The 45796-nt window shown below is 37.4% G+C and carries 51 protein-coding genes; 25 read left to right on the top strand and 26 right to left on the bottom strand.

All coding sequences use genetic code 11. From position 1 onward, the window contains the following. From DNK84_RS14650 to ald, 6 genes are all read left to right on the top strand, one after another. The coding region (locus DNK84_RS14650; RefSeq protein ID WP_407920617.1) for a hypothetical protein at window positions 1–240 on the top strand (240 nt) is incomplete at its 5' end. A gap of 206 nt (window positions 241–446) precedes the next feature. Further along, window positions 447–923 carry a hypothetical protein gene (locus tag DNK84_RS09285; protein ID WP_162902342.1) on the top strand — a complete coding sequence of 159 codons (477 nt, stop codon included), beginning with the start codon at window positions 447–449 and terminating at the stop codon, window positions 921–923. A 220-nt stretch (window positions 924–1143) separates the two neighbouring features. Further along, window positions 1144–2145: a lipase family protein gene (locus DNK84_RS09280; RefSeq protein WP_162902341.1), complete on the top strand. Its 1002-nt coding sequence runs from the start codon at window positions 1144–1146 to the stop codon at window positions 2143–2145. A gap of 124 nt (window positions 2146–2269) precedes the next feature. Further along, a complete protein-coding gene (locus tag DNK84_RS09275) occupies window positions 2270–2578 on the top strand; it encodes a hypothetical protein (protein ID WP_119344247.1) in 309 nt (102 codons plus the stop codon). Window positions 2579–2586: 8 nt separating this feature from the next. Then, window positions 2587–2880 (top strand): transposase, encoded by a 294-nt coding sequence (locus DNK84_RS09270; protein ID WP_119344246.1) that lies wholly within the window; start codon window positions 2587–2589, stop codon window positions 2878–2880. Between the two features lie 612 nt (window positions 2881–3492). Then, window positions 3493–4638 (top strand): alanine dehydrogenase, encoded by a 1146-nt coding sequence (gene ald / locus DNK84_RS09265; RefSeq protein ID WP_119344245.1) that lies wholly within the window; start codon window positions 3493–3495, stop codon window positions 4636–4638. Here the strand turns inward: ald and DNK84_RS09260 are convergent. From DNK84_RS09260 to DNK84_RS09245, 4 genes are read right to left on the bottom strand one after another with little or no spacing between them, the layout of a single operon-like run. Continuing rightward, entirely contained in the window at window positions 4606–5037 is a 432-nt protein-coding gene (locus tag DNK84_RS09260; protein ID WP_119344244.1) for a Fur family transcriptional regulator, read from the bottom strand. The genes ald and DNK84_RS09260 overlap by 33 nt on opposite strands. After that, window positions 5034–5828 carry a metal ABC transporter permease gene (locus tag DNK84_RS09255; RefSeq protein WP_119344243.1) on the bottom strand — a complete coding sequence of 265 codons (795 nt, stop codon included), beginning with the start codon at window positions 5826–5828 and terminating at the stop codon, window positions 5034–5036. Before DNK84_RS09255 ends, DNK84_RS09260 begins: the two co-directional genes overlap by 4 nt. Then, complete coding sequence (locus DNK84_RS09250) at window positions 5815–6516, bottom strand: metal ABC transporter ATP-binding protein (protein WP_119344242.1); 702 nt, start codon at window positions 6514–6516, stop codon at window positions 5815–5817. The genes DNK84_RS09255 and DNK84_RS09250 overlap by 14 nt, the downstream gene beginning before the upstream one ends. Then, entirely contained in the window at window positions 6506–7393 is an 888-nt protein-coding gene (locus DNK84_RS09245) for a metal ABC transporter solute-binding protein, Zn/Mn family (RefSeq protein ID WP_119344241.1), read from the bottom strand. The genes DNK84_RS09250 and DNK84_RS09245 overlap by 11 nt, the downstream gene beginning before the upstream one ends. A gap of 482 nt (window positions 7394–7875) precedes the next feature. On the opposite strand from DNK84_RS09245, the gene DNK84_RS09240 reads away from it, so the two are divergent. Beyond that, complete coding sequence (locus tag DNK84_RS09240; protein WP_119344240.1) at window positions 7876–8304, top strand: hypothetical protein; 429 nt, start codon at window positions 7876–7878, stop codon at window positions 8302–8304. An 85-nt stretch (window positions 8305–8389) separates the two neighbouring features. Here the strand turns inward: DNK84_RS09240 and DNK84_RS09235 are convergent, their stop codons facing one another. The 3 genes from DNK84_RS09235 to DNK84_RS09225 all read right to left on the bottom strand — a co-directional run bounded on the left by DNK84_RS09235 (window position 8390) and on the right by DNK84_RS09225 (window position 10988). Then, a complete protein-coding gene (locus tag DNK84_RS09235; RefSeq protein WP_119344239.1) occupies window positions 8390–9628 on the bottom strand; it encodes an MFS transporter in 1239 nt (412 codons plus the stop codon). A 90-nt stretch (window positions 9629–9718) separates the two neighbouring features. Continuing rightward, window positions 9719–10183, bottom strand: a complete 465-nt coding sequence (gene phaR, locus DNK84_RS09230) for a polyhydroxyalkanoate synthesis repressor PhaR (RefSeq protein WP_119344238.1) — start codon at window positions 10181–10183, stop codon at window positions 9719–9721. Window positions 10184–10232: 49 nt separating this feature from the next. Beyond that, on the bottom strand, window positions 10233–10988 hold the full coding sequence (locus tag DNK84_RS09225; protein WP_119344237.1) for a Nif3-like dinuclear metal center hexameric protein: 756 nt from the start codon (window positions 10986–10988) through the stop codon (window positions 10233–10235). A 186-nt stretch (window positions 10989–11174) separates the two neighbouring features. On the opposite strand from DNK84_RS09225, the gene tal reads away from it, so the two are divergent. The 3 genes from tal to pgeF are packed head-to-tail and all read left to right on the top strand — an operon-like array spanning window position 11175 to window position 14054. Next, window positions 11175–12086 (top strand): transaldolase, encoded by a 912-nt coding sequence (gene tal / locus DNK84_RS09220; RefSeq protein ID WP_235826873.1) that lies wholly within the window; start codon window positions 11175–11177, stop codon window positions 12084–12086. Window positions 12087–12094: 8 nt separating this feature from the next. After that, window positions 12095–13330 (top strand): flavodoxin-dependent (E)-4-hydroxy-3-methylbut-2-enyl-diphosphate synthase, encoded by a 1236-nt coding sequence (ispG, locus tag DNK84_RS09215; protein WP_208123294.1) that lies wholly within the window; start codon window positions 12095–12097, stop codon window positions 13328–13330. Then, a complete protein-coding gene (gene pgeF / locus DNK84_RS09210; protein ID WP_119344234.1) occupies window positions 13323–14054 on the top strand; it encodes a peptidoglycan editing factor PgeF in 732 nt (243 codons plus the stop codon). Before ispG ends, pgeF begins: the two co-directional genes overlap by 8 nt. Before the next feature lie 27 nt (window positions 14055–14081). On the opposite strand, the gene sthA is transcribed toward pgeF, so the two are convergent. Continuing rightward, window positions 14082–15455: a Si-specific NAD(P)(+) transhydrogenase gene (gene sthA / locus DNK84_RS09205; RefSeq protein ID WP_119344233.1), complete on the bottom strand. Its 1374-nt coding sequence runs from the start codon at window positions 15453–15455 to the stop codon at window positions 14082–14084. A 171-nt stretch (window positions 15456–15626) separates the two neighbouring features. On the opposite strand from sthA, the gene aroA reads away from it, so the two are divergent. The 5 genes from aroA to can all read left to right on the top strand — a co-directional run bounded on the left by aroA (window position 15627) and on the right by can (window position 19721). Then, complete coding sequence (gene aroA / locus DNK84_RS09200; protein WP_119344232.1) at window positions 15627–16916, top strand: 3-phosphoshikimate 1-carboxyvinyltransferase; 1290 nt, start codon at window positions 15627–15629, stop codon at window positions 16914–16916. Window positions 16917–16958: 42 nt separating this feature from the next. Continuing rightward, entirely contained in the window at window positions 16959–17537 is a 579-nt protein-coding gene (locus tag DNK84_RS09195) for a hypothetical protein (protein ID WP_119344231.1), read from the top strand. A gap of 10 nt (window positions 17538–17547) precedes the next feature. Then, window positions 17548–17994: a ribonuclease HI gene (gene rnhA / locus DNK84_RS09190; protein WP_119344230.1), complete on the top strand. Its 447-nt coding sequence runs from the start codon at window positions 17548–17550 to the stop codon at window positions 17992–17994. Between the two features lie 66 nt (window positions 17995–18060). Beyond that, window positions 18061–19035 (top strand): asparaginase, encoded by a 975-nt coding sequence (ansA, locus tag DNK84_RS09185; protein WP_119344251.1) that lies wholly within the window; start codon window positions 18061–18063, stop codon window positions 19033–19035. 8 nt (window positions 19036–19043) lie between these two features. Further along, window positions 19044–19721 carry a carbonate dehydratase gene (gene can / locus DNK84_RS09180; protein ID WP_119344229.1) on the top strand — a complete coding sequence of 226 codons (678 nt, stop codon included), beginning with the start codon at window positions 19044–19046 and terminating at the stop codon, window positions 19719–19721. A gap of 9 nt (window positions 19722–19730) precedes the next feature. Here the strand turns inward: can and DNK84_RS09175 are convergent, their stop codons facing one another. The 3 genes from DNK84_RS09175 to ffh all read right to left on the bottom strand — a co-directional run bounded on the left by DNK84_RS09175 (window position 19731) and on the right by ffh (window position 23138). Beyond that, entirely contained in the window at window positions 19731–21074 is a 1344-nt protein-coding gene (locus DNK84_RS09175) for a hypothetical protein (protein ID WP_119344228.1), read from the bottom strand. 39 nt (window positions 21075–21113) lie between these two features. Further along, entirely contained in the window at window positions 21114–21524 is a 411-nt protein-coding gene (locus tag DNK84_RS09170) for a hypothetical protein (protein WP_119344227.1), read from the bottom strand. A 207-nt stretch (window positions 21525–21731) separates the two neighbouring features. After that, window positions 21732–23138 (bottom strand): signal recognition particle protein, encoded by a 1407-nt coding sequence (gene ffh / locus DNK84_RS09165; protein WP_119344226.1) that lies wholly within the window; start codon window positions 23136–23138, stop codon window positions 21732–21734. Window positions 23139–23515: 377 nt separating this feature from the next. Here ffh and trhO point away from each other — a divergent pair, with 377 nt between their 5' ends. From trhO to DNK84_RS09150, 3 genes are read left to right on the top strand one after another with little or no spacing between them, the layout of a single operon-like run. Then, window positions 23516–24520: an oxygen-dependent tRNA uridine(34) hydroxylase TrhO gene (trhO, locus tag DNK84_RS09160; RefSeq protein WP_119344225.1), complete on the top strand. Its 1005-nt coding sequence runs from the start codon at window positions 23516–23518 to the stop codon at window positions 24518–24520. A gap of 39 nt (window positions 24521–24559) precedes the next feature. Beyond that, on the top strand, window positions 24560–25228 hold the full coding sequence (trhA, locus tag DNK84_RS09155; protein WP_119344224.1) for a PAQR family membrane homeostasis protein TrhA: 669 nt from the start codon (window positions 24560–24562) through the stop codon (window positions 25226–25228). A 17-nt stretch (window positions 25229–25245) separates the two neighbouring features. After that, window positions 25246–25926 carry a nucleotidyltransferase family protein gene (locus DNK84_RS09150; protein ID WP_208123293.1) on the top strand — a complete coding sequence of 227 codons (681 nt, stop codon included), beginning with the start codon at window positions 25246–25248 and terminating at the stop codon, window positions 25924–25926. A gap of 3 nt (window positions 25927–25929) precedes the next feature. Here DNK84_RS09150 and DNK84_RS09145 read toward each other — a convergent pair whose 3' ends face one another. Continuing rightward, window positions 25930–26439 (bottom strand): DUF494 family protein, encoded by a 510-nt coding sequence (locus tag DNK84_RS09145; RefSeq protein ID WP_119344223.1) that lies wholly within the window; start codon window positions 26437–26439, stop codon window positions 25930–25932. Between the two features lie 18 nt (window positions 26440–26457). After that, window positions 26458–28239 (bottom strand): DNA-processing protein DprA, encoded by a 1782-nt coding sequence (dprA, locus tag DNK84_RS09140; RefSeq protein ID WP_162902340.1) that lies wholly within the window; start codon window positions 28237–28239, stop codon window positions 26458–26460. Window positions 28240–28400: 161 nt separating this feature from the next. Here dprA and fkpB point away from each other — a divergent pair, with 161 nt between their 5' ends. Genes fkpB through pssA form a run of 3 tightly spaced genes read left to right on the top strand, consistent with a single transcriptional unit; the run spans window position 28401 to window position 30585 of the window. After that, window positions 28401–28847 (top strand): FKBP-type peptidyl-prolyl cis-trans isomerase, encoded by a 447-nt coding sequence (gene fkpB, locus DNK84_RS09135; RefSeq protein WP_119344221.1) that lies wholly within the window; start codon window positions 28401–28403, stop codon window positions 28845–28847. Continuing rightward, window positions 28844–29788 carry a 4-hydroxy-3-methylbut-2-enyl diphosphate reductase gene (gene ispH / locus DNK84_RS09130; protein ID WP_119344220.1) on the top strand — a complete coding sequence of 315 codons (945 nt, stop codon included), beginning with the start codon at window positions 28844–28846 and terminating at the stop codon, window positions 29786–29788. Before fkpB ends, ispH begins: the two co-directional genes overlap by 4 nt. Before the next feature lie 35 nt (window positions 29789–29823). Next, window positions 29824–30585 (top strand): CDP-diacylglycerol--serine O-phosphatidyltransferase, encoded by a 762-nt coding sequence (pssA, locus tag DNK84_RS09125; protein WP_119344219.1) that lies wholly within the window; start codon window positions 29824–29826, stop codon window positions 30583–30585. Here the strand turns inward: pssA and holA are convergent. Further along, on the bottom strand, window positions 30560–31552 hold the full coding sequence (gene holA, locus DNK84_RS09120) for a DNA polymerase III subunit delta (protein WP_119344218.1): 993 nt from the start codon (window positions 31550–31552) through the stop codon (window positions 30560–30562). The genes pssA and holA overlap by 26 nt on opposite strands. Before the next feature lie 131 nt (window positions 31553–31683). Then, complete coding sequence (gene mutM, locus DNK84_RS09115) at window positions 31684–32502, bottom strand: bifunctional DNA-formamidopyrimidine glycosylase/DNA-(apurinic or apyrimidinic site) lyase (RefSeq protein WP_119344217.1); 819 nt, start codon at window positions 32500–32502, stop codon at window positions 31684–31686. 223 nt (window positions 32503–32725) lie between these two features. Between mutM and DNK84_RS09110 the strand changes: the two genes are divergently transcribed. Then, entirely contained in the window at window positions 32726–33979 is a 1254-nt protein-coding gene (locus tag DNK84_RS09110; RefSeq protein ID WP_119344216.1) for an MFS transporter, read from the top strand. Between the two features lie 254 nt (window positions 33980–34233). Here DNK84_RS09110 and DNK84_RS09105 read toward each other — a convergent pair whose 3' ends face one another. The 3 genes from DNK84_RS09105 to DNK84_RS09095 form a co-directional block, all read right to left on the bottom strand. After that, window positions 34234–34788: a TUL4 family lipoprotein gene (locus DNK84_RS09105; RefSeq protein ID WP_119344215.1), complete on the bottom strand. Its 555-nt coding sequence runs from the start codon at window positions 34786–34788 to the stop codon at window positions 34234–34236. Between the two features lie 107 nt (window positions 34789–34895). Next, window positions 34896–35267 carry an Mth938-like domain-containing protein gene (locus DNK84_RS09100; RefSeq protein WP_119344214.1) on the bottom strand — a complete coding sequence of 124 codons (372 nt, stop codon included), beginning with the start codon at window positions 35265–35267 and terminating at the stop codon, window positions 34896–34898. 12 nt (window positions 35268–35279) lie between these two features. Next, window positions 35280–35921: a site-2 protease family protein gene (locus DNK84_RS09095; protein ID WP_162902343.1), complete on the bottom strand. Its 642-nt coding sequence runs from the start codon at window positions 35919–35921 to the stop codon at window positions 35280–35282. 89 nt (window positions 35922–36010) lie between these two features. Between DNK84_RS09095 and DNK84_RS09090 the strand changes: the two genes are divergently transcribed. Together DNK84_RS09090 and DNK84_RS09085 are read left to right on the top strand one after the other, a co-directional pair. Beyond that, on the top strand, window positions 36011–38038 hold the full coding sequence (locus tag DNK84_RS09090; RefSeq protein ID WP_119344212.1) for a M3 family metallopeptidase: 2028 nt from the start codon (window positions 36011–36013) through the stop codon (window positions 38036–38038). A 2-nt stretch (window positions 38039–38040) separates the two neighbouring features. After that, window positions 38041–38379 carry a YraN family protein gene (locus DNK84_RS09085; RefSeq protein ID WP_119344211.1) on the top strand — a complete coding sequence of 113 codons (339 nt, stop codon included), beginning with the start codon at window positions 38041–38043 and terminating at the stop codon, window positions 38377–38379. 35 nt (window positions 38380–38414) lie between these two features. On the opposite strand, the gene DNK84_RS09080 is transcribed toward DNK84_RS09085, so the two are convergent. The 4 genes from DNK84_RS09080 to DNK84_RS09065 all read right to left on the bottom strand — a co-directional run bounded on the left by DNK84_RS09080 (window position 38415) and on the right by DNK84_RS09065 (window position 42345). Further along, the gene (locus tag DNK84_RS09080; protein WP_119344210.1) at window positions 38415–39380 is read right to left on the bottom strand and encodes a biotin--[acetyl-CoA-carboxylase] ligase; all 966 of its coding nucleotides are present in this window, start codon (window positions 39378–39380) and stop codon (window positions 38415–38417) included. A gap of 119 nt (window positions 39381–39499) precedes the next feature. Continuing rightward, window positions 39500–40933: an SLC13 family permease gene (locus tag DNK84_RS09075; protein WP_119344209.1), complete on the bottom strand. Its 1434-nt coding sequence runs from the start codon at window positions 40931–40933 to the stop codon at window positions 39500–39502. An 81-nt stretch (window positions 40934–41014) separates the two neighbouring features. Next, entirely contained in the window at window positions 41015–41470 is a 456-nt protein-coding gene (locus DNK84_RS09070) for a MarR family winged helix-turn-helix transcriptional regulator (RefSeq protein WP_119344208.1), read from the bottom strand. Continuing rightward, complete coding sequence (locus DNK84_RS09065; protein WP_119344207.1) at window positions 41470–42345, bottom strand: DMT family transporter; 876 nt, start codon at window positions 42343–42345, stop codon at window positions 41470–41472. Before DNK84_RS09065 ends, DNK84_RS09070 begins: the two co-directional genes overlap by 1 nt. A 174-nt stretch (window positions 42346–42519) precedes the next feature. Between DNK84_RS09065 and DNK84_RS09060 the strand changes: the two genes are divergently transcribed. After that, a complete protein-coding gene (locus DNK84_RS09060) occupies window positions 42520–43173 on the top strand; it encodes a YoaK family protein (RefSeq protein ID WP_119344206.1) in 654 nt (217 codons plus the stop codon). A gap of 9 nt (window positions 43174–43182) precedes the next feature. Here the strand turns inward: DNK84_RS09060 and DNK84_RS09055 are convergent, their stop codons facing one another. The 4 genes from DNK84_RS09055 to DNK84_RS09040 all read right to left on the bottom strand — a co-directional run. Then, window positions 43183–43749 (bottom strand): hypothetical protein, encoded by a 567-nt coding sequence (locus tag DNK84_RS09055; protein ID WP_119344205.1) that lies wholly within the window; start codon window positions 43747–43749, stop codon window positions 43183–43185. A 14-nt stretch (window positions 43750–43763) separates the two neighbouring features. Beyond that, window positions 43764–44393: a hypothetical protein gene (locus DNK84_RS09050; RefSeq protein ID WP_119344204.1), complete on the bottom strand. Its 630-nt coding sequence runs from the start codon at window positions 44391–44393 to the stop codon at window positions 43764–43766. A gap of 309 nt (window positions 44394–44702) precedes the next feature. Beyond that, window positions 44703–45494, bottom strand: a complete 792-nt coding sequence (locus DNK84_RS09045) for a helix-turn-helix transcriptional regulator (protein WP_119344203.1) — start codon at window positions 45492–45494, stop codon at window positions 44703–44705. A gap of 53 nt (window positions 45495–45547) precedes the next feature. Next, window positions 45548–45796, bottom strand: a 249-nt coding sequence (locus tag DNK84_RS09040; protein ID WP_328587420.1) for a LexA family protein, incomplete at its 5' end; no start/stop codon positions are given.

The following is a 45796-nucleotide window of genomic DNA, read 5'->3' as shown; positions in this document are numbered from 1 at the left end:
CACGATCGTTTGTCTTGTAGTTTAAGTTTTAAGCTTACATTACAAAGTATACGGATATTTTCACAGACTGATTTACTCTGCAAAGACGATCCAGAAATACTCAGACAACTGTTTAAAATCATTGTCCATAAACAGGTCGCCAACAGAACAGGACGCAAAGAGCCTCGGTGCAGAAAACGCAGAACAAAGACATATCCTCCACTAAAAAAAGCTCGAGGTTTATACAAAAAGGCGGCTTAACTTAGTGCCATTAGAATTGGGATCACTTTACGCATAACGGTCATGCATTAAGCGCATATACTGCTGGGCATGCTGCTGCGATTGATACGGCAATCAAAGCACATAATGAAGCAGACCAACAAAAGGCATTATCATTATTAAAACTGGCCTATGCAGAAGATGGATTTGCCAATCACTTTTTAACAGATATGTTTGCAGCAGGTCATATGAGAGTTCCTAGAAAAGAATTAACAGAGCAGTCTAATAAATTTGTAGGTGGCTTGCTTAGTGGCACGATGCATAATGAAGATAATCTTTATGGTCTACATGTTAGAAATAATAATGGTGATCAATGGGTTGCCTATGGAGACGCTAGGGGGTATGACCATGTCAATCGTAGAAACCTGGAAATAATGATTAAGGCAGTACAAACTTCAGTTCAGGAAGTTTATGATGCCTTTAAATCAGGTAACACGCCAGTTAAATATGGCGTGATTGATTATTTACCTCATCCAGAATCAATGATTAATAGAACCCCAATGTTTATATTGGAAAACGATACTCTGTATCGTAGAAAGCAGATATTTGACCATAAAATATTTGATGGTTCTTTTGTGAAATTGCGATACCCATTAGCATTATTAATATGGCTACAGTTTGATAAAGATACAAGGTTTTGGTCAGGCGATGACATGTTACGCTAAAGGTAAAATTACCACAGATTTAAATAATAAACAAAAGAATATGATATATGGAGAACTGTTTCGTAAGTAGCATTCTTAGCACTGAGACGGTATTTCTAAGCTAATCAATAAAATTGATACTATTTATTTTCTAGAAGAGGTTTAACAAATGAGACATAAATTACTTAAAATACTTTTGCTATTTGCGGCATGCTTATCACAGCAAGTTTATGCTGGTGTAGTGGGTATTGATAATGAAACTGTAAATGCTACAGCGCTTTTATCAAACAATGCTTATTGTAAAAATAATTGCAAAAATCAATTCCTATATAAATCTAACATCTATCATATAGAGCGCTACACTCATAGACCCTTTTGGCCATTTAATAAACTTAAACATGATGAAAATGGAAATTCAATCGCAAATTCATATATAAAAATGCAAAATAAAATGCCATACGATAAGCTTATGGCCAACATCTTTCTTTTGATGAAAAAAACGGAAAATATTGAGAGTAAAACCGGTTATAAAGTCATACCTAAATTTTTATATGATACTCAAATAGGTTACGCGTATAATGCTAAAGCGAATATAGCCTTTATTGTTGTAAGAGGGAGCAATTCTAAGTCTAACTGGCTTACAGATTTGGATGTTACGCCAGTTGAGTTTTTGAACACAAAAACACATGTGCTTGCTGGCTGGTATAATTATATGTCTGTTGCTCTAAATAGTTATAGCGATAATACGTACTTAACGTTAGATCAAGAAATCGCAATAGCAACAAAGAATCAAGCAAAATTTATTGTCACAGGCCATAGCCTTGGCGGATCTGTTGCGCCTTTGTTTGCTGCATATCTTCATACAAAATATAAAGTTTCTGGTGATGATATACAGCTAATCACCTATGCAGAAGGCCCTATATATATGGCGGATTTTGTACAGAAGTATGAATCAACTTTTTCTCATTATATCCATTTCTATAACATTGGGAATCCTAATTGCCAAACTTCAATCATTGGTGACCCTGTAGTTAGTCTGCCTCTTATCTTTAAAACTCACCCATTTGGTTATAGTCAGCTTGTCTCAGATGATTCAGATAAAAATGGTGGGTTGGCTCCTTTAGTGCCAAAGTCTGCACCTGAAAAAATAAAATATCTCTTATCTTTACATTCAATGAATGACTATCAAGCCTATATTCAAGAAACTTACATTAAAGGTCAGAAGTTTGTATTTTGGATATAAGTAATTTTAGCTAGTCGTCCCTGAAAAATAGCCTCATCCCTTATAAACACGACGATTTCACTTGAAATTTTGAGAGATAAATTACAAGATTTATAGCATCTATGATGTAAAACCTTGCAATTTCATGCGTAATAAAGATCAAGAATTTGAAGAAAGCAAAGACTTTTTTAAAACAGAGCTATCAGCACAAATTGACCTTGGCCACAAGCTATGTTTATTAGCTGATTTTGTTGACTGGGATAAGCTGGAAAGGCATCATCTTTCAAATAACTTTAGTGAGTCGACGGGTCGTCCAAGCAAGCGACTTCGTCAGGGAAAGCGCACAAACAGTATGAATTTGGTGTTAAGACATCTATTGTGGCCACTGCAAAATCTGGTTGGGTCCTATGCTCACATGCAATACATGGTAATCGATACGATGGTCATACACTGAAAGGCGCTTTGTTAAAAGCAAAAGAGTTGAGCGGCGTTCAAGTCAAAGAAGCACATGTTGATCGTGGTTATCGAGGTCATGGTATTACGGATATTGCTGTGTATCGTTCAGGTCAAAAGCGAGGTATTAAAAAGCGGATGAAACGGCGCTCAAGCATTGAGCCACTGATTGGTCATTTAAAGTCAGATCATGGTATGGATCGCAATTATCTCAAGGGTAAGTCTGGAGATAAAATCAATGCCATTTGTGCAGGCATTGGTATCAACCTTAAGCATGTGCTTAGATTACTAGCACCTGCATAGCAATACAACCATTTAACTCGTCAAAGATAATAGGATAGGCCTTGGCTTACGAAACGCGCTTGCCCGTATTTTTTGCAAACTGTATATATTACAACCTGATAGAGGCATGATACTCAAGAAATCAAAATATTTGATAAGACATTTTTATGGGTAGGTGTATTTTGAGTCATGAACTATGAAAAAATTTGACTTTTTCAGGGACGACTAATTATGGCCATAACTTCCTTGGGCACCCAACGATAGTCACGTGGATTCCCGCCAGGTAAGGATGGCAGCGCCTTAATGTGCAAAACTCCAGCAATTTTATTGGTGTTTTTATTGTTTTTTGTAGTAATCTAACAACATTCAAATAATAGTTGGCATTTTTAAGAAAACTGTTATAGTTGTTTCAGCGATTTTAGAATACTTTGGGGTATTTCCATAACGAACTGTTGTTATATTGAAGGCATTTATCCAGATGTAAGGTTGGGACTTTCTAAAAAGATAAAAATGCTATAAAACAGTTGATGGTTACGATATAACTAGCGTATATATGTTGGCCTTTAAAGATATAAATAAAATTAAGCTTCAATGATTGTTGAGTTTAACTGAATTAAAAAAAGGAGAAAATGAATGATTATTGGTGTGCCAAAAGAAATAAAAAACCATGAGTATCGCGTTGGCTTAACGCCTGGCAATGTTGCTGAGTTTATGCATCATGGGCATAAGGTGATTGTTGAGCATAATGCCGGTGATGCTATTGGGTTTTCAAATGAAGATTATGTTACCGTTGGCGCTGAAATTGTGCCAACAGCAAAAGATGTCTTTGATCAGGCAGACATGATTATTAAAGTAAAAGAGCCACAACCTGACGAGTGTAAAATGCTTAAAAAAGGACAGCTATTGTTTACCTATTTGCATTTGGCGCCTGATCCATTGCAAACAAAGCTTTTACTTGAATCAGGTTGCACAGCAATTGCTTATGAAACCGTCACGGACAATGAAGGTCGTTTGCCTTTATTAACGCCAATGAGTGAAGTGGCAGGACGTTTATCAATTCAAGCAGGTGCGCATTGTTTAGAAAAAGCACAAGGTGGCAGTGGGGTACTACTTGGTGGTGTGCCTGGTGTGAAATCGGCAAAAGTCGTTGTTATTGGTGGTGGCGTTGTTGGACTTAATGCTATTCGTATGGCGATTGGCATGGAAGCCCATGTGACGGTATTAGATAAGTCGCTAAATCGTTTGCGCGAACTAGACGATTACTTTGGACCAAAGCTTAATTGTATTTTTGCAACCAAAGATAATTTGGAAAAATATGTACAAGAAGCAGATTTAGTCATTGGTGCGGTTTTAGTGCCAGGTGCCGCAGCACCAAAACTTGTGACAAAAGAGATGATTAAGTCGATGCGTAAAGGCTCGGTCGTTGTGGATGTTGCGATTGATCAAGGTGGATGCTTTGAAACATCAAAGCCAACAACACATCAAGAACCAACGTATATTGTTGATGAAGTTGTACACTATTGTGTGGCTAACATGCCAGGTGCGGTTGCCAGGACATCAACGGTTGCTTTAAATAATGCAACATTACCATTTGCATTAGCGTTGGCAAATAAAGGTTATAAAAAAGCAATGGCAGAAGATAAGCATTTGAAAAATGGCTTAAATGTACATGAAGGGGCTCTGACTTCTGAGCCTGTCGCTTTAGCGCTTGGTTTGCCATATGTTAATGCAGATAAAGCGCTTGGATTAGTCAATAACACCCACACAGAGATGGCATAAACCAATAAGCTCAATTTTGCTTTGCTTGATGATAAATTTTTTATCATCAGCAAGCTTGCTAATAGATTCATAAACACTTTGCGCGTGTGTTTCAAATTTTCTCCCGCAGCTTTGGCAAATAAATAACTGGCATAACTGATCACTTGGATGGCAACATAGGCTATAGGTGTGCGTGGCATCAATTTTGTGTGCGATATGATGAGATTGTAAAAAATCAAGTACGCGATACACGGACATGATTTTTATCTCAGGCTTGTCTTTTTTTAATATTGCTAATAAATCATATGCGCTAATGGGCTGGTTTTGTGTGATTAATGCTGCAATTACCTTTAAGCGCAGAGGTGTGAGCCTGATCTGATGCCTAAGGCAATAAGCTTTAATATCATTGAGCTTGATCATGATTTGATATGCTCTTTGATTAAACCAATCCCATACAAAAGTGCAATAATCATAGTAATACAAAAGCTTACAGGTAAATCAATATAAAAGGCTGCGGTTAATGCAACCCAGATTGTGCCAATTGCTACAGCAATACTTAAAGCAATGCAGCGATAAAAGCCATCACACCATTGAAGCGCAATGGCAGCAGGGCCAATCAATAAAGCAAATACAAGTAACACGCCTACGATTTGACAGGCCATAGTTACCGTGAGGGCTAAGATTAAAAAGAAGATAACGGATAAAGGGCGATTTGGAACATGTTTGGCTTCGGCAAGTGTTGGGTCAATGCTGCTAAAGAAAAGTGGTCGAGCAATAATAAGAAGCGTTAAAATGATAACACACGTCATAATGATCAACAGGGTGATTTGTGTCAGTGAAACAGTTAATATATTGCCAAATAAAATAGACATAATTGAACCGGCATAGCCGCTTTGATATAAAAATAAGAAATAAGCGCCAAGACCTAAAAAAAAAGTAAGCACAATACCAACTGCCAGATCATTTTTTTTAATCTTATCTCCCAAAAGTCCCATAATAATGCCAGCAAGAACGTTGGCAATAAGCTGTCCTGATATGGCGGATATCCCAATTAAAACACCACCGGCAGCACCAGATAGGCTGATATGACCTAATCCATGTGCAGCAAAAGCCGTTTTGCGTAATACAACAAAAAAGCTGACAATACCACAGATAATCGCAATTAATGTGCCAGCGATAAAGGCGTATTGCATAAAGCTATAAGTTAACATCGGCATCTTCTCTTAAGCAGGGTAATTCATGGCAAAAATGTACCTGCTGGTTTTTAAAGTGAATAAACGTATCTAACTCATGGGCAATTTCATGCATATCATGAGAGATGATTAATAATGTTAAATTTTTTTTACGGTGAATGTATCTTAATACATTAATAAAATCATGTTTTGCTTGAGGATCTAAATCGGATAAAGGTTCGTCTAAAAGGATGAGTTTAGGCTGGTTAATCAATGCCTGCACAAGGTAAATACGTTTTTTTTGACCGCCGGATAAGGTGTGAAAGGGTTGGTTCACATAGTGTCTGGCGCCAACAATTTCAAGTAGGTTATAAAGTGTTTTGGTAAAATTTTTGCCAAAGTGTGGCCAACCCCAGGCGCTTCCCTTGTAGCTTGCCTTAATTAAAGTAAGGGCTGTGGTATTATCCATAACGTTAATCTCTCTTTCTTGAGGGATATAGCTTATCTGCCGGTTTGCTTTTTTAGGTGATTTGCCCATAACGGTAATTTCACCACCTACAGGGGGTAGTATTCCAAGAATGGTTTTAAAAAAGGTGGATTTGCCAATACCGTTTTCACCAACGATGCCCACCCATTGGTTGGTTTTAATGGTGATATCTAACGGTTTTGTTAATGCTTTGTGTCCAAAGCCTAAAAGAAGATTGTGGCAAATAATGTTATTTGTCATGGTTATTTAGCTCATTTAATGCTTTTTCGACCTGATCAAGTGTGGAAGAAAGCCACGTGATCACATTGTTATTTTGCGGCATGGTTTCATAAACACCAACAACGGGGATATTGTTCTTTTGAGCTAAAGCCAGTATTTTTGCCGTTTGGTCATCTTTTACCTGCAGGTTATAAAATAGCAATTGAACTTTTTTCTGTGTGAATAATTGTTGATAAGCAATAAACATTTGCGGTGTGGGTTCTGCATCATTCATGATTACCCATTGAAATTTGGTGCCAAGCATTTTAAAGCCCAAGGCTTGCGCCATGTAATTAAAAACAGGTTCGGTTGCTGTCACCTTAAGCCCTGATGTGCTGTCCTTGATCGTTTGAATTTGTTTGTCAATTTTTTCATAGCGCTGTAAAAATGTCTGTAAATTTAATTCAAAGGTTTTTTTATGTTTAGGATCTATCTGGCTAAATTTATCAGCTAATGTTTGTGCAAGTGTCCGAAAGGTTGCAGGTTGATACCATATATGGGGGTTAGCTCCCTTTTTAACCTGCATAAGTTCAGCAACGTTAATAACGGCAACTTTATTATTGCTGCTTTGCGCATTAAGTAATTGCTGCATCCATGGGTCATAGCCGGCACCATTAAAAATAATAATCTGGGCTTTATTAATCGCAATAGCTGTTTTTGTGGATGTGGTAAACAAATGTGGGTCTGTATCTGGATTATTGATAATGCTGTTAACTTCTACATAATCCCCGCCAATAAGCGATGCGATATTACCATAAAAATTCTCTGCTGCAACGATATGTATCTTTGCTTGTGACAGTTGAAACGTCATTAGTACAATTAACAGTAAACCAGTGAAATATCTAAGTATTTGCTTCATTATTATCTCTTTGAGACGATTCCATTTTATGTGATAATATCACATTTTTTATATTGTACAATACAAATCAAATAGAGATATCCAGAAAGCGTTGTAAATTGAAGTTACGTACTTCCTATTTTTATATATTACGTCAAGGACTTCTCATTCATGCTGTCTGGTTGGTTACTAAATATTCTCAGTGCCGTCATTCCTGAAAAGCAAAGCTTTGGCGGGAATCCACGCCAGAGTTGTTCCTGAGCAATAAAGGTTGTAGCCGTATGCAAAGACTGATCCAATTGCAGAAAACCTAAAAGAATAGCCTTTTGGGTTTGGCCGTTATTGCCTTGAGTTACTTACGTTTATCACATGGATCCCCGCCAGGCGAGGACGACGCTCCTTTGATAAGGAACACATTTTGGTTTTGGCCATTGGTAAGAATGGCAACATATATAAAATGAACTATGCTCTAAAAACCATAATAAAATTTTACAGCACAGTTAATGCAGACCCACCAGATCAAACTAAAACCATCAAAGATAAAAATTGCGATGTTAGTAAGCTTTTATCTATTTGTGCTGGGTGTATGCTTATTGCTGCTAAACGATCGTTTATTATACCTTGCATTGTTGTTATGGTTATTGGCATTATTTGCGCAATTTTATTATTGGATTAAACAGGATCAATTACAAATCATCATGCTTTTATTGATGGCTTATCGGTCTCAGATGAATTTATATATCACCGGGCGGTGGTTTGATAATGTCTTTGTAGATAAAAAGTATTTTTTTGCGCATTTTTTCTATATGGAACTATGTGTTATAGCGCAAGGGAAGAAGATTAAAAAGTCATTCTGGTTGTTTAAAGATAACTTCTACACCGAGGCAGACCGGCGTCGGCTGATTCAGTATTTGATGTCTGAAAATGGATGATTCTTCAGCAAAATCAAATTGAACAAAGAGATTGTATAGCGGCAGTGAGACGTACGTGTTTTAGGTGCTGATGATGGGTAATCAATCAATAGCGCTTTTTTAGCAGGCGCATCGATATTAACCCTAAAATACCACAGACGATACCAACAATTGATGGACCAAATACCACATTAACATCGTGAATTAAAACCTCAGAAACTAATGGTGCAAAGCCGCCAACTAATGCAAATGCCAGGTTATAACCAATAGCAACACCAGAAAATCGTACATCTGTTGTAAAAGATTCACATAAAATGCGCATAAATAAACCGGTGGTAACCGATGGTATAAAAGAAATAATCACAATCCCAATAAATACCCAGCCTGCCGTATTAAGACTTATAAGTAAAAATGCAGGGTAGCTAAAGATAATAAGGCAGGCTGCCATGATGACATATAGTTTCCGATAGTTAATATAATCAGTTAATAAACTTGCTGCGAAAATCACAATAATATTAATAACTGCGCTTGCCAGAACCATCGGGTCAAAAAAAGCATGGGTATAGTGTAAATGGCTTTGCAAATATTTTGGTAAATAAAGTGAAACAACAACGCCATTAAACGCGACAATAATAACACATAAAATTGCACCAACCTGGCTTTTAAACTGCTCTTTAAGCAAAACAAGTAAGGGAAATTTTTGTTTATTTTTTAATGTGCTGAAAAGCTTTGTTTCTTCCAGGCGCTGGCGGATATAAAACCCAACAAAGGCAACAAATGAGCCGCTTATAAAGGCAGCACGCCAAGCGTATTGACCAAAAACAGCATGTAGAACTATACTCATGATGTCACCGAGTAAAAAGCCTAAAAAGACCATGGCAAACATGATCCCAAGTGCCAATCCTCTGCGCTCAACAGACTCATAGACAAACACAATGGCACCAGGCAGCTCGCCACCTAGGGCAAACCCCTGAATAACTCTTAATAAAACAAAGATAATTGGTGCCGTCAAGCCAATTTGTGCATAGGTTGGCATTATACCCATTAAAAGCACACAAACACCCATCAGCAAGATAGTAAACGAAAAACTTTTTTTGCGCCCAATGTTATCACCAAGCCAGCCAATAAAAAAACCACCGATTGGGCGCACGATGTAGGCAATAGAAAAAATCGCCACAACAATCAAATTTTTAATATATTCAGATTGAATATCAACAAAAAATGCCTGAGTGATCTGGTCAGAAAAAAGGATGTAAAGTATAAAATCATAAAACTCCAACATCCCACCAGTTCCTGCTAAAACAGATACTTTAGCAACATTATCCTGTGATTTTATTTTTGACATTTTGCCTCCTTGAAGTTGATGCTTTTAATAGAAATAGTGGAAAATAAGATGAATATACTTTGACATAAAAGGATATAAAGATTCTGTCATTTATTTTTTAGGCTTTGTTTTAAGATTTTCCCATGACTTCTGCCAACGACTGATATTCTCCCTGGCAATGCTGTTAAAGTAGGTATCAGGAGATAGCTGGTGCGGGCTTTTATCTGGGTTTCGCATGTGTTTTTCCTGACCAAGATATAAATCCAGTGTTTTATTAAAACACAATACCAGTGTGTTTTGCATATCTGTGCCATAGGATTTAATAACTTGTGATAAAAAAGCATTACTGAACATTTGTTGTGGGCTTTTTTCTTCCAGATCATTAATAATCTGCATTAAAATGCCTCGTGTAATGTCTTTTCCGGTTTTATTATCAATGATTTGAATATCTTCTCCACTATGCACCAGTGACTCAATGTCTTCCATCGTGATATAACTACTTGTATTAGTGTCATAAAGGCGCCTGTTGGGATATTTTTTTATCAGCCGAGTTTTTGCAGCATCACTTGTAGGCATATCATATATCTCATAAAACTGATCTATTAAGAACTATATCATAAAAATCTTACACAGGGTTATTAATATCAATAAAATGATGGTCAATTTTAAATTGTTTTGCTAAATGCTCTCCAAGTGCGTTGATACCATAGCGCTCAGTAGCATGGTGTCCTGCGGCAATATAGGTAATGCCTAATTCATTGGCAATATGTGTGGTTCTTTCTGAAATTTCCCCTGAGATATACACTTCAGCACCGGCATGAAAAGCCTGCTCAATAAAATCTTGCGCACCGCCTGTGCAAAGCGCGATCTTACTGATTTGTTCTTTATCAGGTCCAACAACAAGTGGTGCTCTATCAAGCACCTTTTCAATGTTGCTTGCCAGTTGATCAGTTGAGATAGCGGTACTTTGACATATAATGCCATAGCTTGGATGTGTATTGGTATCAAAAGGGCCTAAGACTTTCAAGTCAAGTCGTTTTGCAAGCTGGGCATTATTGCCACAACTTGGATGAATATCTAATGGTAAATGATAGGCAAAAAGATTAATGTCATGCTTGATTAATTGTGAAATGCGTTGATATTTCATACCAGTAATTGGATAAGATTCATTCTTCCAGAAATAGCCATGGTGGACGATGATTGCATCTGCCTTCATTTCAATGGCTTTCTCAATTAACGCAAGGCTTGCCGTAACACCTGTGATTATTGTTTGGATTTCTTTTTTCCCTTGTACCTGCAATCCATTGGGGCAGTAATCTTGGATTTCGTTCACAGCAAGGATTTCATCCAGGTGTCTTTTTAACTCGTTGCGATCAATCATGATAGTCCTTTATATTATTTTTACAGCATGGTTCCTGGTATTCTAGCCAATTTCGTATTGAAATGTCATAGTTTTTACCCTGTTATTGCCAGAATTGCTGCAAAATGGTTTACCGGTGGTATAATGGGGAAAAAAGAAAATAGACGATAGGTAACCCCGTTGAATAAATTAACGCAGTTAAAGTCAATGACTAAGGTCGTGGCAGATACAGGTGATTTTACACAGATAAAAAAATACCAGCCGCAAGATGCAACAACAAACCCAAGCTTGTTGCTAAAGGCGGTTTTGATGCCAGAATATGATGAAGTGGTGAAAAGTGCTTTATCAAATACCAAAGACATCAATAAGGCGATGCTTAATATTTCTACAGCCTTTGGCGTGGAGATATTAAAAGTCGTTCCTGGGCGCGTCTCTACTGAGGTTGATGCAAGGCTTTCATTTGATTGTGAAAAAACAATTGAATATGCGCGAGAGTTAATTGCCAGTTATCAGGCGCATGGGGTTGACAAAGATCGTGTTTTGATTAAAATTGCATCAACTTGGGAGGGCATTAAAGCAGCTGAAATTTTAGAAAAAGAAGGTGTTTGCTGTAATTTAACGCTAATGTTTGATTTGGTTCAGGCGATTGCTTGTGCGCAAAGTAATGTGTATCTTATTTCACCTTTTGTTGGACGAATTACCGATTGGTATATGAAACAACAAGGGCAAAAAGATTTCCCAGATGTCGCAGAAGATAAGGGTGTGCAATCTGTGAAAGAGATTTATCAGCATTATAAGAAATTTGGCTACCAAACTGTGGTGATGGGGGCAAGTTTTCGCCATGTTGGCCAGATTGAAGCGTTAGCAGGTTGCGATGCATTAACGATTTCGCCTGAATTATTGGCGCAACTTGAGTCAGATCAAGCTTCACTTGTACAGCAATTATCTAAAGATGCAGTCCCATTAGCAGATCATACAGATACAATAATTGATGAGAAAATGTTTAGATGGGCGATGAACCAAAATCCAATGGCAACAGAAAAATTAGCCGAAGGAATAAGAAAGTTTGCTGAAGATACAGTAAAGCTTGAAAGTATTATTAGCCAAAAAATTAAGTAAAAAAGATGATGATGTCCAAGGCGTATCCAAATATACATAAATCCATCCCAGTTCAAGTGGGCAATGTAACAATCGGTGGCGGAGCGCCTGTGGTTGTACAATCAATGACAGATACAGCAACAGCTGACATTGAGAAAACCGTCAATCAGATTTTGGCACTTTATCGTGCCGGTAGTGAAATTGTCCGGATTACGGTGAATGATGAAGCAGCTGCCAGGGCGGTAAGCCAGATAAAAGAAAAGCTTTTGCAAAAGGGATGTGATGTGCCTTTGGTTGGGGATTTTCATTATAATGGCCATAGACTTTTGCATGAGTTTCCTGATTGTGCGCGGGCATTGGATAAATATCGAATAAATCCAGGCAATGTTGGTTTTGGGAAGAAAAAAGACACACAGTTTGCGCAGATTATTGAAAAGGCGATTGAATATAACAAGCCCGTACGAATTGGTGTGAACTGGGGTAGTTTAGATCAAGCGCTTTTAGCAAAATTAATGGACAATAATGGTCGTTTGCCCACCCCTTTATCTGCCCGTGAAATTATGCATAAGGCATTGATTAGCTCAGCATTAGAAAGTGCGAAATATGCAGAGTCTTTGGGTTTGGCGGAAAACAAGATTATTATCTCTTGCAAAGTCAGCGATGTGCAAGATCTTATCTTAGTCTACCAGAAGCTTGCCAAAGAATGTAAATATCCACTGCATTTGGGGTTAACCGAAGCTGGAATGGGGATTAAAGGTATTGTTGCCAGCAGTATAAGCTTGGGTATTTTATTACAACAAGGCATTGGCGACACCATTCGTGTATCATTAACGCCAGAGCCTGGGGCGCCTAGAACAAATGAAGTAAAAACCTGTTTGGAAATTTTGCAGACCATGGGGTTAAGAGCATTCAACCCAACGGTTTCGTCTTGCCCTGGTTGCGGGCGTACAACAAGCACGTTCTTTCGTGAATTAGCGGATAAGATTCAAAATTATCTATATACACAGATGCCGTATTGGAAAGCAGATTACCCTGGTGTTGAGAACATGAAGGTGGCCGTGATGGGATGTGTGGTAAATGGTCCAGGTGAAAGCAAACATGCCAATATCGGTATTTCATTGCCAGGCACGGGGGAGGCGCCGATAGCCCCTGTATTTATCGATGGTAAAAAGGCGTTTACCTTGCGTGGTGATAATATTGCAGATGAGTTTATGCTAATCGTTGCGCAGTACGTTAAAGATAATTATAAAACAATCAATGCCTGAGGGATTTGTTGAGATTGCGCTTGGCCTTGCGCATATCCAGGCTTTTTATAGCAATTGCCAGGGTGGGGCGAGCGCTTCGCCTTTTGCTTCATTGAATTTCAGTGACAATGTCGGTGATGCTTTCGTGCATATAGAAGAAAATCGTCGGCGCCTATTTAATTATCTTAATCAAGAGGCTTCTATACGCTGGTTGCATCAAGTCCATGGGAATCAAGCGGTATTGTTTGATAGCGTTTTGAATAAAGACACAAAAGCAGATGCCATTATTGCAACACAAAAAAATCAGCTATGTTTAGTGCAAACCGCTGATTGTTTACCCATACTTATCGCAAGTTGCGATCAAACCAAGGTTGCTGCAATTCATGCTGGATGGCGAGGCTTGCTAAATGGTGTGATTGAAAATACATTAACACAATTTGACAGGCCTTTTATTGCGTGGCTTGGGCCTGTTATCTGTCAGCAGTGTTTTGAAGTTGGTGAAGAAGTTATGCGTATGTTTACACAAAAAAATATACAATGGGCAAAGGCTTTTAAGGCAAAATCTGATACTAGATATTTAATGGATTTAAAGGCAATTGCCAAATCGATTATACAACAGTGTGATTGTATCAATATCATAGATGCGAAGTTATGCACTTATGAAAACCCGGATCAGTTTTTCTCCTATCGAAGGGATGGCAAAACGGGTCGCCAGATCAGTGCCATTATGATAACAGATAAATAAAAATAAATAGCACAAGTTCGAAATAAATTATAAACGATTGATGCCATTTAGTGCGGCAACACGATAAGCTTCTGCCATTGTTGGGTAGTTAAAGGTTGTGTTGATAAAGTACATCAACGTATTGGCTTTACCTTTTTGCGACATAATCGCCTGGCCGATATGAATGATTTCAGATGCCTGATTGCCAAAGCAATGAATCCCTAATATTTTCAAGCTGTCTCGGTGGAAAATTATCTTTAACATGCCCGTTGTTTTACCTGAAATTTGCGCGCGTGCAAGATCTTTGAAAAAAGCATGGCCAATTTCATAAGGGATTTTCTCCTCAGTAAGCTCTTGTTCTGTTTTTCCAACAGAGCTTATCTCAGGCAGGGTGTAAATGCCAGTTGGAATATCTTTGATTAAGTGTGCATCACATTTACCAAAGATGATATGTGAGGCGGCAAATCGGCCCTGGTCAAAGGCAGCAGAAGCTAAAGAAGGATAACCCACAACATCACCAACAGCATAAATATGTGGGTGTTTTAGCGTTTGGTAATTTTCATTAACTTCAATGGAGCCACGGATATTTGCTTCAATGCCGAGGCTATCAAGCCCAAGTTGATCAGTGTTACCGGTTCGCCCTTGCGCAAATAGCAGATAATCAGATTTGATGACTTTATTTGATTTTAAACTCATGATAACTTCATGGTCATTGGCGACAACCGTATCATAATGCTCATTATGTCTTGTACGAATACCTTGTTCACGAAAATGGTAACTGAGCCCATCAATAATCTCATGGTCCAGGAATGATAACAACCGTTGACGATTATTAATTAAATTTACACGAATTTTAAGTGTGCGAAAAATAGAAGCATATTCACAACCAATAACACCTGCGCCATAAATCGTAATTGATTTAGGGCTTTCTTTAAGGTGTAAAACACTATCTGCATCTAGAATCCTTGGGTGGTTAAAATCAATATCACTTGGGTGATAAGGTCTTGAACCTGTCGCGATTACAAAGTATTTAGCCGTGTAAGTTTCGTTTAAGGTTTCATGTTCATTTTGCCGGTGAATACAGATGGTGTGTGGGTCTGTAAATTTTGCAAAGCCATGTAGCATTGCCACATCATTGCGTTTATAAAACCCTGTTTTCAGCTCAGTTTGCTGTTGAATTACGTGATTGGCATTTTGTAACATTTGTGGATAGCTATAATCATGGTATTTCTTATGAAAAGCAAAATGCGCAACAGTGTGCCGAAGGGCTTTTGATGGGATAGTACCACGATGTGTGCAGTTGCCACCAATCTCTTTGGCTTCAACGATAGCAACAGATAATCCGGCTTTGGCAGCTTTAATTGCTGCACCCTCACCGCCTGGACCTGAGCCAATTACAATAACATCATAATCAAACTGCATAGAGCTTGCCTTTAATTAGCATGGAATAGTTGGCGCTGATTGTAGCACAGCAGGCACGTTTTGTGAAAATAAACAGGCACTTATTGATTACAATCAATAGCAAAAAAAAGGTGACAATTTATCTTAGGCTTATAAACTAAAACGTAATGTTTTGTTGAGTTATAAAAATATATGCAAAAAAGTTTACCCGTTGTAGATCAGCCAATTATTGGTGAGATTAATTTATCTGGTTCTAAAAGCCTTGCGAATCGAGTATTGTTAATTGCCGCATGTGCCAAAGGTGTCTCAGTTATTGATAATGTACCAGCGAATAAAGATGTCTTAGCTGGCATTAATGCACTTGAATCATTAGGTGTGGCATTTGCATACGACCCACAGGTAAGGCGTATTAAAATAGAAGGTTGTGGAGGCGTCTTCCCCAATAAAAAAGCAAGTATTTTTTGTGATGAAGCAGGCACCTTAACACGCTTTATTCTTCCATTATGTGCAGTACAAATGACAGGTGAATATTTTATTGATGCGGCCAAAAGAATGCGCCAAAGACCTATTAAAGAACTGCTTGATGTGCTTACTGATCTTGGAATGAAGGCAATGTATCATGAGAGAACAGATCAGCTACCAATGACGATTAAGTCTTGTGGTTTAGCAGGGGAAAGTGTAACGATTTCAGGAGATAAAAGCAGTCAGTTTCTATCAGGGCTTCTTCTTGCAAGCCCTTTAATAAAGAAGCCATTATTGATTCAATCAAAAACAGATCATCCTCAGCCCTATGTCAAGATGACATTGCAGTTAATGCGGGATTTTGGTGTGGATGTGACGATTAAACAAGCCGGCTATACGATTGAAAAAGATCAATGTTATCAATCAAGAGATTATGTGATTGAGCCAGATATTTCAACGGCTTCTTATTTTTGGGCGGCTGCGGCGATCACGCAAGGCCAGGTTAAAGTGAAAAATGTAAGCAAAAAAGCCATACAGGGCGATATTCGTTTTTTGGATGTTTTAGCACAGATGGGGTGTGATGTGATAGAAGAAAGCGGTGGTATCACGGTAATTGGGCACTCTAGTCTTCAGGGCGTTAATATCAATATGCGTAATTTCTCTGATACATTTATGACGGTTGCTGCGATTGCCTGTTTTGCGCAAACACCTACACATCTTACAGGGCTTGCCCACACGAAGGGGCAGGAATCTGATCGGATTCTTGCAATGTATGAAGGCTTATCAAAGCTTGGTGTGTATGCCAAAATAGATGAAGACAGTATCTATATTGATCCAAAAAAATCAAAGCTTCGTTCGGCAACAGTACAAAGTTATAACGATCATCGTATTGCCATGTCTTTAGCGCTTATTGGATTAAAACAAGATGGCGTTGTCATCGATGGTGCGCAAAGTGTGAGTAAAACATGCCCGGATTACTTTGAAAGGATGAATAAAATGATTCAACAAACCGTGATTTAGCGTTACACTGTATGCTTAAAATAGCAATGGAATTAATTGTGCATGCATTCTAGACAATCAGAAGATTTACAGCAATTGTTAGCACGTTTTAATGCAAGGCATAGTTTATGCATTTCTTTTGAAGAATTGCCATTTTTTGAGCAGCTAAAAGCGCTTCACCACTATGACAGCAGTGGTTTTCTAAAAAAAAGCAATGCACGTGGTGCAAGATTTTCAGCTGATCAATGGCCTTTCCCAGGCAAATTGTTTGAAGTAATAATTCTTGTCAATGTGTTCTTTGAGGATGAAGCCGTCAATCATGCGATCGCAAAAGAGGTTACACGCGTGTTAAGTGATGATGGCTATTTATTGATTGTTCAAGAGACCAATATTCCATTGCGAAGCATCAGCAAGTGGCTGTATAAGGAAAAACTTGAGAAAACGCAATGCCATTACTATGATGATTTTGCTGTAAATCGCTTAAGCAGCTGGTTAAGCTGTGTTTTCCCTCAGGTTTATTCTTGTTGTTTTACTGCGTGTTTTGCTAAAAATGTATTGCCGCTGACACCTTTGTTTGCCAATGCAGGGCAGTTAAAACCTGCACGTAGTAAATATGCAGTTGATATCAAAGCACATAGCTAAAGGTTAAAGAATGTTATTTACCACAAAAAAAGTAACGATTTATACGGATGGTGCTTGTAAAGGGAACCCTGGAAAAGGTGGCTGGGGGGCAGTTTTACAATACAAACATACAACCAAAGAAATTTATGGTGGCGAGGAGGATACCACAAACAATCGCATGGAGCTTATGGCTGCCATTAAGGCACTGTCAAGTCTGAAAAGGCATTGCGATGTGGATCTTTATACGGACTCTAAATATGTACAGCAAGGCATTAACAGTTGGCTTGAGAATTGGAAAAAGCGTAACTGGCAGACGGCTGCTAAAAAGGCGGTAAAAAACCAGGATTTATGGCAGAAGCTTGATGCGCTTTGTCAAAAGCATACGATTCATTGGCATTGGGTGAAAGGCCATAGTAACCATCCATTAAATGACAAAGCAGATGCACTAGCAAATAAAGGTGTTGAGGCGTTAAAGTGAGGATTTGATTTGGGGACGAATAAAGAAAAAAAGATTTATGTCATTTATACAGGCGGCACCATTGGCATGGTGAAAACAACCAATGGTTATGCTCCTGAAAAAGGCTATTTACTCAATAAAATAAAAACGATTAAAGATTTTTACCATGATGCTGTACCTGAATTTGTGATTCATGAATATGATCAGTTGATCGACTCAGCTAACATCAGACCTGAAGACTGGATTACCATTGCTTTAGACATTGTTAAGCATTATAAAGCGTATGATGGCTTTGTGATATTACATGGTACCGATACATTGGCATATACGGCATCAGCATTATCTTTTATGCTTAAAAATCTGCAAAAGCCTGTGATTTGTACAGGATCACAAATTCCTATTTCAGAGCTTCGATCTGATGCCACAGATAATATTTTACACAGTTTGATTTTAGCAGCTGATAAGCGTATTGCAGAAGTTTGTGTTTATTTTAATAAGCAGTTAATGCGAGGTAATCGCGCGGTGAAAATTAACTCAGCCGGAATGAATGCATTTGCCTCGCCAAATTATCCACTTTTGGGTGAAGTTGGGATTGATATTGTATTGGATGAAAGTAAGTTATTACAAGCAGAAAATCAATCGATAACAACACTTGAGTTTAAATCGCTTGGTATTCCAAAAATTGCCATTTTAACGATTTTTCCGGGCATGGATGAATCCATTTTAGAAAAGGTATTACAGCCCCCACTTCAAGGGCTGATCCTAAAAACCTATGGTGCAGGAAATATTGCAAATACCCCAAATATCCTGCGTATTTTATCTAAAGCAAGCCAAAGTGGGGTGATTATTATTAACTGCTCACAATGTTTACAAGGTGGCGTTAAAATGGGCGCTTATGAAGCCAGTATCGGTCTTGTTAGGGCAGGGGTTTTATCCGGCTTTGATATGACGGATGAGGCGGCGTTAACAAAGCTTTTTTATTTGTTAAGTATCCCGGGATTATCGCATGAAGATATTAAAGAAGCCTTGCAAAAAAACCTGCGTGGCGAGATGACGATTTAGGAGGCCAAATGAAACATTTAACAAAATTATTGAAACAGAATAAAGATTGGGTTAAAAGAATCTGTCAGGAAAAACCACAGTTTTTTCAACAATTAGCCAAACAGCAAACCCCGGGGTATTTATGGATTGGCTGTTCTGATTCCAGGGTGCCAGCCAATGAGATTTTAGGGCTTATGCCTGGAGATATTTTTGTTCATCGTAATGTCGCCAATGTTGTAGTGCACTCGGATTTGAACTTTTTATCTGTACTGCAATATGCTGTTGATGTATTAAAGGTAAAACATGTTTTGGTTTGTGGTCATTATGGTTGTGGTGGTATTAAAGCTGCAACCTGTAATGAATCACATGGCCTGATTGATAACTGGCTTCGCCATGTGCAGGATATTAAGGATAAGCATGAAGCATTGTTGGCACCATTATCTGGCAGTGATTGTATGCAACAAAAGCACGCGGTAATGTGTGAGCTAAATGCCATCGAGCAGGTTGTGAATGTTGCAAAAACTACCGTAATCCAGGATGCCTGGAAGCGTGGGCAAAATGTGATGATTCATGCGGTTGTCTATGGTTTATCAAATGGCTTATTACAACAGATTGGCTTTGGTGTGGAATCTAATGACGAAATCCAATCATTTTATAAAGAGGCGATTGATCAGGTAAAAGCGCAGTTATTCAGTGAAAAGCCATAGTTGTGTGTTTTAATTATAGGCTACATGATTTATTACGATGCTCTGTTCTTGTTGTTGTTCATTCTCGAGGAAAGGTAAAGGAACTTTGAGGCTATTAGAACGACGATTTAAATCGCTATTTTGGTTTGTGTTAGTGTGGTTATCATGACGATATACTATTGAGCTTTCTTCATCAACATCAACTTTTTGCAAATTGTGGTCTCCAATGTCATGAACTGGATCGTTGTGATTAGGCCCAACATAAAGTTGATCATTTTTTCCTGTTGCTGCTTTTATCTGTGCCTTTATAGGAACAACTTCATCATTTTCCTTTCTTGTCGTATTTATAGTGATTCCTTGTTTTTCCAGTTTCTCTGGGTCAGGTGCTTTAGGAAGCGCATTTTTGATGGAACGGTGTACATAGCCTAATGTTAAAATATTTGCAGCAAGATAGAAAGGTGCAGACACTAAAGCTGCTAATGCTGCAATACACTTGCCTCGAAAGCGTAAGCTTTTTAGCGTCTCCCACACATAGCGTGTACCTGAAATAGGAGAAGAAGAAGTAGACACACTCACTTGCAGGTCGTTATTAGCTTTTTTTATTTGCTTTGCAGCATGTATTGCGATATTGCCACCTAGTGATGTTCCGCATAGCTGTATATTTTTATATTTATTACCAGATTGTTTTTGCATATCACAGACAGTATCAACTACACGATTGACCATTTCATTGTGGTTTTTTGTGCCAATATAGCTAACTTGGCAAATATCTTTTCCACGAATGGTGTGGCCTTGCTGATACCATCTACCACATAATTCTTTAGCAGGTTCTTCATCCTTAGGGAAGAATGCATTTGAGCAATTACCATCTATGAGGATAGTCAGTGTATTTTCTTCATTAGCAAACGTAGGTAAAGGATCCTCATTCTTCTCATTTACTTGTATTAGTTGATATGCTGCTTCGGCTTGTGTATAAATATGATTTTTAATATCACTTTCATTTAATGAGTTGTTCCCTGAATTGTAGAGCCAATCCTTGAGTTGTGCATATTCATATTTTTTGAGTAAAGCAGCAATATCATCATTCTCCAATGATTTATTCTTTAGATTTTTTACTAGCTGAAGATAGTCATATAGTTGCTGAAGATAGTCATATAATTCATGTAGTTTATGGTCTTGCAAAAACTCAATCTCTAGGTTATCGAAATCTTTGGCGTGGAGATGATTTCTTAGCGTATTAATCTTGTTAATATCAGCATTGGCCTTTTGCTGTGTTAGATGAGCTGCTATAAAATCTAAATGTCGATTAATCTGGGTATGAATATTTAGATTCGATGCTGGTGCAACCAGCTGTTTCCATAACCAATTCTTCATATACTAATCCCCTGGCGCATTATATGTTTGAGAAAATGGCTACAAAGCTGGGCCGCTATTTGGATCTTTAAGGTCATCTGGTACTTCTATATCATACTCCGTAAGCAATCTTGGCCTCCTGGGTTTGTCATTAGTATCTGTCATAAAAAGCTGTGTAGAATCGGAGCGTTTGATTGTTTTTTGAAATTCGTTATCCTGCATTTTGTTTTGTTTATTAATAAGCGCATCTATGGTAAATGCGAGATTTTCTTGGCTAAGCATATTATTTTGTTGCAACTCTACATATGACTGGCGGAAATTAGGCGTATTAAGTGCTTGGAAAACAGCCTTTATGCGTGCCTCATCATTAAAATCATTCTTAATGAAACTCATGGGATTAATATCTCTTGGGACTTCTGTTTCAAGGTAAGTTCCGTCTTTACATGTATAGGTTACAGTATCAAGTTTCATGATTATCTCCTGTTTTTTAGTAAGGTCATCCATTGTCTATTAGCAGATTAATCATTAAAACGTGGTTATTCCACAAAAAGTGATAATAGTGTTTAAAGAGCGTATATTGCCTGGTAAGCAAGCTTTCTTAAGAAGTTATAATGCTCTTATATTTAGGAAGGTTATCTTCAATATCAATAATGCTTTTACCATAAAAAGGCGACATTATTAAAAGGGGAATCCTTTTTTCCCTTTGCCACCGCGAGGCATCATGCCAGGCATACCTTGGCCTTGTTTTGCTTGATTCATCATGCCCATCATATTGCGCATGCCACCTTTGCCACTCATTTTTTTCATCATTTTCTGCATCTGCATAAATTGTTTTAACAGGCGGTTGATATCTTGCACTTGTGTGCCAGAACCATTTGCAATACGCTGTTTACGAGATGCTTTGATAAATTCAGGTTTACGTCTTTCAAATGGCGTCATGGAGTTAATAATTGCTTCCATTTGTACAAACATTTTATCATTTACCTGATCTTTCATTCCTGCAGATATTTTGCCAGCCCCTGGCATCTTATCAAGCATGCTGCCAATACCACCCATTTTTTTCATCTGCTGAAGTTGTGTTTTAAAATCCTCTAAGGTAAAGCCTTTGCCTTTTTTGATTTTTTTAGCAAGCTTTGCTGCTTCACTCTTATCAACTTTTTGCTCGGCTTCTTCAATTAAAGATAAAACATCTCCCATACCTAAGATGCGCTCGGCAATTCGATCCGGGTGGAAAGCTTCTAATGCATCTGTTTTCTCACCAGTCCCAATAAATTTAATCGGCTTTCCGGTAATCTCACGTATAGAAAGAGCCGCACCGCCTCGTGCATCACCATCAGCTTTTGTTAAAATCACACCGGTTAATGCTAAAGCATCATTAAATGCCTTGGCGGTATTTGCAGCATCTTGTCCTGTCATGCTGTCAACAACAAATAACGTTTCCGTGGGTGAAGTCGCTTGATGTAAAGATTTAATTTCTTCCATCATGTTTTGATCAATGTGCAGGCGTCCAGCTGTATCGATAATAAGCACATCACAAACTTTCTGTTTAGCAGATGTAAGTGCGCGATTTGCAATATCAAGTGGTTTTTCATGCTCATTAGAAGGGCAAAAATCAATATCAAGACTTGTTGCCAGTGTTTCAAGCTGATGGATAGCAGCAGGGCGGTAAATATCCGTACTGACAACCATCACCTTTTTTTGCTGGCGTTCTTTTAAAAACTTTGCCAATTTCGCCGTTGATGTTGTTTTACCTGAACCTTGCAAGCCTGCCATTAAAATAACAACCGGTGGTTGTGCTGCAAGGTTTAGCGTTTCATTTTTCTCACCTAAGGTATGTTCAAGCTCTTTTTTAACGATAGAGATAAATGTCTGTCCTGGACTTAGGCTTGATTTGACTTTTTCACCCAACGCTTCTTCTTGAATGCGTTGAATAAATTGTTTGACAACAGGCAAAGCAACATCTGCCTCTAATAATGCCATTCTAACATCACGCAAGGCGCTTTTTATGTTGTCTTCGCTTAAACGGCCCTGGCCTTTGATTTTATCTAATGTAGTATTTAATCGATCTGATAAACTCTTAAACATAATAATTTACCTTATTTTTTATTTTGCAAAACGCATGCGCATTCAATAACTATAAACAGCCACTATTGTAATAGTTGTGCTTTAATATTGCAGTATTTTTTTTATGGATGTTTTAATTCGCTGAAGTTATGCACTTTAGGTGCCTGAAAATATTTGAGTGATCAACCAGGTAGGATTAATGGGAAGCCCTTGAAAAGCAGTATTTAAAAATGGAAAGTGCGTAACTTAAGTAATGAAATTCGTCACTTTATAATTCAGCATTATTGATGAATCGTGTATAATGCGCACAAATTAATAGCGCTTTAAGTCATAAACGATAATGTTAATGGCGCTTACTAGCGCAAAATACAAGAAAGAAATAAAAAAGGATTAAAGTGATGTCAAAGTATGTTGTATCTGCAATGTATAAGTTTGTAAGTCTTGATGATTTTGAGTCATTAAGAACGCCAATATTAAAAGTAATGCAAGAAAACGGTGTTAAGGGAACCTTGCTTTTGGCAAAAGAAGGTATTAATGGTACGGTTGCCGGCACACAAGCCGGTATCGATGCTTTGTTATGTTATCTAAAATCTGATCCACGACTGGCAGATTTATCACATAAAGAATCATTTGATGACAATATTCCTTTTCATCGCGCTAAAGTGAAATTAAAAAAAGAAATCGTTACATTAGGTGTTGAAGGGCTTGACCCGCGCAAAGTGTGTGGGACTTATGTCAAACCTTGTAACTGGAATCAGCTGATTTCAGATCCAGAGGTTTTGGTGGTAGATACGCGCAATGAATATGAAATCAATATTGGCACGTTTAAAAATGCAGTTAATCCCCACACAGAAACTTTTCGTGAGTTTCCTGAGTATGTGGCTGAAAACCTTGATCACACCAAACATAAAAAGGTTGCCATGTTCTGTACAGGTGGGATTCGTTGTGAAAAATCAACGGCTTATTTGAAGGAAAAAGGTTTTGAAGAGGTTTATCATTTAGAAGGCGGGATTTTAAAATATTTAGAGGAAGTGCCAAAAGAGGAATCTTTGTGGCAGGGCGAGTGCTTTGTCTTTGACTCACGCGTTGCCGTTGATCATGGTCTAGAGAAAGGCCATTATGATCAATGTCATGCTTGCAGACGTCCTATTACCGAGGAAGATAAACAAAAGCCACAATATGAAAAAGGTGTGTCATGTCATCACTGTTATCATGAGACATCAAAAGCACAAAAGGCACGTTTTGCTGAGCGCCAAAAACAAGCAGCATTAGCACGTATGCGAGGAGAAGGGCATATTGGGGAGAAAGCAAAGCAGGCAGCTCAATACAGGAAATCACAAAAAATAAAAAAGCGTCAGTCAGATAGAGAAAAAAATAATGCTTTGCGTCATACCAACATATAACGCACAATAAGACTATCCACCATAGATAAAGCATTGAAAATGAAAGCACGACAGATAAATGCATTAGACAAAGCCGATATGTATTCACATAAAGAAGAGGCTTTGAATACGATTACACATGTAATCGGTGCAATATTAAGTATTGCGGGACTGGTATTACTTATTATACGTGCGATGGATGTAAGTGTGATTAATTTAATTGCTGTTTCTATCTTCGGTGCAACACTTGTGTCGATGTATTGTGCCTCAAGTTTGTATCATGCTGCAAAAAATCCAGTGTTGAAACGCTTTTTTAGGCAGTTTGATCATATTAATATCTATATTCTAATCGCAGGAACGTATACACCAATTGCGCTGGTTGGTTTGCAACCACCTTTTAGCTGGATTGTTTTAACCATTTTATGGAGTGCGAGTGTTCTGGGTATTTTTTATAAGCTTGTTGCTTTTGGTGATAACTGGGTATCTACTGCTTTATATGTGATTATGGGGTGGGTGGCGCTTGGTTTTATTGCGCAACTTATCCAGGCATTGCCCACAGGATGTTTGGCATTTATTGTTTTAGGTGGCATTTTATATACCAGTGGCGTTGTATTTTATATGCTGGATGAGACCATAGAATACTGTCATTTTATTTGGCATTTATTTGTACTTCTTGGCAGTATCATGCATTTTTTTGCGATATACTTTTATATTGCCGCAATGCAATAAACAAGTAATGGATCACCATGGAGAAAAATAAAAAAATATCAGCAATGATTTTAGCCGCAGGGCGCGGCACAAGAATGAAGCCGTTTACAGATACAACACCAAAACCTTTAATTAAAGTAAATGGAATAACACTTATTGAGCGTCAAATTAGCGCATTAGCGCAAGCAGGTATTCAAAGAATCGTTATCAATGTTGCTTATCTTGGACAAATGATTGTTGATACGGTGGGGTTTGGTCAAAAATGGGGTGTTGAGATTATTTATCTGCATGAGCCGGTAGATGCTTTTGATACAGGTGGTGGCATTGTACGGGCACTTCCCTGGTTGAGTGATGCGTTTATTGTTGCAAATGCCGATGTCTTTACGGACTATAATTATAAGGCTTTGCTTGATTCTGCAAATCAACTAACCTCACTTGCGCATCTTGTTTTAGTCCCTAACCCTAAACATAATCTACAAGGTGATTTTTCTTTAAGTACGACAGGATGTATCACTAGCCGCACTGGGTCGACCTATACTTATGCAGGTATCAGTATTTGCAAGAAAGCACTGTTTACTGAAATTCAGGTAAATCAGCGCATCTCATTGCCTGCTATTTGGCAAAGTGCGATTGACAACAAGGCCGTAACAGGTGAAATATTTCATGAAAACTGGTGTGATGTTGGTACACCGGAACGTTGGCAGCAATTAAACGTTTGAAACTTAGTGAAACAAGATTGAAACAAGCGGATAGGCCCGCTCTTGTTCAAGTGTTTTAGTATCATTGATAAATTTATCTTTTACATTGCCTCTATTGGCCATGGTCATATCGTATACCCACATAAACTGCTCTTCAGTCACAGTATCTGCATCAAGTTCAATGATTTGGTTAAGAATAAACTCAAACTCAGTGGCGTTGATATCGCCAGCTTGATAGTGTTGTGCAAGTAAATCAAGACAGTTTTCTGGAATAATGTTTTTCTCAACTGCTGAGAATACACGAATGGCGTTTTGTTGATAGCTGATTTGCGTATGTTTGTCAGGCTGTGAGAAATTCTCAAGCCATTTCATAGTTAAATTAAGCTCTTTTGCGCTTAGACCTGCCTTTTGAAGCTGTTCCTTGATTTCATTTTCGCTGGTGATTTTAATTAAAGCATCGTGGTCATCATCAAAGTTTAATGCTACCTCATAAAAAAGCGACATCAAAATTTGCAAAATATTTGCGTTTCTCATAGATTTATGTGTTCAAAGTTATATACGTTGGTACCCGCCAGGAACCACTTTAATCAGCGATTCCATTTCTAATTGGAATAGTATGCCAGTTATTTGTGTATATGTTAAGTTTGTATATTCAATTATTTGATCAATGGAGGTGCAAGTGGAGTTTATACAGTCATAAATTTGTTGTGCATCATCATCCATATCAAGCTTTGGCAAAGGCAATACACTTTGATGAGGTTTTGATTCAACAGGAAGTATGAGCTCATCAAGAATATCCTGAGCTGAACAGACAAGCTTGGCACCCATTTGAATCAAGTAATGACAGCCTTGCATACTCGGGTGGAAAATATTGCCAGGAGCTGCAAACACGTCACGATTTTGCTCGATGGCATGAAAAGCGGTAATAAGAGAACCGCTTTTATGGGCAGCTTCTATTACAAGCACACCTTGAGAAAGCCCACTGATAATACGGTTTCTTTGTGGAAAGTGATGACGTTTTGGCTGAGATCCTAAGGGGAATTCTGATACAATAAGTCCATTTGACTGTACCTCTTGATAGAGTGATTTGTTTTGATAAGGATAGCAGATATCAATACCAGTGCCTAAAACCGCAATGGTCTTGCCATTTTGTGCTAATGCCTGTTTATGTGCCAATGTATCAATACCAATGGCCATACCACTGGTGATAATTAACTGCTGTGCAATTAAATCAGGTAAAAAAGCATCGATAATGTCCTGTCCGTAGCGGGTATGGTGACGTGTACCAACAACGGCTAATTGGGTCTGGTTTAAAAGGTTAATATCGCCTGATGCAAATAATAATAAAGGTGGTGTTGGAATTTCTTTGAGCAGTTTTGGATAAGCCGCACTGTTTATGGTGATTAGATGGTGCTTGTTGGATTGTTCAAGCCAGCTTTCAATGCGATCATATAAGGGCTCATATTTTTTGTGAATTAAAAAAACAATGCTTTGTTGTGACAGATGCATTTGTGGTTGATATCGGCAAGGGTTGGAGATAAAATCATCAAGGTCAATGCCAAGATGTAAAAGTCTTTGATATATGCGGTAGCTAATAGCAGGGGTTAAATACAGTATTGCTGTTGCTTTGTCATACATTATGCGCCCTTTATTTATTTGTGTGGAAACCATATCATCAGCATTAATCTCTTGGTCAGTATTGGTAATTAAAGCAATAGCATAATGATCACTCAGGCGATAAATAAAACCTTCGCCGTGATATTTTGGTGGGTGATTGTCAGTTTTGTCGCTAAAAAAATAAACACGGCCGCCAAGCATGAGCCCATCTTGCTTGCCAATATCAATTAAGACAGAGTGATATTTTCTGGCAATCTGTATACCTTCAAGTGTGCTGATAATTTTTCCATGCAAGTTTGATTTCAATTGAATCATCGCATCGGGTAGTTTTTGGAAAAGTTCCTGTTTAGGAAGCGCATAGTCGCCTTTTTGAATTTCTTGCATCACGTTCGTGATCGTCATCACTGTCATATTGCTTTGTTGTTTGTTGAAAACTGCCTTACCAACCTGTTTTAATAGATAAGTTTTTTTATCATGATCATCGTGTGAAAATGAATCGACTTTAGCCATTAGATCATATGTTTGGCTTTTTGGGACGTGCGTTACATAAATAATTGTGCCAACAGAGAGTAAAACACGGCCATCGAGTGAATCGGTAATCTCGCCAAGTTGTGGCGTATCTTCAACCAGGTAGTAAGGGACAAAAAAAGTATAATAGGGCTTGATTGCTGTATTTGCCAAGATTAAGCTTGGTGTTATAAACAATAAAATCAGCATTCTCATTATGAATTTATGAAACTTTAAACGCAATTTCAGGCAATTGACTAAGGAATATTTGTGCATTTTTTATAAATCTCGTAGAATGTTGGCAGTTATAAAAAGAACCGACGTTTTGTTTAATTGATAGACGAAACCTAAATGACAGTCAAGGGTTGATAATGAAAATAAAAGCAAATAGCTTTGTAAAAATGCATTTTAAAATTCGTTTGAAAGATGGCAGTATTGCTGAAGATACAAGAAACTATGAGCGTCCTTATGTCTTCCAAATGGGAAAAGGGACATTTTCAAAAAAAGTTGAAAAGGAGCTTCAAGGCTTAAGTGCAGGCGTTAATCGCAAAATTATGCTTATGCCTGAAGATGCCTTTGGTGATAAGCATCCTGCCATGATCTATCAAGTGCCTAAAATGCGATTCCCAGATGATATGGAGCTTGATGTTGGTTTGATCGTTGCTTTTTCACAAAAAGATGGTACGGAGTTGCCAGGTGTGATTACAGAGATTAAAGATAACGAAGTGACGGTTGACTTTAACCATCCATTATCTGGTCAGGTTATTTTATTTGATGTGGATATATTAGAAGTCTCAGATCAGGAGATTGTATCATGAAAGTTATACTGGCAAATCCCAGGGGATTTTGTGCAGGTGTTTCTCGTGCAGTGGATGTTGTTGAAAGAGTATTAAATCTTGAGAAGCATCCAGTATATGTGCGTCATGAAGTCGTACATAATCGTGCTGTTGTGAATGATTTAAAGCAAAAGGGGGCGATTTTTGTTAAAGAATTAGATGAAGTGCCCGATCATTCTGTATGTATTTTTAGTGCACATGGTGTCTCTCAAAGTGTTAAAGAAATTGCTAAAGAGAAAAATTTAACAATCTATGATGCCACTTGTCCTTTAGTAACAAAGGTGCATAAAGAAGTCCAAAAAGCAAGTAATGAAGGTGTTGAATGTGTTTTGATTGGCCATAAAGGTCATCCAGAGGTTGAAGGAACTTTAGGGCAGTATCATAACCAGTATGCTAAAATTTATTTGGTAGAAAATGTTGCGGATGTTCAAAAGCTTCAGGTGAATGATCCATCACGTTTAATCTATGCAACACAAACAACTTTATCAGTCGATGAAACAGCAGGTATTGTTCATGCGCTAAAACAAAAATACCCCAAAATTGCTGTGCCGAAAAAAGAAGATATTTGTTATGCAACACAAAATCGGCAAAATGCGATAAAAGCATTGGCAAAAGAGGTGGACATTGTTTTGGTCGTTGGTTCCAAAAATAGCTCAAACTCAAATCGCTTGCGTGAGCTTGCTGAAAACTCAGGAGTGAAAAGTTATTTAATTGATGATAAAGACGATATTGATACCAGCTGGTTTGTGGATAAAGTAAGTTGTGGCGTTACGGCTGGTGCCTCGGCACCTGAGTATTTGGTGCAGGATGTTGTTTCTTTCTTGCAAAACACATTTAATGCAGAGATCAGTGAGCTTGAAGGTGTTAAAGAAGAAGTAACTTTTCCGTTGCCGCGTTTATTAAAACAAAGACAGAAAATGTGAAAGCTAAAAACAAGATGATAAGAAAGGATAGCAATATGAAAGAAGAACAGCCAGAGCATCGCAGCAAAGGGATTTATATCTTGCCAAATTTATTTACTTCAGCCAGTCTTTTTGCTGGTTTTTTTGCTATTGTCTCAGCCTTTAACAGCCACTTTATCCTGTCTGCTGTTTGTATTTTTCTTGCCGCAATTATGGATAGTCTGGATGGTCGAGTGGCAAGGCTTACAAATACACAAAGTGCCTTTGGTGCAGAATATGACTCATTGGCAGATATTGTTTCATTCGGTGTTGCCCCGGCACTTATTATTTATTTTTGGGCGGTGAAACATATTGCACAGTTTGGTTGGGCGGTGTCATTTATCTATTTAGCGTGCGTTGCTTTAAGACTTGCACGGTTTAATACACAGTTGGAAGAGCAGAGCAAGCGCTATTTTACTGGATTGCCATGCCCATCAGCTGCTGCAACGATTGCGGGGTTTGTCTGGTTTTGCAATAGTTTAGGATATAAAGTTGCCCAAGGGGGTGTAACTTTTTTTGCCACGATCATTACGCTTTACTTATCTGCAATGATGGTCAGCAATATTAAATTCAGAAGCTTTAAGGATTTTGATCTTAAGGGTAAGCTTGTTTTCACCCAAGCAGTGCTTGTGGTCTTTTTCATTGCTGTTATTTTTATTGACCCATCGATAACATTATTTGTGATTTTTATGTTATATGCCTTGTCTGGCAGTTTTGCGGCCGTTTTTTTCAAATACAGGCAGGCAAAAACGACTAAGCATGATGAAGTTGACAAATAAGTGCAGTTAATTGCTGTTTAATGTTACCTTTTTTGGCGCCTTTAATCACAAGATCAATATTAAAACAACTTTCCATTAAATGGTTTAATTGTTGGTAAGAAAAGTAGCGAATAAGCTTTAAATAAGCTGTTTGTTTGCTGCGCCAGATATTGTGGCTAATAAACGTTTTTTGTTGCTCCTGTATGTTTTGATTAGCCAGTAAAATCCAAATTCGCAACTCTCTTAAGATTGCCCACAAGATAACAGCTGGCTCAAACTGTTCATTTAACAGCTGCTGAAGGATCGATAATGATCGCGCTTTTTGCTGGTAAACAATGCTTTGTGTTAGATCAAACACATCATAACTCATAAAGTTCTCAAGAAAATCTGCAATATTTGAACAGTCAAACTGTGTTTGCGCTTGCATGGATAAAAGACGAATAATCTGATCTGCAGCAAGCAGGTTTCCTTCTGTTTTTTGCGCAATCAAAGCAATAGCATCATGGCTAAGCGTGATTTTTTTTTGGTTGTTAATCTCGTGTTTGATGATGCGTATCGCCTCTTGAATACTCACAGGCCATAACTGAATGTGTAAAGCATTCTGTGAAAGTGTTTGAAACCATTTTGCTTTTTGTTGTGCGCTTGTTAAATGGTCAAAAACAAGTAAGTATCGATCTTCTTTATTATTTGTCTGTGTACAGATCTCATTAAGGGCTTGTTGTGTGTTTTTATCAGGCTGTTTTGTAAAGCTTAATTGTAAAAGTCGCTGAGTTGAAAATAAACTCAAGTTATTATGTTGTTGATAAAGGAAGCCGGGTTGTTGTTGTGCAGACTGTTCAGTCACAAGCTCAAAACCTTGCTGTTGATAGTGACATCTGATTTGATCGATAAGCCTTGTTTTTTGGAAGGCTTCATCACCGGTAATAATATAACAGGGAAACTCACGTGTTTTGAGTATTGTTATAGCATCAAAGTAGTTTGCTTTCATCAGTGATACGTATTGAATTAACCAGAGCAACAGTGTAGCGAATTTTATGATAAAACTCAAAAGCTACTGATTGGCTCGTGCAAAATGTTTTCCAAAAATCCACAAAAGGATTATTCCTTACCAATAGTATTTTAGCGTTGGCACTTTTGGCAGAAAAATGTATTTCGTTGTGCAATAACCAGGGATTCAATCAGGCTTTGGCATTTTAAGCAAGGCATCCCTTTTTTGCCATAGACGTATAATGATTGTGAGAAATAGCCAGGTTTCCCTTGTGCATTCTTATAGTCTTTTAATGTTGTTCCACCTTGAGTGATTGCTTGTTGTAAGACATTTTTTATAGCTTGGCAAAGTGCTTTGCATTCATCATAATTAAGTGCGCTTGCTAAACGTGTCGGTTTGATAGCAGCATGAAACAAGCTCTCACAGGCATAGATATTACCAACACCTGTGACAATATTATTGTTCATAATAACAGATTTGATTGTCTGTTTTTTGCTTTTTACGATGTCAAACAGATATGCAGCATCAAAATCATTGCTCAAAGGCTCAGGCCCATAGTTTTTAAAACAGCTGTGTAACAAAGGATCTTCATCACATATATGCCAGTAACCAAATCGTCGTGGATCATTAAAAAATAAAACATTTTGGTTGCTAAGTGTTAAAACGATGTGATCATGTTTTTTGATATGATAGTTTTGTTTATCGGTAATCTGCAAAGTTCCTGACATGCCCAGGTGAATAATTAAGTTGCGCGAATGCATCTTTATGATTAAGTGTTTGCCACGGCGTGAGGTTTGCAAGATTTTTTGACCCGTTAATTTTTTCACAAAATCAGGATCTAGTTCAAAGCGTAGTTTTTGGCGATATAACGTCGCTTTTTCAATATAAGTATTAAGGATGTGTGGCGTAATCCCGTTTTTAACCGTTTCAACTTCTGGCAATTCAGGCATGATAAATCTATTTCTGGCAGCAAATGTTTTTTAACAGAGTAGCTTGTTTGTCCTGAAAGTAAACTATTTTTTAAGTAGAAAGAAATAAGCATTTTAGGTGTGAAATTATGCGTCGTGCCACTTTATTTGATCAAAATAAGGTTTTTTTAAAAAAAACACTTTAAAATCAATCAAGTTATGTTTAAATGCTACAAAATAAATAATTTATTAAGTATCTTGATTTATGAAAAATCGTTTTAACTTGAAAACAATTTTTGCATGGTTTATCTGTTTGCTTGCTGCATTATTCTACAGTTATGATTTTTTTATTCGTGTTGCGCCAAGTGTCATGGTGACTCCTTTAATTCAAGAGCTTGGACTGAATACCGCCGGTATTGGCTTATTAGGTGCGGCATATTTTTATACCTATATTTTATTTCAAATTCCAGCAGGACTAATACTAGATCGTTTTAATACAAAAATAGTTGTCTCTTTTGCCATGTTTACATGTGTTTTAGGGAATTTTTTATTCTCCCACGCAGATGGGTTTATGATGGCTTTTATCGGCAGATTATTAATGGGCTTTGGTTCTGCATTTGGGTTTATCGGGGCCGCAAAATTAGCCGCAATGTGGCTACCGCAACGGTTTTTCTCGAGTTTTATTTCTTTAACAACCATATTGGGATTGTTAGGCGGCTTTTTTACCGATACAGTCCTATCGACATTGGTGAGAGATCTGGGCTGGCGCAATGGTAATGAGGTTTTTACTTATATAGGATTTGTTATTTTTGTTTTAATGTTGATCTTTATCAAAGATAATCCAAAAGCAATCACAGCAAGCCTGCCTAAGCACCAAAGCAACTTATGGCAAAAACTCAAACAATTAGGCCATCTCTGTTTGAATTATCGTTTTTGGGCAAATGCATTGATAGGCGGTTTTTTATTTATGCCAATCAATGTTTTGGCAACGATGTGGGGTGTTGGGTTTGTTCAGTATAAATTTCATTTAATCGAAGCAGATGCGGCAAATATTAATTCATTACTGTTTATGGGAAATGCAATTGGCTGTGTGCTAATTGCCTTTATTGCACCTTATACCGATCGATATCGTGCGTTATTGATAGGAAGTTGTACGTTATTGCTTGTGATGACAGGAATTCTTATTTACCTTCCTATGCCTTTATGGTTATTCTCAATTGGCTTTATACTAATGGGGGTTGTCATAAGTCCACAGGTTTTAACCTTTGATATCGGAAAGTGCATTGCGCCTAAAGGCCTAACTGCATCAGCAGTTTCAGGCGTAAACCTGGTAAATAATATTATTGCAGCAGTTTTCATTCCACTGATTGGTTGGCTTATTGCTCATATGACATCTTTTGCTTTCATGCGCTATCACGTGGTGGATCATTTAATTAAGTATCAGGTTTCTTTTGTGATTATTCCTTTATCTGTACTGCTTTGTATTCCCTTATGTTTTTTACTACCAAAGCGGATATAGTGGTATATACCCATCACAAATCATTTTACAGTATTTCTGTCATCGCATTTCTTGTATTTTTGAGCGATGTAATTTTGCCAATAGTCCTTGCTATTACCTGCAATCCAATCGCTCAAAAACTTCTTCGACATCGAACACCTCAGAATGATTTACGATGGGTATAGCATACTACCGTGAAGTGTTTATGGACAACTGTTTGTAAAATAAGATAAAGAAAGAAATATGAGGTGATAAAATATCTCTAGGTATGTTTGTTACTTATTAAAGTCCTTAGGGACATTAAGTGATGCACTACCAACGATTTGCTTGGTTGGTTTGTAGATAACCTCTACTTGCCACAAGCCAGCGCAACTGACATTAAGTCCTTTTGCGTTGTGGTCTAAGGTGCGATATGCCCAAGAATAGTCACGATTTTCTTTATATTTCATGATAGGGAATGTTGTACTGATACATTGTGAATTTGGTGGTGCAATCCAGTGCAGTTGTAATGTTCCTTGCTTAGCACTATTCCAATTGGTATAAAGTTTTGCGATTAAGCGATCATCTTTAACACTTAATTTAACCTCTGACTGAGGGATATTGTTATCCTGTGTTGTGGTAGTCATTTGAGATGATGTTACAGGCTTTTGTGCTTTTTGAGGGGTAACCTGCGCTTTTGTATTATCCTTCGCCTGATCCTTGTTGTTGTGCATGTTTTGATACCAGTCATGGAAATTTCCTTCAGGCGGCTTGTTAGTGTTTTGATTGCTAGCACATGCAGATAATAAAACAGCAGAGGAGATAGCGGTGAGCATGATAATCTTTTTCATGGTTAACGATCCTTCTTTATTTTTAACAATTGAACAAATGAGAACACTCTACAATCTTAGCTTATATCAGATAATTATCAATTATGGTAATGCTTTTTTCGAAGTTTTCATGCAATAATTGCGGCAATAACCTCGCGGGCTTCTTGGGCGAGTATGTTAAATGTGCGACATGCGGCATCCGAGCTCATAAAATCAAGCGCTTTTCCAGCACGGGCAAAGGTAGCAATAACGTCATTAGGTGGAAGGGTAGTTTTCACACCAGTGCCAAGTAAAATAATATCACAAGGTGCATCAAGAAGAATTTCAATGCTCTCCAGAGTTAGCTCGTCAACTGTTTTAACTGGCCAGTTTTCTTGAATAATAGCATGTCGATCAAAGATGATACTCTTATTGTGTGTGGTATTCGCAAGCTTAATTATACCAGCGGTATAATGCTTTACATAAATATCACTATCGGGTATTTCTAATTCAAGTTGCATAGATTCCCCTGTTTATAAAAAAAGCCATTGAAGGGTTAATAGGAGTTTATTAATAATAGGTATCAGTATCATGGCTAATAGATTACTTTGCCCAATTGGAATAAATAATAATACAAGAACGATTAAAAACCCCCAGCGTTCAAGTGCATTATATTTTAATGCAGCCTTATAAGGTAATATTGCGCTTATAATCCGACTACCATCTAATGGTGGGATAGGCAAAAGGTTAAACACCATAAGCATCAGGTTGAGTATAATGCCAAATTGCGCCATTTGATGAAAGCCAAAATTTGGCACATATTTCCAAAGTAAAAGCCAGCCAACAGCCATGACAAGGTTGGCAAGCGGGCCTGCAATTGCAACTAAAATGGTATCAATCTTAGGTTTTTTTAACTGGTTGAAGTTTACCGGGACAGGTTTTGCCCAACCAAACAAAAATCCAGTGCCAAGCAAAAACATCGCTGTAGGTAAAATAATCGTACCTAAAGGATCGATATGGCGAATTGGATTTAGACTTACTCTACCCATAAGATACGCGGTTTTGTCACCACGTATTTTAGCAATATAGCCATGCGCAGCCTCATGTAATGTAATGGCAAATAGCATAGGGATGATAAACATCATAAAGTGGATAAAAATATCAGAAAAATTTATAGACATTTAATTTAAAGCGCTTTTTTTATTGTGGAATAAGTGTATTATAAAGAAAGGTAAGAATGAAGTACAAATATAGGATTTATCATATGTCAGTAAGTGATTGCGTTAAAGAGTCGGATCTGCCTTGTTTTTCAGCTTTTGATCCAGATTTGGCCGCTAAAGAAGTGGATCTGAACCTTGTGAAATGTCGGCAACTTAAAGAAAGTTTACTAGAAACACAAAACTTTACATGGCAAGATTTCATTTATAAGCTTGATGAAGCAGAAGATAAACTATCACAGGCATTTGGCCCAATTGCACATTTAAATGCGGTAAAAAATACGCCAAAATTACGTGAAGTATATCAACAGGCTTTAGAAAAAGTTTCAGAGTATATGACTGAGTCCTCGCAAGATAAACGATTATTAAACGCTTACCAGCAAGTTTTAAATCAAGATAAAACTCTTGATTTTGCGCAAAAAAAAGCGATTGAAGATGCAATTTTAGATTTTAAACTTTCAGGCATTGCGCTAGCGGATGATAAACGCCAACAGTTTAAAGAAATGAGTATTGCCTTATCAAAAAAACAAAGCGAGTTTGAAAACAATGTTTTGGATGCAACAATGGCATGGCAATACTGTACGAAGAGTCAAAGTGAACTTGAGGGATTATCTCAACAGGTGATTAATGCCGCTTTTGATAAAGCGAAAATGCAACAAAAGCAAGGGTATGTGCTTGGGCTGGATGGGCCCACTTATCTTGCAGTAATGCAACAGGCTGATAATCGGCAATTGCGCCAGAAGTTTTATCAAGCTTATACAACGCGTGCTTCAAGTTATGCGGATGATAAAAGTTATGATAACACAAAGCTTATGCAGGAGATTTTGAATCTAAGACAAAAAAAAGCACAGCTGTTGGGCATGGAAAATTACGCTGAAGTTTCATTAGAAACAAAAATGGCCAAGGATGTTGATACTGTTGAGCAGTTTTTACATGATTTGCTGCAAAAAGCAAAACCACAGGCAAAGCAAGAGCTGGAAACTTTACAGCTATTTGCAAATGCGCATGGGCTTGAAGGGCAGCTTAAACCCTGGGATGTCAGCTATTATAGTGAAAAGCTAAAAAAGCATTTGTTTGACTTTACTGAAGATGAGTTAAGGCCTTATTTCCCATTATCTCAGGTATTAAAAGGGTTATTTGATATATTAGCTGAAATTTATGGTATCAAAGCAATCCACGAGCCTGAATTCGACCGCTATGAAGAAAATACACAGCTTTATGCGTTTTATGATGCGGACGATCAAATCCGTGGCAAGGTGCTGATTGATTTATTTGCCAGAAAGAATAAGCGAGATGGTGCCTGGATGGATGAATGCCAAGTGCGTTATAAAAAGCAACAAGGTGAAATACAGTTGCCAGTTGCTTATGTGACTTGTAATTTTATGCCGCCTGAGCCAAACAAAGAAGCTTTGTTAACCCATAATGAGGTGTTGACTTTGTTCCATGAGTTTGGACACGCTTTGCATCATATTTTAACTCAGGTGGATTATCTGCCAATTTCAGGGATCAATGGGGTTGAGTGGGATGCCGTTGAGCTGCCAAGCCAGTTTATGGAAAACTTCTGCTGGCAACCTCAGTCTCTTGCGCTTATATCTAAACATATTACAACAGGCCAGCCATTACAAAAAGCACAATTTGAAAAACTACTGGCTTCAAGAAAGTTTCAATCTGCCATGATGATGGTGCGACAACTGGAATTTGCTTTATTTGACATGGCGTTGCATAAAGCGGATGCTAAGAGTATCGATGTGCATCACATTTTAACTGAAATAAGAAAAGACACAGCCTTGATTGATGTCCCGGAGTATAATCGTTTTGAAAATAGCTTTGCCCATATTTTTGCAGGTGGCTATGCAGCAGGCTATTACAGTTATAAATGGGCTGAAGTTTTATCAAGTGACGCCTTTGCAATGTTTGAAGAGACAGGTGATATTCTTGATAAAGAAACGGGAAAGCGCTTTTTAACATGCGTGCTTGAAAAAGGGGGTGCGCAAAAAATGGCTGATTTGTTCTTTAAATTACGTGGTCGTGCGCCTGAAGTCGATGCGCTATTAAAACATAGTGGTATTGGATAGACATGAGTAATAAAATTGGCGCTCAAGCAGAAGAAAAAGCATTGCAGTTTTTGCAAACAAAAGGATTTTGCCTGATTCAGAGAAATTTCACAACGCCACTGGGCGAAATTGATTTAATTGGGCGCTTAGAAAATCAGCTGCTATTTGTTGAGGTTAAGCAGCGAAAAAATGGACAATTTGGTACGGCGCTGGAAATGGTGACCTATCAAAAGCAGCAAAAAATTCGCAAGGCAAGTATGATTTTTCTACAAAAAAATGTTAAATATCAGTGCTTGCCATGTCGCTTTGATGTGATTTCTATCACAGCAGATAAACTTGACTGGATTCAAGCAGCGTTTTAATTGTGCCAGATTTTAGCCCTTAATTTTCTATGTGCTTATGATTGATAGCAAGACGCTTCACCTGAAGCAAAGGTGTGTATTTTATCATTCTTTTTAAGCATAATATGACCATGCTGATTGATCCCATGGCAGATGCCGGTGATAATCGTGTTATTGGGTAGGCTAAGTGAAATTGTTTTGCCAGTAAGATAATCAAGTGATTGATATGCATCGATAAATGGAGTGAAACCTTTATTTTGAAATACAATAAGTGCATCAATCAAAGCGTTGATTAAGTGGGTGGCAAGTTGATTACGGTCAACAGTGGCTCCTGTGGCCTTTAAAAGTGAGATCCATTCTTGATTAATTTCATTTTGCTGAGTCATATTCACATTAAGCCCAATACCAATAATAACCTGACTTTGATAGTTAGATTCAGCCTTGACTTCGATTAAAACCCCCGATAGTTTGCTGTCATTTAGATAAATGTCATTTGGCCATTTTATCTTAGGGTTTAGTATGGGAAAGTCTTTATGAATCACGTTGGCAATGACAGTGGCAATCGAAAGACTTAAACCTGAAAGCTCACTCATGTCTTTAGTAAGATTTGTTTTAAGCGATAAATAGATATTTTGGCCAAAAGGAGATGACCAGGATCGGCTAAAGCGTCCTTTGCCTTTGCTTTGGTGCTCAGCCAGGCAAATATGATATAAATAAGTATCATCATTAATATCTTGAAGATAACGATTAGTAGAGTCGATGCTATTAAAGCATTCAAGTTTTACTTGTTCATGGATAAGCTTTTGTTTGATTTTATCCTGGTCTAACAAAATTAAGGGTTGTTGCAGTTTATAGCCTTTGGCTTTACTTGCGCGAATTGCAATACCATATTGCTGTTGTAACTGGTGGATATTTTTCCAGACTGCCGCCCGTGTGATATTTAACTTTGCACCAATACTATTGCCATCAATATAGTCATGATCGTTTAATAATTTTACTATGCCAAGGAGTGTATCGTTCATAATAAATATAGATAGATTGATTTAACGATGATTATATATGGCTTATAAACTATTTTATACCACTTTTTATATACCATTCTTGTTGTTAATAGTAGGTAAATAAGGCAAGCTAAAAGATATTAAATAGTCAGGCTTAATCCAGTCAAAGGCCAGTAAATAGCAGCAACTGCAATAATAAGAATCACACCTGCAATTTTTAAAATAATGCCCCATAGCATTGCTTCATGAAGCCTTACATAATCTGAAGTAACGGTTAAAGCCATTGCAGGGGTGCTAACAGGTAACATAAAAGTAAGCCCTGCACTTGTTGCAATCGCCAGTGTGACAACGCGTGGATCAATACCATATTCAACGGACAGTGCAAGCCCTATGGGTAATAGAACAGCAACAGATGCAGCATTGCTCATAAGCTCTGTTAAAATGGCGGCTAGTATAATAAGTAAAATTAGAATAATAAAAGGGGATTGAATACCAAGATTAATGATTAATAGTACAATCTGATGTGCAGCACCTGTGTTACGCAGTGCAACACTTAAAGCAATCGCACTACCATACATAATAATAACGCCCCATTGGACATCTTTTTCTACTTCTTTCCAATCCGTGATTTTAATGCTAAAGGCAAGGATAACGCCAAAAAGTGCAATCCAGTCTAATCCCAGCTGATTACCATATCCAACCCACAGCATAATGGTGATTAATACGGTGAGTAAAGTGAGGACTTCCCGTTTGCTAATCTTACCAATTTGTTGCTTATGCCTCATTAATGTGAGTCTTGCCTTGGCAATATCCACCTTACTTTTGTGTACAATCATCAAAGAAAAACAACAAGCAACGGCTAAGACACCGATCACAATCGGGATTACCCAGAAAGTCCACTGAACAAAGCTTATTTCACTATAGTTTCCCATTTTGGTGTGATAAGAAAAAGTATCTTGCAGGATGCCAAGTGCAAGTGGCGCTCGAGCACCACCTAAAAGTGTTGCACAACCTCCAATCATAGCACCCCATGCCATGGCCATATATGAAGCAAATGCAAAGCGACTTCTTTTACCAACATTTGCAGCATTAACGATTTCTAATACGATGGGTAAAAGAATAGCGGCTACGGCATGCTCACTAATAAAAAAAGCCAAAGAGCTAGATAAAAAGAAGATCGAGCCAACAAGCCTTTTGGGGCCTTTCCCAAATTTGGCAATAATAGAAATTGCGATGCGTTTACTTAAGCCTGAGCGCATAATAGGACTTGCAAGAATAAAAGCACCCAGTACAAAAAAAATAGCTGAATTTCCAAAATAGCTATAAATATCGTTGGCAGAAATTGTTTTTGATAAAGGCAATAGAACAAGCACAATAATACCAGTTACTGCCAAGGGGAAGGTGTTACTAATCCATAAAAACGCAGCAACACAAAAAACAGCAAAAGTATGTTTTCCTGCCGGTGTGAATGTTCCAAATGGTGCATAGATAGCAGCAACATAAACAATGGTTGCGATAATAATGCCAAACCATATTTTTAACATTGGTGGCAGATAACTTGTTTGCTCATGCATGGTTATTGTTGCTTTTCGGTATGTCTATTAAATGTAGATCAAAGCTTGGCAAATTTCCATAAAATGCAAAAAAGCGGAAAGTTACACGGTATCAGTATCGTCGATAATTGCTGCTAAGTTTGCTTTTAATGTTTCTAATGTATGAAGTAGATTTTCTTGGGATTCTGGTGAGATGTCTTTTAACATCTGCTGATAGCTCTGTGCAACTTTTTGATTAAGCTTATTTAGAATCTCCTCTCCTGAAGATGTGATCTGAATACAATTAGCACGTCTATCTGAAGGGTGAGGCACTTTTTTAATATAGCCTTGATTAACGAGTCTATCTAATACACGAATAAGATTCTGCGCCTCGATCTCAAGGTGTCCTGCAAGCTCAATTTGTGTTTGTTTCGGTCGAAAGTGAATATGCACTAAGGCACGGCGATCTAAGACATTTAATCCAAGTGATTTGGCATGAATATTATATAATTTTCGAATTAAAAGTCCTGTATCACAAATAGCGAACTCTAGAAAATTTGTGGGTGAAGGAACCGTCATTATGCTGTTTTTTGTTTTAAGGTTTGTTGTTTGATTATAACAATTGCGCTGATAATTGCCAGCAGGATTCCAATAATAGATAAAGTGTCTGAAACTTCATGAAATATAATCATTCCTAAAATTGCGGCGAAAATAACATTTGCATAATAAAGCACTGAAAAGCTTTGTGCGGTAATATACTTTAATCCAATAACTAAAAGGTATTGCACGAAGAAAAACAAAAGGCCAATTAAAGCTAAGAGCATGAAGATATTAAGTGTGATTTCCTGCCAAAATATCATAGCAGCAATCCCGGCAATGATGGTTGAAAATAAAAAATAATAAAAAATGATCGTTAAGCTATTATCTTGCGTTGATATATTTCTTACCATCGTAATAGATCCTGCCATTGAAAGTCCTGCGCCTAATGCGATAAGTGCGTGATAGTCAAATAATTTTCCATCTGGTTTTAGAATAAAGATAATGCCAATAAACCCAATAGCAAGCGGTAACCATAGTGTATGCTGCAGCTTTTGTTTTGCAAAAATCAATAAGATAAAGGGAATAAAAAATGGTGCGGTATTGGCAAGTAATACACCATCAACAAGTGGAATGTAATAAAGTGAGGCAAAAAGAAAATAACTGATACCTAAGCTAAATACAGTACGCCATAAATGTAAAAGCGGTATTTTGGTTGCAAGGAGGTTATCAGGTACTTTCTTGTTTTGATATAAAAGGATGGGCATAAGTAGTATCAAAGCAACAAGGCTTTGACTAAAGACGATCATGGGTAAAGAGATGTTGCCTGCATATAGTTTGATAACAGCGGCTTGTATTGCATAAAGTAGGGCACTTGCCAGTGTAAAGCCGCTTCCTGATAAAGTTTGATATTTCACAGTTGATTTTCCAATTATAATAATTAAAGATTATTATAATTTAAAACATCATAAAGTCAAGCGATGCTTTATGCTGGCCAATTTATAATGTCTGTCAATAAGGGCTTGCAAATTGTATCAATAAGAAGATAGAATCCAGATGCATATGTTTAATCATTAATGTGATTTTTGTGAATGAAGCAATCAATTCCACAATCACCAGTTTGGGTGTACTTTGCCGCTGTACTATTACCATTTAATGGCGGATTTATCAATGCGGCAACATTGGTGAGTTTTCTGCATAACTCTGTTGGATATGTTACCGGAAATATTGCCTATGCAGGCACCTATTTTGCTGAGCACGATATCTTAATGTTCTTTCGTATGATGCTCTTGATATTTTCTTTTTTGATTGGTGCAATTATTAGCAGTTTAATCGTGAAGAGCGAGTATTATCATCGAGATTATCGTTATCGCGTTAATTTGATGCTACAACTGATGCTGGTAATTGTTGCAATGATATTACTGCGTTATCATATTATGGGCTGTGAATATCTTCTAGCAGGGGCGATGGGTGTTCAAAATGCTATGACAACGCATTATGGTTCCGCGTTAATTCGTACGACTCATATGACTGGGACAACAACAGATTTAGGCGTGCTGATCGCGCATTGGATTAAAAACAATCAGGTCGCTTTGTGGAAAATAAGACTATATCTGATTTTAATTTTATCTTTTTTGGTTGGCGCTATATCCGGTGCTGTTATTTTTCAAGCATTCTCATCAAATGCATTTTATGTTTCAATTTCCATTTATATAATCATGATTTTTCTGCATAAAAAACAATAGCATCGGGCATTAAATCATAAAAGAAGCAAGTGTATCAAAATCAGGTACCCAGCGCAATTTATTAAGTAAAGGGTGATTGTAGTAAGGGCGATAGAAAAGCCCCAAAAGATCTTGAAAATTTGTATGATAGCCTAATTTATTCATAAGCTCATCAGATAGTGCATAAAGTTCAGTTAGTGCTTCTTGAATTTCAAAAACATTTTTTTTAGATTGAAGCATCTTTTGCCACTGGTGGTAAGTTTGATTTAGCTTTATTTGTGAGATGTGAGGTAAGTAAATAATATGTTGTTTTTCCTGATCTTTTCCGTAAGGAAGATCAAGTAATTGACAATAGCTGCAGAAATAACAACTTAAGACAAGGTTGTCAAATTCATTATTATCATAGTTATGGTCTTTATTGGTAATATAAAGCGTTTGATTTTTGTCAGGTGTATGCTGGCAGTAAAAGCACTGGTTTGATGCAGTGGTTAGTTTCGATAAATATTTTTGATACTGTGGCGCTGTAAGCCGCCTTGCAAAAGATTTTGCATTACCAGGGATTGCAAGTAAATTTAATGTAGATGAGGCTTGTATCATGTAATGTAACCTATTTAAGCACGGCTTTTTTCTAATGTTGAACTGGTTAAGTAGTGCTTTTCTAGAAGTGAGATTGTCATGTCATTTAGCCATTGTCCAAGCTCAAAATAGCGAGCAATGGTAACAAAATCAAAAATTTCAAAACTACAATAAAGGTCTTGTACAATGTTTCGGATCGTGGACTCAGCTCGACACACAATATTGCTGACAGATTGATTGCTATGACCGCGACATTTTAATACAAGTACATAAAAGCGAAAAAGATTGAGTTGAATCGGTTTGTAAAAGTTAAGTATATGTAGCTGTTGCCCATCCCAGGTGATGGCATTTTCTTTGAGTTTAAAATAAAACCCTCTGATTTCAATAGGCCCAGTTGGAAAGTAGCGGCGGGTAGTAATAATCTGTTGTATCCCTGTATCGTGAAAATAAAAGAGTTCTTTTTGTATGGATAATCCGCGACAAAGACGTGCTTCACGCTCGCCGATTGAATGCATCTCATGGAAAGGCTCAAGCACTTTAATATCAACTTCCTTTTTACCAATGAGTTCTTGACTATCACGAATACCTAAATCGCTTAGATAATGCGCATTGATGTTAACAAGTAATCCTTTCCTGTCTTTTTCAAAAAAAGCGACTTCTCTCATACCTATTTAGTTCTCCTTGGGATTGTTTATAAATAGTACTGCATATCAAAAAACTCTCAAGATTGAAAGTCAGCATAATATGATTTGCGCTAATTTAACAAATTATTTTTGAATAGTAAACAATTTTGTTTAATAAATATACTTTTTTGAGTGTGCCTGTATAAGAATAAGATTATTTTAATAGTAACAATTCATGAATAATGGAAGATTCGTTACCCTGGTAATTTCTGGTAAAAAAAGGGCTATGTGTACTTATCATTATTTTGCTTTACAAGAACTACTTTATATAGTTTATGAGCGATGTAAGGATTATAAGTTATTGTAGAGTTTGGCGTATTCAAAGAGTTGATAATTTTCCTCAAAGCTAAGCTTTTGCTTGATGCTTTGTGTATAGTTTTCCACTGTGCGAGTAGAAATGCCAATTTTGTCTGCGACCATTTTTTTATCATTAATACCCTGGGATAGGACTGTAAAATATTTCAACTCTTTTTTTGTCAACCCAAAATGTGCCATTAAATTTATCTTATCAGGTTGTTGGTACCAATTTTTTGGTAATGTGATCGATTGTAATATATGTCTGGGTAGAATAAAATCCTGGTAGTATTGTACGCTTAATGATGAAAGCGATAAGACCAGTTTATGTAGCATTTGATTAAGGTTTGCAAGATTAAGATAAAGATACTTAATGTCATGGATGGAGTGATAATAAAGTACAAAGCGGTGTATTGTTTTATTGATTTGTAAGTAATATGAATAGGCAATGCAGCAAGGAAAAGTAGCTGTATTGTCTTGTGAATAAAACAACTCTTGCCATTTAGGTGAAAATGGTGTGAATAGATTTAACTCACATAGTTTTGGCAAAAATGGGGTTAATATATAATTGTGAAATGGGTCGCTTATACGGTATGAGGGGTGTTTGTGAAAACGTATTGCAAAAGGGTGTAATAATAGTGGTGCACACCATGTTTCCTGCTCATTGACAATTGCGTAATCTATGCCTGTACATTGCAGTGCATCAATAACGTTTGACAGCGCTTCTGGTATTTGAAAATTTTCAATAAGTTTAAGTGTCTGATCATTAAGCATATTATATAAAGGCATCAGAATATATATACTAGTACCTTTTCCATTTAATTTTGACAAGTTGAAATCTGTTAATCAAGGTCTGGGATACAACACTTAGGTACAGCGAGCGAAATAGTTCGAGGAGTTCTTGGGATTTTATTAATTAAGCCTTTGTGTTCCAAGGCAATAATCATGTGCTGCACACTGGCTGGATCAGCATGGAAATATGCTTGAAAATCAGCATTTGCAGGTGGTCTGCCATTTATTTTGGTGTAATAGTGGATAAATGCAAGGTACTGCCCAGCAATTACCGGCAAGTTGAATAACTCGTTATAAAA

It is taken from the genome of Facilibium subflavum (assembly GCF_003574485.1).
GTDB classification, from domain to species: Bacteria; Pseudomonadota; Gammaproteobacteria; order Francisellales; family Francisellaceae; genus Facilibium; species Facilibium subflavum.
This window is presented reverse-complemented; position numbering and strand designations above follow the sequence as displayed.

Coding starts and splice junctions, on each gene's coding strand:
- DNK84_RS09080 (WP_119344210.1), bottom strand. CDS start 39,380: ATGAACGATACACTCCTTGGCATAGTAAAATTATTAAACGATCATGAC.
- pgeF (WP_119344234.1), top strand. CDS start 13,323: ATGCCTGAGGGATTTGTTGAGATTGCGCTTGGCCTTGCGCATATCCAG.
- ffh (WP_119344226.1), bottom strand. CDS start 23,138: ATGTTTAAGAGTTTATCAGATCGATTAAATACTACATTAGATAAAATC.
- mutM (WP_119344217.1), bottom strand. CDS start 32,502: ATGCCTGAATTGCCAGAAGTTGAAACGGTTAAAAACGGGATTACGCCA.
- trhO (WP_119344225.1), top strand. CDS start 23,516: ATGTCAAAGTATGTTGTATCTGCAATGTATAAGTTTGTAAGTCTTGAT.
- DNK84_RS09285 (WP_162902342.1), top strand. CDS start 447: ATGAGAGTTCCTAGAAAAGAATTAACAGAGCAGTCTAATAAATTTGTA.
- holA (WP_119344218.1), bottom strand. CDS start 31,552: ATGAAAGCAAACTACTTTGATGCTATAACAATACTCAAAACACGTGAG.
- DNK84_RS09085 (WP_119344211.1), top strand. CDS start 38,041: ATGAGTAATAAAATTGGCGCTCAAGCAGAAGAAAAAGCATTGCAGTTT.
- DNK84_RS09255 (WP_119344243.1), bottom strand. CDS start 5,828: ATGTTAACTTATAGCTTTATGCAATACGCCTTTATCGCTGGCACATTA.
- DNK84_RS09055 (WP_119344205.1), bottom strand. CDS start 43,749: ATGATACAAGCCTCATCTACATTAAATTTACTTGCAATCCCTGGTAAT.
- DNK84_RS09170 (WP_119344227.1), bottom strand. CDS start 21,524: ATGAAACTTGATACTGTAACCTATACATGTAAAGACGGAACTTACCTT.
- can (WP_119344229.1), top strand. CDS start 19,044: ATGAAACATTTAACAAAATTATTGAAACAGAATAAAGATTGGGTTAAA.
- DNK84_RS09110 (WP_119344216.1), top strand. CDS start 32,726: ATGAAAAATCGTTTTAACTTGAAAACAATTTTTGCATGGTTTATCTGT.
- DNK84_RS09240 (WP_119344240.1), top strand. CDS start 7,876: ATGCAGACCCACCAGATCAAACTAAAACCATCAAAGATAAAAATTGCG.
- DNK84_RS09075 (WP_119344209.1), bottom strand. CDS start 40,933: ATGCATGAGCAAACAAGTTATCTGCCACCAATGTTAAAAATATGGTTT.
- DNK84_RS09060 (WP_119344206.1), top strand. CDS start 42,520: ATGAAGCAATCAATTCCACAATCACCAGTTTGGGTGTACTTTGCCGCT.
- ispH (WP_119344220.1), top strand. CDS start 28,844: ATGAAAGTTATACTGGCAAATCCCAGGGGATTTTGTGCAGGTGTTTCT.
- pssA (WP_119344219.1), top strand. CDS start 29,824: ATGAAAGAAGAACAGCCAGAGCATCGCAGCAAAGGGATTTATATCTTG.
- DNK84_RS09235 (WP_119344239.1), bottom strand. CDS start 9,628: ATGTCAAAAATAAAATCACAGGATAATGTTGCTAAAGTATCTGTTTTA.
- ald (WP_119344245.1), top strand. CDS start 3,493: ATGATTATTGGTGTGCCAAAAGAAATAAAAAACCATGAGTATCGCGTT.
- DNK84_RS09090 (WP_119344212.1), top strand. CDS start 36,011: ATGTCAGTAAGTGATTGCGTTAAAGAGTCGGATCTGCCTTGTTTTTCA.
- DNK84_RS09195 (WP_119344231.1), top strand. CDS start 16,959: ATGCATTCTAGACAATCAGAAGATTTACAGCAATTGTTAGCACGTTTT.
- DNK84_RS09045 (WP_119344203.1), bottom strand. CDS start 45,494: ATGCCTTTATATAATATGCTTAATGATCAGACACTTAAACTTATTGAA.
- DNK84_RS09245 (WP_119344241.1), bottom strand. CDS start 7,393: ATGAAGCAAATACTTAGATATTTCACTGGTTTACTGTTAATTGTACTA.
- phaR (WP_119344238.1), bottom strand. CDS start 10,183: ATGCCTACAAGTGATGCTGCAAAAACTCGGCTGATAAAAAAATATCCC.
- dprA (WP_162902340.1), bottom strand. CDS start 28,239: ATGCTGATTTTATTGTTTATAACACCAAGCTTAATCTTGGCAAATACA.
- DNK84_RS09150 (WP_208123293.1), top strand. CDS start 25,246: ATGGAGAAAAATAAAAAAATATCAGCAATGATTTTAGCCGCAGGGCGC.
- DNK84_RS09175 (WP_119344228.1), bottom strand. CDS start 21,074: ATGAAGAATTGGTTATGGAAACAGCTGGTTGCACCAGCATCGAATCTA.
- DNK84_RS09100 (WP_119344214.1), bottom strand. CDS start 35,267: ATGCAACTTGAATTAGAAATACCCGATAGTGATATTTATGTAAAGCAT.
- rnhA (WP_119344230.1), top strand. CDS start 17,548: ATGTTATTTACCACAAAAAAAGTAACGATTTATACGGATGGTGCTTGT.
- sthA (WP_119344233.1), bottom strand. CDS start 15,455: ATGCAGTTTGATTATGATGTTATTGTAATTGGCTCAGGTCCAGGCGGT.
- DNK84_RS09260 (WP_119344244.1), bottom strand. CDS start 5,037: ATGATCAAGCTCAATGATATTAAAGCTTATTGCCTTAGGCATCAGATC.
- DNK84_RS09145 (WP_119344223.1), bottom strand. CDS start 26,439: ATGAGAAACGCAAATATTTTGCAAATTTTGATGTCGCTTTTTTATGAG.
- DNK84_RS09250 (WP_119344242.1), bottom strand. CDS start 6,516: ATGACAAATAACATTATTTGCCACAATCTTCTTTTAGGCTTTGGACAC.
- DNK84_RS09225 (WP_119344237.1), bottom strand. CDS start 10,988: ATGATTGATCGCAACGAGTTAAAAAGACACCTGGATGAAATCCTTGCT.
- ispG (WP_208123294.1), top strand. CDS start 12,095: ATGATGTCCAAGGCGTATCCAAATATACATAAATCCATCCCAGTTCAA.
- aroA (WP_119344232.1), top strand. CDS start 15,627: ATGCAAAAAAGTTTACCCGTTGTAGATCAGCCAATTATTGGTGAGATT.
- tal (WP_235826873.1), top strand. CDS start 11,175: ATGACTAAGGTCGTGGCAGATACAGGTGATTTTACACAGATAAAAAAA.
- trhA (WP_119344224.1), top strand. CDS start 24,560: ATGAAAGCACGACAGATAAATGCATTAGACAAAGCCGATATGTATTCA.
- ansA (WP_119344251.1), top strand. CDS start 18,061: ATGGTGAAAACAACCAATGGTTATGCTCCTGAAAAAGGCTATTTACTC.
- DNK84_RS09275 (WP_119344247.1), top strand. CDS start 2,270: ATGCGTAATAAAGATCAAGAATTTGAAGAAAGCAAAGACTTTTTTAAA.
- DNK84_RS09050 (WP_119344204.1), bottom strand. CDS start 44,393: ATGAGAGAAGTCGCTTTTTTTGAAAAAGACAGGAAAGGATTACTTGTT.
- DNK84_RS09070 (WP_119344208.1), bottom strand. CDS start 41,470: ATGACGGTTCCTTCACCCACAAATTTTCTAGAGTTCGCTATTTGTGAT.
- fkpB (WP_119344221.1), top strand. CDS start 28,401: ATGAAAATAAAAGCAAATAGCTTTGTAAAAATGCATTTTAAAATTCGT.
- DNK84_RS09105 (WP_119344215.1), bottom strand. CDS start 34,788: ATGAAAAAGATTATCATGCTCACCGCTATCTCCTCTGCTGTTTTATTA.